Genomic DNA, 45,195 nt, shown 5'->3' with positions numbered 1-45,195 from the left:
GGAGGGCAATATGGTGAAGCCCTTCCCTTCTCTGAGCATTTAGATAAATTGTTTTCTCGGATCATCAATGATGAACAACCATCTAAAAGCACGTTGAATGACTGGACTAACGACCTAGAAAGAGTGAAATCCTTTTTTAAGGATATTCCATCAAATGAAATATCTTTGGAACACGTTAATGGATTTATTAATAAATATCATGCTGAAGCTTCTGCCAATGTACAAAATCGAAAAGTAGGTTTTTTAAAGAAGATTTTCAGTTATGCAATAGATGAATCTCTTATGTTCGATAACCCAGCAGAACGTAAGAAAATGAAAAGAGTCGATGGTAAAAAACGTAGAAGATTATCTTATGAGGACTTTCTTAAAATCCGAGCATCCGCAGAGCCTTGGTTAAGAACAGCAATGGATCTCGCATTACAGACAACGCAAGCAAGGCTCGAAGTATCACGAATAAAATATAATATCAAAGCACCTAAAGAAGGAATATGTGGATGTGTTTGGTATGAGGAGCCTAAAAATGGAATATATGGAATAATCTATATCCATAGGCAGAAAGTACAATACAAAGAAGCTTCTCACGTTGCTATTCCCATAGGAAAGGCATTAAAAGAAATCATTGATAATAGTCGTGACAATGTGGCAAGCCCTTATATTGTGCATAGGCTACCTACTCGTATCCCAAATAAAGTGAGTAAAGAGGTTAATCATCCAACACAAGTTGCACCTGATTATCTTAGTCGTGCATTTTCAGCGTTACGTGATCGAGTGGGCGTTGCCAGTCATTTGCCTTTAGATGAAAGACCTACTTTTCATGAAATAAGAGCATTGGCGGCCTTTATGTTTAAACAACGTGGTTTTGATCCACAAGCTCGAATGGCTCATAGTGATGCGGAGTCAACCAAGATTTATACAGAAAACCATGTACAATGGGTTGAAATGCCACATTGTGAAATTGCTTAATTATATTAATACAAATTTTATCTGAAATTGCTGTGGCACAGGGCCAATTCTAATTTGACAGATTGCTCTGTGCCAGTAACAGACTATTATAATTTATGCGATTCAGGCAAGACTTACTTTTTTTGGGCAAAAGTATTTATATATTCAATCGTAATATCGATATTGGACGATGTTGCTTGTAACTCTGCACGAACATCCTGATTTGAGAGGCAGTCTTTCGAATATAGTAAACTGTCAAATATCTGAGTTGGGAATAAGGTAATTTTAGGATCTTCAATCACATTAGCAATACTAATCATATCTTGTGGATGTTTTAATATTGTATTCTTGTCTTTAATTTTATTTTCATCAAATAGGGCTTGATTACTGTGCCATGCAACTGACTTAAGTCCGAAAAGGCATTCTAGGTTTACTGTTGAAATACCTCTCAATGGAATTCTTGATGATCTTATAAATTCATACACCTCGTCATCAAGTAAAATAGCAGAAAAATTTGATATCCCTTGGCCTGTTTTGATCGGAGTAATATGAGGTCTTTTGGCAAGAGCAGTATCGAAGTAATCCGGCTTCCTAGAGAAAAGTTCTATTTGAGCAGGTACATTTGATACACGACTGTCTTCAGGTTGGATGAAACGATAGGCAGAACCTCCCGTATTACTGCCTCTGTATACTTTTCCCTCATAACCATGTTCTGAGATATAATCCCATAAATGACCATAAAATTCGTCATTTGTACTTTCAGTTATAAGAACTATATCGAGATCAACAGTTGCTCTGAAGCTGGCGCCAATATTTTCAAAGTTTAATGCACATGCATTACCACCGATAAGAATATAATCATCGGTGTATTGCTGCATATACTCGGTTAAAAAATTTTCACCTTCCATACTGAATTCCTTTTTTATTAATCTTTAAGATTAGAGTACACTTGCTCTTCAAGTTCAACATATGATGACTTCACCCTCAAATCGGCTGTGTTTAACCTCGAAAAAAGAAGAAAAACTTTATTCAACGCATCATTTTGAATGGCTGGCTGGTAAGGAAAAATTTGAAGCATAGCAAAGCCTTCAATATGAGAATGGTAATACTCAGCATCATTTAGCACATTAAGTATTTTAAAAAAATAGTCGCCTTTCATCGTCGCGGGTGTTATAGGCCTCATATATCTGTCTTTGTCCGTTAAACACCTTCCCAAAAACGGTCTGGATGGTGAGCCTAGAAGAGTATACCGAGATAGAGCTGATTCCCCTGAAAGAAAAACTTTTTCAGTTTTAAGTGTTTCATGTCTGACAGGGACAAATCCTGTAGAGAGAGGAGAAATTCGGTGCCGATAATGGTTCCAAACTTTTTTCCGCGATTCTATAAACTGAAAATGCGAACTGCGTCCATATGAAGTTTCAGATATTAATTTATGAGATAAAAGTTCTTTAACAGCTCGAGAAAAAGCCATTTTTGATACTTCAAGTAACTCCAAAATATCAAAGCTGTTAAAACCATCATCAAAATAGCCAGAAAGATAGTAAGCCAATAGGTATGAAGGAATAATACCATAGCTACTTTCGGTATCGACCCAACGATCGGGAATAGCGAGTTTCGTTTCACTCTGAAGCATCAAAGACGGCATTGAAATATACCGTCCAGGAATGATTAACCCATTTTTTAGTTGTTTTGATATGTTTTTTAACTCAAAAGTTAGTTCTGATGTCACTATAATTAATGATAAGTCTGACTTTGCCTCTAGTCTTCTGAGATGTACAAAATTATTAGACACCAGTAGCTCAGGATCTTTTGTCGTCAACGCCATAAACTCTCTGTCATCGATATTTACGATACTTAAAGTAGCGCTTTTTCTTAGTTGAAATGGAAGATATTCATCCATTCCCTGTAAAATTTTCGTATTGACCAGAAATGATGACTCAATATATTTAAGTGCATCAGCTAACAAACTCTTCATCTCATCACCTCGGTAATGTCTTTGCTAAGAGTAACGCATATGCGTTACTAAAGAAAAGAACTAGGGATCCGAATTAAATTTCATTGTTTTTATTGATTATTTTATTTAGCAAGGAACTTTTTGTCCATTGTCGAATAATCGAATTTTAATTAATGCGTTACTCAATTTTTCTTGTCCAGTTCATGGAAAAATCACCATTGGGAACAGTGTTAGGGTTATAGGTGACTTTGACCGACTATCCAAAGTTAATGACACTATTTTGCTTGTAGAGTATTAAGTTGTACACGATAACATAATCATAAGTATTTATGTCAGTTCTTCGCTCAGATCAGATCGCAAGTTTAAATTATATTCTACCTATGAAACCTGTTAGCTCAAACCTGAGCTAACAGGTATGAGTATAGTGGTAAAACCCCCTTAACTCATTGATTCTTATAATGCATATTTTGTATATTAGGCACTGTATGTAATCACATGCAAATGCATTATTTATATTTACAATCAAAGTGTTAGATAACTTAAAATCGGTTTCATGGGGAGTCGTAGGTTCAAATCCTATCATGCCGACCAAAATTCTTTAGAAAAACCAACCACTTATGGTTGGTTTTTTTATGTCTGGAATTTGCTTGGTGTAAAACTGGTGTAAAACCCCCATCATATTTACCCTAGTTAAAGCTCAATTTTCGCCCTGTTTCTATGCTATAATTTCGCTTAAATCATTAACTAAATTTATGTAATAAAGATTTTGCTGGCGAACTAAAAAAATGAAATTAAATGGCCGATATGATTATTTAAGAGAAAAAACCAGAAACGCTTGATGCGTAATATAAAAAGCTTTTATTGATTAAAGAAGTAATATCTTTTTTATTGTGCTAATCAAACCATAAGCTCCATAAAATAATACAGGCAATAATATGAAAAAATAATCTGCATACTTAGCGTTATCACATTAAGTATATTTTTGAATAGTCGTATATTCTTCTCGTTGGATAAATCAAATACGGCCTCATATAAAATAAACCCGCTTAGTTAGCAAAAACCACTTCACTGTATCGAAGATCTAATAAAACTAAATGCGATAAATAATAATGCTCACTGTAACCGACTAAGTGATATAATCACTCAGCTATCATTAACGATATCTAATTGATATCCTGTTGTTTTTATAATGGATAGAAATATGAATAACAAAAAAGAAAACAAAAAGTTGTTAACATTTATATCTCCATTATTATCTTTGACGATATCACTCTATCTGAGCATATCTACATTTGGCTATAATAATATTATTTGGCTAGTTATTTCTTCTGTTATTTTTTTTATCGGTATTGTTGTATTTGTATCTTCTTTAGAAATTTCTATAAAAATTATTTATTTTAAACAACTATCTTTTTTATATACTAATAAATTTGTTATTTTGATCTTTACTTCAATGAGTTTTATAGCAACCGCCATAGTGTTGACAATTATATTCCATGAAGAAAATGTACCTTATAATTTTTTTAATAGTGTGGAATTTGTTGCTTTTCTTATTGCTTATTTTTCTTTTCTCTTAATATCTATTTTTGTTTCTTACGTATATTGTATGATTAATAATAACAAAAAATTCTTTTTACTTTCTCTGTTTTTGTTATTGATAATGTTGAATTTTAAAAAAAATGATATTAATTTTTTAATATTTAATTCACTTATTTTCTTTATTATATTCTTGGGGGCAGTAACTATTATTATGATAAGAAAGGCTTTTTCTAATCATGATTAAATCATGATTCTCCAACAAGCTATCATTATATACTCACCGATTTTTACATTCTCAGAAGCTTGCTCAGATAGAAAATGTAAGCACATTTGAAATAACTAACGTTAGATGAAAATCAGAAAAGAGGTATATGATAGAAGATATGACAATAGCTTAACTCATATTGTTAGAAAGTGTTTAAAAGTTGAGTAAGCTATATTAATAAAATTATTAATTTATTGTGTTAAATTATAGCTTTCAGCAATCAAAGATTTTAACTCGCTATCATCAAATTCAGATGAGAGGCTAATAGAAACCCAATGCTCTTTATTCATATGGTAAGCTGGATACACTCCTTTTTTCAATCGTAATGATCCCGTTAAATTTGGCATAACTTTTAAATTTATGATATCGACTATATCGCTACTACCATTATCAAATAATTTGCTTTCTAGAACATCCATTATAGCTGCGAACCACTTCGAATTACTATTATGCCTAAAAACTATATAATTAGGATATTTAATCCATAAATACTCAGGCTCTACATTATAGTTTTCTTTAATATAATTAATTAATTCTTTTCTATTCATTACAGCCTCATCTCATAGATTATCTGAATATAAATATAGCTCCGTATGCCTTAAGATCCCATTACTTTTTTTCTTTTTTATCGCTCATCTACCCTATACTCTCTTTTATTTTTACTATTTTTATAGAATTATTATTCAATACCCTCAATTACAATAATAATGCATACCTTACTTTTATACAGGAAATTTGAAAAAACTTCTGATTAATATTGCCATATTTTATATTTTTGTATATAAAAAGGCCACTTAGGTGGCCCAAGAAGTAATCATTTATTTTAACAGATTAAAAATTTCCTTTACTACGTTGTTGCTCAATATAAATATTCTGATTAGTTTTAATACTATTTAATGTGCTATCAGAATATGGATCTTCTTTATGACTTTTACTTTCTTGAGATTCTATTGCTCCCGTTGATGAACAAGCAGAAATAAAAAAAACACTCAAAAGCATAAGTAATCTCATATCTACCCCAAATAATATTTTAAATTAATAGCAAATGCTTAGAGTAAAAATGAATAATTTAGTTCATAAAATCAATCATCTTCATTTTTTACACTTGCTCTCAACATGGTTATATAATAAATTATATATCGATAAAAACACAAAAAATGGAAGCAATAATGAAATTGTTTATGTTCTATGTTGGTGGCAATGCGGGTAAGTCAAATATCGAAGTTCACGATATTCAATTTGTTGCAGCAGAAAAGCCTATAGATGCTTGGCCTGCATTAAGAGATGCATGGTTTGGTGACAAAGATAAAGTACATATTGATGGTTATACTGAAATCACTTGGGTTGATGGATTTGATATTAGCCTCAGTCTTAGCAATAAGACTAGCAACAATAACAATAAGTTATACTTTGTTAATGTAGGTGGTTATCATCCATCAAGCCTAGCTGAACTACACGAATTTGATTTATTTGTTGCACAATCAGCAAATGAGGCTAAAGAAAAAGCCATCACAACGCTTTTAGTCGATAGCCAGCAACAACATAAAGATAATTTAAAAGATGTTGATGATTGCATTTTATTAAGCAAAATCGGTGATTACTACATTCACCTAATACCAAATAATTCAGGTGAACATTTCAAACCTTTATGGCAAGGTTATCAACCGATTGGTATTGAGAAAAGTTAATAATGATTTTTACTGCGCTACAAATTTTGAGCGTAGTAATTTTCTCGAATTATGCAATCATCAAATCATTTTTAAATATCAATTAACCACATATTAAATAATATTGATATTTTTATTTAAAATGACTTTATATTAATTGCTTATTGCTTTTATTATTTAAAATTCATTAACTTTTTAAAATAAAACCCTTTTTTAGTTTTGGGGAATTTATTTCCATTATATATTTTTCGTTCATAATCTCGGCCCGCATAGCGATTATCACCATAAAATTGACCATATAATGCAGTTTTAGGGCATACATCATCAGAAAAAAATCTATGATTATTATCCATTTCAATTTTCCTTATTTAATTTAAATTAGTTAGATACCTCTTAATATAAAATATCTATAAATCGTTATTAATTTATAATATATATAAATCATCCAACACCATACTACTTCTATAAAAATAGATCCAATTTTACACTTATTTTTATTTAGAAAAAATAAATAAAACAATATAAATAGAATATTTCAAATAAAGGCCACATTAGACAAAATAAAAAAATAGGGTATGATATAAATATCACACACCTTTTTTACTATAATAAATTATTTATTATCTATCTCTTTGTTCGCTATCCCAAATGGGATATGTACAGAAGGAAGCTCAGACGAGGATTTTAAATGTAATTTTTGATCATCAAAGAATATATGTGGTTTTAAAATCTTTAACACATTCGCCTTCTCTACTCCTCCCATAAAAAAGGCTTCATTAACAGAAATTCCCCACGCTCTCATGGTATTAATAACTCGCTTATGAGACGGCGCATTTCGTGCAGTAACAATGGAAATCTTAAGTAATGGAACATAACTAGGATCTTGCTTTACTTTTTCTAATTCTAGTTTTTGAATATCTGAAATACGCAGTAGAAATTTCTTTAACGGCCCTGGGTTATGAGGAGTATCAACCATTTTGGCTTCATGAAGATGAAATTGTGATAATTCTCCCGAAGTTTTGTAAATAACCTCGGCTTCATCATCAGCGATAACGCCATCAAAGTCGAAAGCAATTCTTAATTCATCTGCATTATCATCATTAATATGACCTGCTAATATTTGTCCTGCGGGATAATTAGCTTTAATTGCTTGTATAACATCATCATGATCTGCTGATAAAAATAATTCAATATCAAAGGCTGGAATATAAATATGAGGTGATTTTCCTTGAAGAAACACAGCCCTGGTGATCCCTAGCTCATAATGCTCAATAGAATTCATCACTCTTAATCCTGTATCAGGATCATTTCTAGATAATAAAATGACTTCAACCAAGGGATCATCAATCCTGATATTATTTAGTTTTAAAAGTCGGCTAATAAACGGAAATGCAACACCTTTATTTAATGGAATATCTTGCATTTCTCGCTGATATTTTCGATAAGACTCCTCACCTTCAGTACGAAATATATTATCTGACTCTTCTAAATCAAATAGCGCACTAGAAGATAGCCCTATGACTAATCTTTTTGTTAAATCATATGCCATTGCGTCAATTCCTTATTAGAGCTTTTTATTATTTATACTATCATTTTTTTAATAGCCCTGAGATAAGAAAATCGGCACATAAAGTATGAATATGGCAATGTCACAATCTTACCAAGAATTTATTCTCTCCCTAAACACGCAAATGATATTGATTATCATTTGCATTTAAGTATTATCACTATTATGCTAGTGGTTATTACAAGTAAGGAGAAGACTCATGGTTAAAAAAACAATACATTTACGATCTCGACACGCTAAGGATTTAATCAATAAAATAAAAAAAATGAAAAGCATTGAGAATACGATAAATACTAAGTCAGAAAAAAGCGATCTCATTGTTATAATTGACAAATTACCAACTTTAGTTTCTATCAATTAAATTATTTTGTTGGTTTTTTAGTGTGAATAAATAGTGACCATAATCTTATTGGGGTTGACATATTAAATGATAATGATTATCTTTTAGCTTGTGAATAGTTGAGTATTTTACTTGGTTTTTCACAACGACATTGCTCACATTGCTTCTAGTATTTATTGACCAACTCTCCTAGCGTTGGTCTTTTTTTTATCTATCGTATATTTATTCTTATTGCACAATAAATAAAGAAAGCTATTACCTAAAAATACTATTTTCTTATTAAAGATAAAATAGTTTATAGTGTAACTTCAGTAAGAAAATCATTTTATATTTGGTTTTCTATCCATCATAACGGATTGTTAAATAAACATTTTAGATTTAAACCATATCATCAATAGGGACTTTAACTTATGGGTTTTATTTCATCTCTCTTTGAAAAAGAGAACAAATTGACACCGTTACAGCAATGGGAACAAATAAATAAGAAATATGCAGATAATCCTATTGAGCGTATCCGTGAAAAATTAATACTTGTTGCGATTGTTGATCACGAACACAAAGAATTTGGCGCTAATAGCCATAACTATCAATTAAACCCACCACTCACTATAGAAAAAGCTGATCAGTTACAAAAAAAATCTGGATGTAAATTTCCACAGGACTATATCAACTTTATCACACGAATTGGTCATGGTGGTACAGGTTCTTATGGTGGTGCAGGCCCTTATTATGGGCTCTACGCTTTTGATGACGCGATAGCTAGACATGATATAAAAAACTATGCACTACCCTGCTTACTTAGCCCTAATATGGATATTGAGGAATGGAAAGCATTATGTCATGTACCTGATGATTGTAGTGATGAAGAATTTGATAATATTTACGATAGACTCCACCAAGGTACACTCTATTTAGGAACCTGTGGTTGTGAATACGATCTTTTATTAGTGTTGAATGGTGATTATAAAGGTCATATTTTATATACATCTGATTGGGTAAATTCAGATACTCCCTACACATTTTCTTATGAGACATCATTTACACAATGGTATGAACGTTGGTTAGATGAAGTTATTTTAGGCTATGACACAAGTTGGTTTGGTCATCGTATGGGAGGTAATGAAGAAATTTTAGTTTGTCTTGCCAACGATAATGATGATATTACTAAAAAAGTCAATGCTATCAACTCATTAACAAAACTACCTGAATTATCAAATAGGAGTCTGTATTTTTTAGAGCAGCAACTACGAGCCGAAAATATTGAGTTATATAAAGCATCTTTAAATGTCTTAGCAACTTATTTTAAAAAACACGCTTTACCTCATATTCAACGAGCACTAATTGCTCCATATGATGAAAAAACAGATATTGCTATTTCTATTATTTACTTCAAGTATAAAGACCAGTATGCACAGTTTAAAGAAAGTCTTATTTCTATTCTTAAAGTAACCAATCACGAAGATACATTGCGTTTTATCGGCTACATTTTAACAGAACTAAATACTATTTTTGTTGAGGACTTTCAACCTTTCTTTACTCATCAAAATGTAGAAATCATAAGAAGTGCTATTTATGCAGCCTCTCATGATGCTAATTTAAAACATAAAATTTCAGCATTTTTTGAACTAACTATCTCTGATAACGCAGAAATAAGCTTAAGCGCAATTCAGGCATTATCTAGTTCAAATTATATCAATAGTGAGCTATTGGATTATTTAAAAAAAGCTTGGAAAATGTATCCTGAAGAAAAAAATCCTTATATTCGTAATAATATCTCTTCTTATATCGCAAAGGTATATCCATCAAACAATATGATTGATGTAAAACAATGGTAGTTAATGGATAGACACCCTATTATCTTCTTGTATCTATTCTAATCAGGTAATAATCAATTATTGTCATTGCCTGATTTTTACCCAATATAATTATAAATACGTATTTTTGTTGTTCTAAAAATTAAGAAATTTATCAATACTCTCAGATAAATGTATATAAATTTTATTGTTAAATTAACATGATTATTAGTTATATGCTCCAATCCAATGTTCCTAATAAATTAAAAAACAATTAAAAACAATTAAAAACAATTAAAAACAATTAAAAACAATTAATTACATTATAAAAACATCAAGTAACTATGATTTTTTCAAAAAATACTTTTAATATCACACTTATTTTAATTATTTTTTTTAAAAGTTTGTTACAGATTGATATCTTTTTTTCCCTTACTATTGGTTTCAGTATTTCATCACTGATAGATATTTAATTTTCCCCCGCCTAGTGCGGGGATTTTTTTATCTTAAGAACTCACTTTAATACTGACAAATAAAATTACTATTTCTTTCAAATTTAATGTTCTCTTGTCTTCTTTTTTCATTCATAGCAAAGACAACATTTGATCTTTTCAAAAAAGCAGAAAAACTACTAATGACATTAAAAAGGCCATAATGTTATGGCCTTATTGTCAATATCCTATTTGCTTTTTATTTATAAGCTTCAAAAGTAATAATTTCTGTTTCGTTATTTGGTTCGCATAAGTATTGATAATCTCCAGAAATTGTTATTTTTTCAAAGCCAATAGATTCAAGGAGCCGTCTAAATTCATACACACCAAACCATTTCAATTTAAACACTTCCCATTCACTTTCAATTATTTTCCCATTTCTCCATTTATCATAACGGTGATGAGATACTGTTAATTGATTAATATAATCTATTTCGGCATTTACTATCTGTAAGGTAATTAAATCCCCTTCCGGCGTTTCGAATTGTCGACTAGAACATTGGCCTTTAGTAAAGGTATGCGCCAAACTAATATCAATTAACAAACGTCCATCTGGATTTAATGCGTTATAACATTGCTGAAGTGACTGTAGTGCTTTTGTTTCGCTATCTAACAATAAGAAAGTTCCTGTCGGAATAATTATTGCATCAACGCGTGTCTCAACTTGGAATGTCAACAAATTATCTTTAGTCACTTTATCTTGAGAATATCCATTACTTCTTAAATTTTCCATACAGAAATAAAGCATCTCATCTGAAAGATCAAACCCTTCTACATTAAATCCAGCCTTTAATAAAGGGATTAAAATACGCCCAGTTCCCACAGCAGGTTCTAAAATTTTACCATTAACATCCTTAAGACGTTCTTGATAATATTCTACGTCACCAAAACTACATCCTATAGGTTTATCTATTTGGTAAACTTGGGCTGATAACGAATGATAACTCTGCATAAATATTCTATTCTCTTTTTATTATTTATTTTTAATGATAATAAAGTGATAAATTAAAATATCAATACTCAACTAAATAGAAATCATCAAATAAAGATATAATTTTTACTTTTATAGTAACTTCGTGGAAATATTTTGACAAATTTTTTGTCATCTTGAAATAGCTTAAATTATTAATTTTTTGTTTTGACAACAAAATGTATCATAAAAAAATTAAGTAACATAACTTATGTTAAATAAAGTTAACTTATTAATGAAAATAAAGATAATTTTATCAAGTTAATATTATTCAAATGGTTACGTAAGCCATTTCTAATTTTAATTATTATTCTATTATTGAAGCATACAAAAATTCATTCATAAATATTTATATAGTTGTCATTAACCATCAAATTTTTTTACAGATTGATATATTTTTTTTCTTTAATATTCCTTCCATCATTCAGAACGAAAAACACAGATCTTTCACAAAAGAGATCAATTACTAAATTTGACCAATAAAATAATATTAAGGAATATAAAATGAAAAAGAATCTTATTATCGTAGCTTGTTTAACACTTTTATTATCAGCTCCCACCCTTGCAAATAATAAGGTTATTGGTTCAGGAACAATTACCTTTACAGGCTCTATAGTAGAAGGTAATTGTATGATTGATTCTATCGGAAATATATTTAAAACAAACTGCTGGAATGGTGTTGAAATGGAAGAAATACAGCATAAAATTGAACCAAATAAAATGTTCAATACTAAATTAAATGAAAATAAAGGTTCAATGAATATAAATTGGATTGGTGAAAACTTAGCTATAATGGATATAATATATAATTAAAATTAACATTTTCTCTAATCCTATATTTTAAATAGATATTAATCTCTGAATATTTTGGATAAATTATTTATCATTAAATAATGAGTATATATTTTTCGAGCATTAGAAGTTATTACTATATTTATATAAATGGTATTTTTCTATTATGGTCATAATATATTAAGCAGGTATAGTTAACTTATATACCTGCTAACTCTATTCTTTTTTTTATCTTCTTTTTTCTTATCTTTTTATTTTCCATTCTATCCCTTTTGTTTGCATTTTCATTAATCCATACAAACGTAAGGGTTGACAAGTCAATTGATAATGATTATCTTTTAACTTGTGAATAGTTGAGTGTTTTGCTCAACTTTTTACAACGACATTGCTCACATTGCTTCCAGTATTTACTGTGACCAACACATTATGTGTTGGTCTTTTTTTATTTACTCATTTATAAATAGACTAGTGATAGAAACTCGTTTCACCTGCTGGTCGTGTTTTAAATCGTCTATGGGCCCATAAGTATTGTTCTGGTGCCCTCATGATTTCTGTTTCAATCAACTTATTCATTCTATCTGTATCGTTTTGAATATTATCGCTAGGGTAATTAACCAACTCCTCACCAATAATCAAACTGTATTGTTTACCTTTTTTATTTTCGTTTCTAACCAGCGTTACAGTCAAAGAAGGTGCTCCTGATAATTTGGCTAATATTGCAACGCCTTTTGAAGTTGATGTTTTTTCGACACAAAAGAAAGGTGAAAAAGTGGTTCCTTTCAAACCAAAATCCTGATCAGGAGCAAACCAAATTGCCTTTCCTTTTTTTAACTCCATAACCATAAATTTTAAATTACGTCTATCTATCATCCCTTTATCAGAACGACATCTCGCTTTAGTTTGGATATATTCCATCGCTTTATTGTTATGCGGTCTATACATGGCATTAACTGAGAAGCAAAGCCCCATAATACGCCCACCCAACTCTAGCGACATTGAATGTATGCCGATTAATAAAATCCCTGCATTTTTCTCATTAGCATTTGTGAAATTGGATATTCCCTGCACTTCAAAAAGGTTTTTTAATCGGCGATCACTCCAAAACCAAGCCATTCCTGTTTCAAATAAAGCCACACCAAGTGAAGATAAATTATCCATGACGAGTTTATTTATTTCATATTGATCTTTATCAGGAAAACATAGCTCTAAATTTCGCTTTATTATAGAGACTCTTCTTTTTACAAAAAAACGAGATAATAACCCTAGACGTTTACCCACGAAAAGTAACCAAGAATAAGGTAGTTGTACTAATAGAAAAAGAATAAAAACACCAAACCAAGTTAAAAAATATTTTGGGTGTAACAGATGCAATGAAAAAAAATTTTTAGCGTACACTAGTTTGTCCTTTGAGAACTAAAAGCTTTTAAGCCACATTGAATTAGACAGCATTTTTTTTAGATAAGTCATTAAATATTAATTTTATATTTTTCTTTAAATTATTTTTTATGATTTATCTGATATCTTTCTATTCTAATGAAGTTTTTTTCTTTCTTTTCATTGAGAAAGCAATATCTTACTATCTTTATTTCAGCATTATAAGAATTTTATTATTATTTAAACTATTTTCTTTGCTAATAAAGTTAATCATTAAAGCAAATTTTTTAATAATTAAAATTATTTATTTTAAACATTTACATAACCTTAATAAGGTTGTTTTAAATCGATATTACTATATAAAAAATAAAATAATGAGGTTTTTTAATACAAAAAACCTCACCGAGGTGAGGTTTTTATTGGTCTTATCAGTATTAATACTGCGTTAAGCAATATTTACTGCAATAATGACTCAATATTACAGAGCGATTACGTTCGCTGCTGCAGGACCTTTAGCGCCACTTTCGATAGAAAATGAAACTTCTTGGCCTTCTTTTAAAGATTTGAAGCTTTCGCTTTGGATAGCTGAAAAGTGTACGAATACGTCTTTGCTACCATCTTTAGGAGTGATAAAACCGAAGCCTTTATCATCGTTAAACCATTTTACTGTACCAGTCATTGTATTAGACATAAGATTTCCTTTAATTAATTATTTTGCCATAAGGCATAGTTTGCGGTTTGATTTCGGATTTTACTTATGGTCACTATTTGAAGGAATTCGCAACGAAGAGGTATCATGGATAACGCTAAACGGTGAACTACTTAAAACTGCACTAACATAAATAGGTCTGTACTTCCAAACCAGTGGCGCTATTAAGTCATATAATTCGGTTTATAGCAAATTATTTTCAAATTTATTTTTAAAAAAATATCAAAACAACAATTTAGAAAATAATTATAATATAAGAACAATTATCCACCCAATCAAAGTCCATATTTATATTTGTATTTTTCAGTGAATCTGAAGTAAATCGATTAAATATAACTTAAAACAGTAGATACTGTTATTTTTTTAAATAAACAATATCTACTCCATCAATAATATAGTATTTAATTTTAGTCAATTAATGCTAATAAAATATCTTCAGTTTTTGTCCACAGAAGTGATCCACCTTCTTCTGTCCATAAATGTCGTTGTGCATTAGGAAAACGTTGAAACAACAATGCTCCAAAATCAGGAGAATGAACGGTACTCGTATCTTTCATGCCATACCATAATGTTGTTGGCGTTTTTATGTCTTCAGGTGAAAAACCCCATGGCTGCATAGCAATAAGAAGATCTTGAGTATATCCCTCATTACCTTGTTTAAAAGCTTCTGTCATACATTCTTGATAAACAGGAAGAAAATCTATCGATTGATAAACAGCTAAATCAACATCTGCACTGTAATTTAAAATAAAATTCATTAACCAATTAGCTGATATATTTTGCTTAATCCAAGAAGCTAATACATCAGGAGCACTAACCGCCTGCTGTTGCATATTAGCAACTTCTTCTGTGAGTTGATTTCGTGTATCAGGATAATCAAATTGATCTTGTCCCGCGACAACAACTAATTTGTCTACATGACAATAAAAACAAAGTGCCATAGCAAATACAGCCCCTTGAGAAAATCCCATTACATCAAAGTTTTTAATATTAAGATGTTCGAGTAAAAATAAAATATCTTGAGAAAAAGATTTTAGCGTTTTATGAGGATCGAACGTTGAATCACCTAATCCTGGACGAGTTGGAGTAATTAAACGGATATTAAGCTTATTTAGATATTCAACATCCAAACCTAATAGACCACTCATTCCTGCACCAGTACAAAATACTACTGGTTTACCTTGTTCTGGTCCAGACTCATACCACGCTAGAATTCTATTATCAGGTAACACTACATTATATTTTCTTGAGTTTTTAACTTTCATTAGATTTATTCTCTTATTAATTTTTTAATATCACAACATCCACCATATTAAATAGTGGTGTATTATTTTCTAAATTTAACTTTTAAGAACTAATATGAGACTAGCTAAGGATAAGATTTCATATAAACTCACAATAAATTTTCTAGTAGTATTAATGATAAAAAATGAATAATCTTTATGTTTATTTTAAACAGTATAACTAAAATGTACCCATTCGTTAAGTGCTTATTGGTACTGTTATCACTGCTTAAGTACAATATCGCAATGGGTTCACCTCTTCAGGATGATTGTAAACACGTTAATTTAATTCAATAATTTCTCTCTACTATTTATTAAATATAAAAAATAGTTTATTTTTTCTTTTTTAAATTAACAGTAAAAGCACCGATATATTTAATATCACTGAGATTATTATAGTTATATAAATATATTTATTATCTTTTCATTTTTAAAAACCACTAAATTGATAATAAATATATTAAAGCTCATTGTATAGTATGGGAATGTTTTATATTCAACCTGATTATTTAAATAAAAGGGAAGTTATACTTCCCTTTATTTTTAATGCTATAACGAAGCTATTTTACTAATTCACACGTACGCCCTTTATCTTCAGCGACACGTCCATTAATAGCATCATCTTCTGAAATGGTAGCAAGGTTAAATTCATCTTGCCCTTTTCCCCATATTTGGAAATTTTCACCAACATAGCGTGCACCACTCGCAGCAACAGCCTCTTGTAAAACAATAATTTCATCGTTGTAGTACATAACAGCGAGCTGTTCATTCGGAAAAGAAACTCTAATTTTCTGACCTTCACAATTATAAGTATCCGTTTTAGCGGCTAAAGCGGGGGCTGCCATTAACGATGATACTAAAGCAATAGCCGAAATAGAAAATAACTTATTCATCATATCTCCTAAAATAACCAATGAATTTCACTAATACAATAAAGCTAGGCACTTTCTTTTAAAGACAAAATAGGATACTTCCGTATTTGATGAAAACAAAAATATCTATCTTTATTTTAATAAAACCTTAATTTTAATAAAAACATCAATCATTGATTAATGACTTCAATAATTGTTTTTTTATTTAAAATCAAATTTAATTCAAATAATTTGCAATACATAACTTTACATTAATACTCGCCTATTTTACTTTATTCAATGCAACTACCACTATACGATATGCTATTATCCTAGCACCTATATATTTATTGTAGTTCAATAAATTAAATCGATCTTATTGAAAAATATCGATAGAGAAAAATAATAGGAATATTCATGCTCCAAGAGAATGTTGTTAAAGATATCATTGTTTGGATCGAGCAGAATCTTGATTCACGTTTATCATTAGATATCGTTGCTGAAAAATCAGGCTATACAAAGTGGCACTTTCAGCGCTTATTTAAAGCATATACAGGAATATCTTTAGGAAAATACATACTCGCCCGACGTTTATCTTGTGGTGCTTATGCCTTACGTATAACACGTTGCAGTCTGCTAGATATTTCACTGAAATATCGGTTTGACTCCCAGCAAACCTTTTGTCGTGCATTTAAAAAACAATTTAATATCACCCCTTCTGAGTATAGAAAAAAACCAGGTTGGGATATTAGTGAGCTTATTTTTCCAGCACTAGAAACTGTTGAGCTAAGTGCCAAATATGAAGTCGTTACCTCCCCTTCTCTAAAATTAGCCGGCATGTCTCACCAGTATAACAAACCCATTTCAACGTGGAATTCAGACAAGAAAAAATTCAGAAAAGAGTTTTGGCGTAAATTTTTGAAAGATGTACATACAATACCGACTGAGTTATATGCAATGCACAGAGCATCTGCAAGCACATTAGATGACACCATGTACATTTATAACACCGCAGTTGATAAAGAAAAGCTATCAACGGCATCTAATGTCTCAGCAATGTCACAATTAGAATTACCCAGCGGTAATTACCTAGAAATTACTTTTCATATGGATGAAATTTTAGATTCATTAACGGGTTATGATGACATTATTTATACGGTATATACTAAAGTATTACCAAAAATGAATTTATTACGTAGACCTGGCCCTGATATTGAACGATATACACTAAAAGAGCCTGTGAGTTACGATAAATTACTTGATCAAAGTGGGCAATATTTGCAAAAAATTAGCTACTATATTCCTGTTATTTAATCGCCTATTATTAAAAAGATCCCAACAACTTGGGATCTTTTGTCTAGATTGTATTTAAAGCAACATTTCTCTATTAGTCTTTTTTAGACTTATTAGCAAAGAAAATATCATCTTGAATATCTTTTGTTTTTATAGTAAATAATTCATTTGTTAAATTTTCGGTCAATAACTCCGCACTCGCCATCACTCGTAAATTAAATTCATTTAACATTTTATCTGCACCCGCTTTATTGGTTTTAACCATAGCAAGATATTTAGCTTCCATTTCTTTTTGCTCTAGTGCTGTTTTTTCTTCCCATTCTTGGTAGGCTTTTTTTACTATTGGTGCAAGTTTTGGATAGTCTGTCATCACTAATGTTTGTAATTTACGATATTTCCAATAAATAGAATCGCTATCTGCTTTATTTGTACCTATTCCATAATGTTGAGGATAAGCTTTTAGTCCACTGTAATATGGAACAAATGCAGTTAAATCCGCCATCCCCAACCCAACATAAGTTATTTCACCTATTTCTTGAGGAAGCTCTGGACGAACTTGCATTACATGTGCTTCATAAGTTCTAAATACACTAATTGGGCGCCATGGCTCTTTACCATTTAATCCATTGGTATAAGGATCGTGTTTGGTTCCTTCAAAGTGGTTACGCAACATAGTCTTCGCTTCTTCAATAGACACTTTTTTTTCTGGTGTTAATAAAGGGGCAAAATTGCGCCCATCATCAACGGCTTGCTTTAACGATGGATTAAATTGTTGCTGAATGATCCATACTCTAGGGTCATTGTAGGTACGATCTCGCTCATCATCACGGGTATACGCTTTAGAAAAGTTAAATGCTCCCTCTTTTTCAGGATTATAAAGCCCTTTTTCAATCGCAAATTCCACTAAATTTTTAGAGCCTAATATATCTTCACTGTTGATATCATAAGCTTGTAGTCTGCCTTGATTACCTGTCGCAAAATATTTGTCTTTAGGCAATCTTTGTGCAATCCAATGATGTCCTGTTCCTGTTTCTAAATACCAAAGTTCATTTTTATCAACAACAGCAACTCCAAATCCTTCTCCAGCCCCTTGTGTTTCAATAATACTTCCTAATAATTCGATTGCTTCACGCGCTGTTTTTGCTCTTGAAAGTAGCACATCAGGAATATCATCTTCAGTTATTCCTGTATCTTCAACATAAGGATCAAAAGAAAGTGCTTTGGGTGAAGCAAAAATAGACTCGGTGCCACTAACGCCAACCCCCAGCTCGTTAAACCCTGTTGCACCATGTAGCTGTGTTTTCCAATTTGGAACAGTAGTATAACGTAATGCATTTTTTGGTAATGGGTACGTAAAGTTATTAGCGCCGTTGTGTTCTTTTGTACTGTAAGTTCCTATTTGATTTGATTTAGCAGGATGAATAACAAAATGTTGCGCTTTTAATGCATCGCTATCTGCGCTACGAGCAATAATTAAAGAGCCATCATTTGTTGCCTCACTTCCAGCTAATAATGTGGTACAGGCCAAAGCAGATGAAACTAATGCAATATTAATTGATAAGGCAATAATACCTTTTTTGAAAAAAGACATAAAACTCCCCATTTGCTTGTTATTTATAATTTGTATATCAATTAAATACCTTAAGAAATAAAAAACCAGATAGATAATTGGACGTAGAATATTAACAATAAAAAATAGCCCATTACCGTGATTTATATCTCAATGGTCATTATATTTTGAAATAAAAAATTAATTAAATGTATCATATTAATATCAATGGGATTTATCTATGGACATATTTAAATATAAATAAGATAAAGTATTGTTATTAATTTCATTAGAAATGTAATCTAAGCTAATTTTATTTATAATAAGAGTTTATTATATTAAATATAATAATAATAATACATTAAATGCAATAGTAATCTGTGTTAATAAAAAAACACTAATGCTTCCTTCATAACTATTATTTAATAATTATCCTATTAACGGTATAATCGTATATAAGATAAACAGACTAAAGTAAAAAACACGATGGCAGTTAATATAAAAAGAACCTCTTGGTCAGGAGGGTGGGCTACATTGCGCGACCTTGAAATTATACAAACGGTGATCGACTATGGGAGTGTGACTAATGCTGCAGAGCAACTAGGTATTTCTCAACCCGCAGTAAGCCAAACATTAAATCAGATAGAAAAGCGTTGTGGTAAACAATTATTCACTCGTGAAAATAACAAACTTATACCTAACTCTGATGCACTATTATTCTACGAAGAAATCACCAACATAGCCGCATCTTTCAGTCGACTAAGCCATTTTCATCACCAAGAAAAAAAACGAAGTCTACGCGTTTTAGTTCCCCCAACACTAGCTTATGGATTTATAAATAAAATCACTGCTCTTTTTATTAAAAAACATCAAGTTAATGTTCATTTAGAAATATCTAGAAGTGAACAGTTATTGTCTTTAATTGCAAAAGAACAAGCCGATATTGCCATTACTGACAATATGACAATTAATAGTAATTATAATTTGACACAAATACCAATGAGAGAAACTCAAATTATTTGTGCTATGCCTAAATCGCATAAACTATGTACAAAAAATACGCTCACATTAGATGATTTACATGATCAACCTTTTATTGCATTAGTTAAAAGCAATATTGGCCGTACCGTTATTGACAGAATGCTTCATAAATCAAACTCTAAACCTAATATTATTGCTGAAGTCTCAGATCAAGAAACAGCAATAACATTTGTAAAAAATGAATTAGGAATAAGTTTAATTAATTCATTTCCTATTATTGAAACTGAAGGTGTTATTTATAAGAAAATTACGCCAACAATTAAGAGCAATATTTGTTTCTTTACATCGAAAAAAACAGAACATGAAACTCAACTCTATATTGAGTTTATCCAAGAGAATCAACCAAAAAACTCATTATTTTCAATATCCATTAAATAGTTATTAAGGTCTCATTCTATGCAACATCAGCAAATAGAAGAGACCTTTCTATTATTTACGTATATTAAGAATAGATAAAACACCTTCAGTAAAAAGTGTTAAACCAATGGAGAGCGCCTCTTCATCGATATCAAATTTTTCTTTATGATGCCCGTCTCTTTGATCTGCACCTACTAAAAAGAATATCGCTTTTCCACCTTTTTCTTGTACTCTTCTTACCATCAGTGAGACATCTTCACTCCCCCCCAAAGGTAATGTGACATTTAATAATTCTGGATGTGTATCGATAATCCCTTGCATGAGGTTTATCATTTCAAGATCATTTCTAAAATTTGTTGCCTCACCAGTAATTTCTATTTTCGTTTCCAAGTGATAAGAAGATGCGATACCAGCAGTATATTTTTTGATATTATCAAATAAATATTTTGTTATTTCAGCATCTTGTCCACGTACTTCCAGTTGCATCTTCGCCGAACTAGGAATAAGGCTACGATCTTCACCTGCAATTAAAGTTCCAACATTTACTCTCGTCATGCCTTTACCATGCCTTGGTGTTGCTAATATTTCATTAGCTAAAAAACAGGCTCCAGTTAATGCATTATTTCCTTTTTCTGGCTCATCGACAGCATTAGCTACTTTTCCTTTTAAAGAAATATCTAATTTAGTTGTACAAAGGAAATCAAAAGGATCGAGTGCAATTTCACCTTTTTTTAAATTACATCCAATATGCATTCCCATAAAGTAATCAGTATCATCCAAAATCCCACTGTCGCTTATTGCTCTAGCACCTCTCACCCCTTCTTCTGCAGGTTGAAATATTAATTTGTATTTTCCACTTAAAATGTGAATATTTTGTTTTAACCAATGTGCTAAACCAAGCCCTATTGCAGTATGTCCATCATGACCACAAGCATGCATTAATCCAGAACGACACGAAGCAAAACCCTGCTTATTAGGTAGATGATTTTCATCATTTGATTCTTGAACATAAACACAATCAATATCAAAACGAAAAGTGAATGTAGGACCAGGTATTTTTGTATCAATAATAGCCATACATCCTGTAAGACCATTCATTTCGGCTAATAACTCAGTACTGATCCCTTTTTCTTTGGCAATTTTGATTGCTTCTTTTACGAGTTTTTCATCTCGACCTAAAATACTTTCTTGGCAAAGAATATGAGGCCCAGCTTTAACCTCAACCCCCATGTCACGCAATAACGTAATTATCGTGCCTGTTGTCACAAACTCGGTCCAACCAATTTCTGGAAATTGGTGAAAAGTCCTACGCCACTCTATTAATTTATTTATTTGGATCGGCTGCATTGTTTTTCCCTTATAAAAAGTAAACCTCAATTAACAAACAAGAAAAATATATAATCAATAAATTATAAGAATCATAATCTAATAGTTATGTGCGTAGATGTGATCTCATCGCCATTTTGCTCATTTTTAAAGCATGGCTATTTTATGATTTTGTTTAAATAAGAACGTGGAAAATAGCGAGTAAAATCAATTAATAAGGAATAAAAGATAGCCACTAAAGTCATATTTGTGTTTAGTGGCTATTGTATTGATCATGATTCATCTATAAATCGCATTAATTGCTGGCGTAATTGCTTGTTTTCTTGTTTTAACTGCTCATTTTCATCTAATAAGGTTAGAGCGATAGCAATGCCATGCCAATCTAATGCGAGCTCTTTATGAAGTTTTAACGCACGATGTGTCACCACAAGGGCATTATCATCGAAAAACCATTCTTGAGTTTCAATTTCTAATGGCTCAATCACGCCAAGTGCAACAAACTCTTTAAGTTCATCATTTGATATTCCAGTGTGATGGCAAAATTCAGTGACAGTAAATATAGTTGTTGTTAACTGACCCATTATTTATTCTCCCAGTCTTTACGTGGATTATAATCGGTCTGGCTATCTGCAATTTGTTGCCATAATTCGCGTGTTTTTTCATCCGATTTAGGTGGCATTACAATTTTTAAAATTGCATATAAATCGCCACTAGCCTTTTTGCTAACTAATCCTTTTCCTTTAATACGTAATTTTTGCCCTGCTTGGCTTCCTGCAGGAATAGTTAATAAGATTTTCTCTTTTATTGTAGGTATAGGAATTTTTGCACCTAATGCCGCTTCCCAAGGTGCAACTGGAACCACTATTTCTAAATCATGGCCTTTAATATCAAACAAAGGATGAGGTGCAATACGAATTGTTAGCCATAAATCACCATTTTCCCCACCATTTTCACCTAGTGTTCCCTGACCTTTTAAGCGAATACGCTGTCCATCAATAACACCTGCAGGAATTTTAATATTTAATGTTTTAGGAATTTCTTTTTCTACGATCCCAAAAACATTATAAACCGGTAAATGGTAACTAATTGTGCGTTTATGTTCTTCTTGTGATTCTTCTAAAAACACAGCTAATTCTAGTTCTAAATCGTGTCCGCGTTGTTTAAAGGACTGAGAATTCTGCTGTTCTTCAAATGGAGAACGTCGGCCAAAAAATGATGCATAAATATCATCAAAATCTTCTTGGCTAAAGCTTTGTTGATTTTTTGTATTCGAATGTTGTTGTGTGAATTGCTTAAACTTAGGATCGTTACGATGTGCCCAAAGCTCATCATATTCAGCTCTTCGTTGCTCATCTCCTAATATTTCCCATGCTTGAGCAATTTCTTTAAAACGCTCTTCAGCATTCGGCTCTTTACTTACATCAGGGTGATATTTTTTAGCTAAACGGCGATAAGCCGTTTTAATCGTTTTAGTATCATCAGTAGGTTTAACACCCATTATGGCGTAGTAATCCTTTAATTCCATAGTGATATCTCAATTATGTTAAATAATGAATTAAATATTAATCCCCTAGGCTTGATTAATTATAGAACAAAGAAATTATGTTAGTGAGTAAACGTCGAGAATAACACCTGAAAAATGACTAAAAAACGACCTTTAAATAAAAAATAATTTAAATTTTAAAAAATAATTTAACCAAATAAAACAAGATATTAATAAGCTTTGAGCTTTATTGTCACTTTTTTTCATAAAATTGCATTTGAAATACCTTATTAGAAGAGGTAGATTTTATTCAACAGCACAATAGCTTATTACATTATCAGCAATAATTTTTCTTCTTAACTAAGATAAAAATAGAAAAATTAATCTCTTCATTTTAGGGAGGTAAAATGGAACGAATTATTATTCCCACTCACTATATCCATGTACGCTCAACACCACTTTGGACCAAAGACACAGCCCCAAAATCAATTTGGGAAAGGCATTTAGATAAAGGTACTCGCCAAGGGGTTTATCCTAAGCTGTCTGTTATGCAAGGAATGATTATTTATTACGCATATGCAGATGAAATTAGCCCAGAACCAACAGAAACATTAGTGATTAATGCTGGTGAATTTGGTGTATTCCCGCCAGAGACATGGCACAAAATAGAAGCAAAAACTGAAGATACTGTTTTTAATGTCGATTTTTATGTCGATCCTAAAATACTTGCCGAAGGTTAATAATAATATGGAAAATGAAAATAAAGGCTATTTATTAGAATTGATTAATGCCTATGGCCAAGAAAAATCTCAAAAAATATTTCTAAATCCTAAAATTTTATATATCCCAGAAATTGCGACGAAAGAAGTTTCACTTTTAGTTAATGAGCTAAAAAATAAGGTAAATATTGAATCACAAGAACTCACCTTAGTATTAACAAACAAAAATAATGGTGTTTCTGTTGATAAAGATAGTTTTTTAACTGATTTATTAGATGCTGATATGTCCAGTTTAATGGTGAAAGATCTTATCAATATTGTACGTGGTTATGATATGGATGAAGAAACAAATGTTTGTGGCTGGTGAACTCACGTTGTGAAAGGAATATATCACCTTCACTATACCTATTGATAATGAAGGTGATTGATTAATACCTAGAGAGAAAATTGAAGATCATTTTTTAAGAGCCTATCTATCATCCAATATCCCGCTTTTCCTGGTGGCTTGCTTCTTGACCACACCAAATCAATGTCTATTTTCTTGGGGAATTGGTCATAATCTAGACTGACTAACAAATCATGTCCAAATTGCTCAACTAACCATGTGGGTAATATTGCCCATCCCATTTCTTGCTCAGCCATTTCTAGTAATAATAAATAATTAGGGGCTAGCCAGTTTTTCTCACTATTAATAGCAAATTGAGCCCTACTGCTTAGTCTTAATTGACGATGCATTGTTAAATGTTGGTAGTTGATTTTATTTTCTTTTACAAGTGGATGCGTTTTATGTGCATATAATCCTAACTTACCACTCACAGGCAAACGAGCGAAAGCAATATCAGCAGGATATTCTACTCGTGATTCCATCATACCAATATGCGCCTGATTATTTTGTAGCATATTAATCACATCATCATTTTCTGCAACAAGAAACTCAAATTCAAGATGTGGGAATTCTTTATCTAGAATTTTCAAGAGTTGCTCTGAATAAGGTGGTTGATACATATCAGAGAATACACAACTTAAACGAGGTTCCATTTCAGGCGATAGTTCTATTCTTAATGCCTGTAGTCGTTCATCAGCCGACAATATATCTTCGACCAAGCTCAACACTTTTTGTCCTGCAAAAGTCAGTGTTGACTCTCGCCCTTTTCGCTCAAATAGTTCAAACCCCATATCATCTTCGAATCCAGCGATGGTACTACTGACCGTAGATTGGCTTTTATTTAATTTTCGTGCTGCTGCAGAAAATGATTTTAATGAAGCGGCTTCAACAAATGTACGCAAAGTTTCTATAGAATAGTTCATTGTGGTATCGGTTTTTTCGATGGCTCCTATTTTGTATATATACAAAATATCACCAATAATTGCACTCGTTTTTTGTTAAATAATTAATTTGAGGTGAGATATGAGCCAATATCAAAAAACATTTACTGAGCGCGTTTTTCACGCTGTTACATTTGAAGCGATTGCTATTGCCATAACGGCACCGCTTAGTGCATGGCTTTTGGAACGCTCAATTTTTCAGATGGGTACGGTTGCTATTGTCTTATCCACATTAGCTATGTTATTGAATCTTTTTTATAACATGATCTTTGATCGTTATTGGCCTTTATCAAAAGGCTCAAGACCAACAAAAATACGGATTATACATGCAATTGGTTTTGAATTTAGCTTTGTGATTATAGGATTACCAATACTGGCACTTTTATTAAATATGTCATTATGGAATGCATTTTTATTAGAAATTGTTTTTTTTGTCTTTTTCCTTTTTTATACTTATGCATTTAATCTTAGCTACGATAAATTACGTGAAAGTTGGTTTAATCGTAAAGAAAAACCTATTATTGCACGTAACTAATAACAACTATCTTAAGCACTTAATAAATTATTATTAAGTGCTTTCTTTGGTATTATTAAATTTAATCATACGTAAAAGTAAAATCGACTTTACCATTTGCTTCACCTTCTTTTACTCTATCATTACTATAACGAATATAACGAGCATAAAAGGGTAAAACATACGCCGTTTCTTTTTTAACATCAAAAGCAACGGCTGTCTTTTCGCCAATATTGATGGGATTTTCTTCTTTATCTAATATTTGAATACCTGCACCATCTGCTGAAGATGTACCTTGAGTTAGCATTAATATATTATCGTGCCCTGAGACTGTCACACCATCAAAACGAATTGAAATATTTAATTTAGGATCACAATCTTTTAATTCAATGGTAAAAGGAATAGCTTGGCTTGCACTACCAACCGTTGGAAAAGTGTTATGAATAGTTATATATTGCTGATCTCCAGTTAAAGAAAGCACCTTTTGATACTTAGCAACTTGGCAAGTACCTTCTTTTATATGTCCTTGCAGGTTAATCACGACTTCATCTGCGGTTGCATTTCCAATAAATAAAGTATTCATCAATAAGATAATGGTTTTATAATTATTTTTTATATGCATCATTCCTATCACCTTATTATTGATATGAAAAAGTTAACGTAACAGAAGCATTCGCATCACCAGCGACTACAGTATTATTTGTTTTTACATATTTAAATAGTAATGTCAGAGGAACTATTTGATTATTCGATGTTGTTATATCGTTTATTCTAAATTGATTTTTATTTCCTTCACTCTCACTTTTAGGCCCTAATGATTGTAATGTATTATTAAAGAAAACTTGGTACCCAACACCTTTTGCTGTTGTTGCTGAATTTGGTGATTTAAGTGAGATAATATTAGTTTCATTTCCGATATTATTATTATCACTAATGGTGACAAAAGGAGCTACATCCTTTTCACAGATTAAACTAATATTAGCCGTTTTACCGGCCTCTAAGTTTTCACCAATTGATAATCTTGAAAAAGTTTGTCGAGTATAGGAACCCATTTGTAATGTTTGAGTTCCCGTTTGAACACGACAAGAACGTGCTTTAAATTCCATTGTAACGGGATTTAATCTAATTGTTGCTGTTTCAATTAATTGCCCATATCTATAACAATTTACTTTGGCTAATTCTTGGGCTGGTAAGGTAACAATTCCATTCGGAAAACGACCTGGTATTTTCACAAGTGCGAATTTTACAGTTGCCCCCATCCCTGAATCATCGCTCCCTCCTCCAGTATAAGGAAAAACTTGAGTTTCTTTGTTTGAGGTTATAGGTAGCCATTTTAATTTATTGTTATTTGAAACGGCCATTATCCAGCCAACACCTGAATGTGTAGTTTTAAACACGTCGTAATTTTCGCGCTCATATCTTGTTTGAGTACCACTCACGTCCCTAACAGAATATATTGTTTCCTTATCTAATCTATTATCTGTATCAAGACAAAAATAAGCTTGTGTTCGTTCAGTATCCCACTTTCCTGTAATTAATTTTCCATTTGCTATAGCACTGTCAGATGCAATATTATTTATAGGCCCAACTGATAGCATTAAATCAATGCTTTTTGAAGCTGCATCCACTATATTAGGATAATAATTAATTATAAATAGAGTTAAAAAAAACAATGCATTATTAGATTTCATATTATTCACCATTAATTGTTATAAGCACTGTGCACTCACTTGCTGTATCCCTTTATTTTCAGAGATATCATTTAAATAATATTGTGCGTAGCATTGTTGTTCTTTTTTATTTCCCCATTTTATATAAAGTTGACCTTTTTCAGGCAACCCACTGATATAAAGAACACCATTATCTCCAACAATACTTGTATTATTTATTTGTGTATCTTTGAGATCATTATTAACTAATGTTGCAATCGCACCAAATGGGATTGGCTTTTCTTTAAAAGTAAGTAAAATTAATGCCTTAAACCCTTTTTTAATTTCAAAATCTGCTAATACCACTGCGCCTTTAGTTGGAATAACAGTTTTATTATTTCCAACAATTTCAATATTTTCTTCTAATATAGAAATATCTAATGTCACGCTATTACGCACATAAGGTGAAACATAAGGAATAATAGCGTACCCTCGGCTATCAGTGGCGACACTATTCACATTTTGAACTTTGACATATTTAGCATTAGGCGCCCTAACTAATGCTAAAGTTTCTCCTAATGGTTGCGACAAAGTGATCCCATATGGATGTAAAACAATTCCCCCTTGAGCACCATAATCTACCCGTTGATAATGAGAACCATAGCTATATCCTGCATTAATATTTCCATAGGCACCATTATAGGAAACTTGCGCATTGCCACTGGCATTTTGATCTTGATTACCATAACTCTGGCTAATAGCATAATTGAGTTTTCTATTTTCTAATGCATCACCACTCATGCCTACTTGTAAATTATATCTACCACCTTGGGCTAAATTCATATTTGACGTTAAATAAGTTGTATTTTTAGGATACCAATTTGATAAAGGTATATTTATGCTAAATGCAATTTGGTGGTCATTATCTGAATCAGGCATACTGCTATAGTTATAATTTAATCCATATGAAATATTTTTAATATTTGTATTATAACCAGCATTTATATTACGCTCGATCCCGGAACGTCCCCAATAATCTTGCTGATAAGTACTAAAATAAATATTGCCATAATGACTTAAAGATTGGTTTAAATTAGCTTGAATACGTGAGCGTTTATTATAATTTATATCACTAATATTATTTGCTTCACTAAACGTATAAAAACCATGTGTAGAATAACGATAACCAGCTAGCGTAACTGTCGTACCACTTTGCAACATACTTTTTGAATATTGAAATCGATAGGATTGACCTGAATCTCTAGTGTTATTTCTATTATTATTGTCATTGTTGTGGACGATATTAGCATGAGTAATATCTGTCGAAATTGCGCCTAACTCACCCAAATTAAGGCCAATACCTATTGCTGATGCGGTATATTTTTCTGCTAAAATTTGCCCACCATAAACAGTAATGTCTAAAGGTAGCCCATACATTGCCGTTGCTTGCGCAAAATAAGGCTCTCTAGAATTTAGATTAGAATCAAATTTACCACTGCTAAAAGAATATTTTAAACTTCCTTCACGTTGCATAATTGCTAGTGAAGAAAAAGGCACTACAAAATCACGTTTACTTCCATCCGCCTCTTCAATTGTGACATCTAAATTCCCACTATAAGACGTTGGATACAGATCGTTTATTTCAAATGCACCGGCTGCGACATAAGTTTGATAGATAATATAATTATTTTGCCGGATCGTAACCTGAGCATTACTTTTAGCAATACCTCGAACAATAGGTGCAAACCCTTTTTGACTGAGAGGTAACATACTTTCATCTGACTCAAGTAAAACTCCTCGATAAGAAAAACTATCAAATATTTCACCCGAGCTATTAACATCTCCTACAGTAAATAATGATTTAAATGGTTCAATTTGATGGCTCAGATAAGTTTGAATATTATTCCATTTATTATCTTTATTACTATGGTTATAAGTTGAATAGTTTCTCAAACGCCAACCGTTAAAATTTAATCCACTACGTAAATTTAAAAATTGATCATTGGTATGTTCTTTATCCAAATTATCTATCCATGTATTAGAACCTGAATAGCTATAATTTAATAATAAAGCAGGTAATCCTTCATTCCATAATTTTGAACTAACTTCGCCCCTCACTGCCTTATCTATATAAATTTGAGGAATACTGATATCGAGTTTTTGTTGTGAAAAATTAAATTTAATACTAGAGTCAGGGATCACTGCGGCAAGATTAGTGATTTCTGCATTATCAGATAATTTTTTTAGATCCGATTTATCTAGTACTTTAACCCCCCAAGCAACCAATTGTTCCTTTACAAAAACGGGATCAATATTGTTATCATTCTCGTTTAACAAAAAAGATATTAGCTCACTACCTACTTTTTCATTATTAATATAGATATCAACAATATAATCACCAGGAAGTTGCCCTCCCGGTTTAGAGAATTGCGCTAATGTTTGCAAATCTGCAATATTTTGATTGGTACCATAACTTAATGCTGTTGGATCAAAATAATCATCAGAAAATGATTTTTCAATATAAGATAAAGAAATAATAGCCGAAATAAGCAAATAAAATCTGCATTGTCTGTATCTATTATTATTCTTTTTCATCATTTTTCTCATAAAATAACGTGATCTATCTAAAAATTAAAATCATTTAAATTTATTTTTAATTTTTCATTAGTTCAGTTACTCCTCCGTAACTATTTACAGCATTCCAAGTTATTTTTCCATTGGTACCTTGTGGTAAATTCCAATTATAAGTACTTTTTGGTGCTAACATTTCAGGTCTATCGAATTTATAATCACCTACTGATAATGTAGATAATGTCACATAATAAGGTGTAGGATTTTCAATATGTAATTTATTGTTGATTATCGATATTTTTAATTCTTTAAATGCTAAATCAAAATCTTCTCTAGAGAGACCATTAGGAATATAAAATAATTTAATACGACTATTAATTGAGATTAATAGTGTATTTTTAGCATTGGGATCAGATGCTGGTATTGCTTTTACATTAAGCCAAAAAACTGATTGCTTATCTTTTGCCAATTCCACTTTATTTTTCATATACACAATTTTAAGTGTATTTGATTGCTCTGCATCTAAACGAAAAAGTGGAGGCGTTGTAATAAATAAAGGATCTACTGAAGGTGCATCTGATTTCTCATCACCTATCCATGATTGAATAAGATAAGGATTTGAATCTGGATTTTGTACTGTGATTGTCGCTTCATGGCTACCTTCAGTATAAATAACGCGTGTAGATTCAAGCACAACACTCGCTTGGGATAGATTAAAAAAAGCCCCAAAAGTAAATAATATTAAAACTGATTTTATTTTTTTTAGCATAATTAGCCTTTATAAAGCGATGTCATACCCCTTGATAAATCAAAGGGTATGTACTGTTTTTAAAGATAGTTAATATTAAATGTTGCAGTTGATGAAACTTCATCAGCAGTTAATGTGCCGCTTGATTTAATACGTTTAAACGAAGCGTAAACGGTTGTATCCCCTTTAGTTTCAGTTAAAGTCACAGGGATTTGTGTTGATGCGGGAATGATTTGTGAGGTTTGAGCATTATCGGTAAATAATGCAACACCTATATCTGTTTTTGAAATTTCATTGCTGCCAGTCACAATATAAGTATGACCATCAGCATTTGTATTATTAGATGTAAATTCAATATTAACGGCATTATTTTTCGCAGGACAATCAGATAACGATATTTTGATTGGTTTGGTTGTTGTTAAATCATTTGTTGCAGCTAATGCAGTTACGCTATAACTACCTAAATCAACCGCTGCCGTATTATTACCATTTTCAAATTGAACATTACACGTAGTATCAACAAATTTACCAGTGAAATTTATTGTACCATCAGCTGCAAATGTTGATGCAGATAAACCTAATAATGACGTTGTGGCCGCTAATAGAACTAGCTTGCGTTTAAGTTGGAACATATTGACCTCATTGATATAAAGATAATTAGCCTATTTAAACCTTGTATTTACACAAATAAAGAGTATTAATTTAATTAAAACCATATCAAAGAAGAAATAGCGTGTTAAAAAGCTATTCTTTTAATATTGTCATCTTAAATTAAGATTAATAATAAATTAGCCATTTTAATTTCTCAACTAAATCTTAATCAATAGTCAGATAAAGAATAAATACAATATAAAATATAAAAATAAGAAACTAATGTGATGATTAAAATAAAAAGAAAAACAATATCAGAATTATAATCCAAGCAATTTTTAAAGTTTCATTAAAAATAGAAATAAATCACAAAATACACAAAAAAAGAATATCAAAAAAAGACTATTATTAGTACAAAAATGATTTAATTATTATTTATATATTCGTTCTGTGATAAACATCAAAAATAGCATTTCTTTATTTAGTATCAATATAAATTGTAGATCTTATAAAAAATCGTTACCCAATATAAGAGTAAAGAACTTAATCAATGAGCTCTATCTTTTATAAAACAATCAATAATTAAAGTTAGTTACAAATAAAACATTTAAGGTTTTCGGCTATTGACAAAATATGTAGCTACATTTGATAAAATATCATTTAAGATAATAACATTAGGTAAGTAAAAGTGCTCTTAAACAGGATAATAGCAATAACTTAAGCTTACTCACAAATACGGTATGAATTTCTTATTATTCAGATAGTAATAATATATTTAATGACTATCGTCATGCTAACATGCTTCAAATTATCTCAATAATAAATTAGACTTATAAAAGCTTTATAAATAATAAAGGTATTCCTTTTTAGAATAAAATATAATACTCAGCCTAAAGGATTAATGATGGTATTTTTTATCAGTTATATGATACTCGCTATATTTTTGATTGCAGTGCTAGCTCATTGGTCTTTTTCTGCATTATTTCCTAAGGCTCCTTCTACAACACTTTCATGCCTTTTAGTCAGAACACTTATTGGCGTCTTACTTGTTATCGCTGATATTTGTTTGATTTTCATCTTAATAAGCCAATTACTTTGATTTGATTAAGTTTTATATGAAAATACTATCGATATTATTTCTAAACTGAATATTCTCAATTTCAGGTAACGAATAGATGTTAGGCAATGGCAATAACACTAATATATCTTTATTGGTATTCTTTTTACGTTTTAGTGGATACCAAAAGCTATCAATGTCCTATCCATTCTCCAGATACCCAATCATTTCAATGATGACAAAATCAAAAATCAGTAAATAATTTTCAATTATTTCATTACGATTTTAGATAATCATCCAACGTAAGCAAACTACGTTATCCACATATTTTCCTTAAAATTTATCTAAACGGACAGATAACTGTCCAATTACGAGCAAAAAATGTGACTACTCAAGCAGAATAAACTTAATTAACCTCTATTATCTTAACAAATGGTAAAACATTTTTTAACAAACGAGGAGTGATATGAAAAAAAAGAGTAGTATTGCATTTATCAGAAAAAAATTAGTGAAAGATAATTCTATCTATGTAAAAGAGCTCAGTGCTCTACTTCATGTATCGGAAAGAACCGTAAGAAGATACATAGATGAATTACAGTTATTAGGTATAGCAACTAAATTTCATGGTGGAGTGAGATTACAAAAAATTGAATTAGAACCAATAATAAATAGAACTATTGATGAAACCAGAGTGCTTCAAATTGATTGCGAAGAACAAGGTAAAGATAAAAAAACTGCAGATAAATGCTCATTATATATTTTAGGATCTTTCAATTTAGATGTTGTCACAGAAGTTGAAAGATTTCCTTTTGTCGGAGAGACAATCAAAGCAATCTCTACAAACTTTTTCCCTGGTGGAAAAGGTGCTAATCAAGCGGTTGCGGCAGCTGAATTAAATGATCATGTGCATTTTTTTGTTAAAGTAGGCGACGATTCATTTGGCACTACCGCAGAGAAATATTTTGGTACTACAAAGATAAATTCATATACCTTAATTAAAGATGCCAATACAAAGACCGGGAATGCATTAGTTATGGTTGAGAATACCACTGGTAACAATAGTATTATTATTGATCTAGGGGCTAATGCAACAATCACTAAAGCTGAAATTCTTTCAGATATTAATAATCTACAATCTGCAAAGATTTTTCTTACTCAATTAGAAAATAATATAGATGCGACCAAGTTTGCGATTGAAATAGCAAAAAAATCGGGATGTTATGTCATTCTTAACCCAGCGCCCTATTCAGATCAAATTGTCTCACATTTGTCATCTATTGATTTATTAATACCAAATGGAACAGAAGCAGAATTAATATCAAACATTAAAATTGATAGCGTTATTTCAGCACAGGAAGCCATAAAAGCAATACACAACTTAGGTGTTAAAGAAATAGTAATGACACTTGGTGACAGTGGTGCTCTTTATTTCAATGGTAGCACTATGAAATATTACAAAGCGATGAGTGCATCTGTAGTTGATACAAGTGGTGCTGGTGATGCATTCACTGGTGCTTTAGCTGCAAAATTAATAGAAGGTAAAAATATGGATGAAGCAATTAAGTTTTCTATTGCTTATGCATCATTGGCCGTTGAAAAAAAAGGTGCATCATCAATGCCATCTAGAACAAGTGTTGATGCCAGATTAAAAAAAGAGCGTATGTAAGGGAAGTGCATAAATAACCCACCCCGTTAATAAATTATATAATCGAGGTCGTTATGAAATATTTAATTTTCATTATTAGCCTTCTCTTAATTTTTATAGTGGCATCTTCAATTAGTTTTAATGCTAATAAAATAAAAAGAAAATTTATTCCTATTCTTATTCTTTTATTAATAGAGGCCACCGTTGCTTTTATACTTCTACACACATCTATTGGGATCACAATTCTTAACACGACAAATATAGGTATAGAATATTTAGTACATCATGCAAATAAAGGAATTGATTTTGTATTTGGAGATATAAGCACAAAAACACCTATTGTGTTCGTTATTGTTGCTCTAATGCCTTTAGTATTTATTTGTTCAATTATTGGGATATTAAAATATTTTGGTATTCTACGTTTGATTATTCTTACTATCGGGTACCTTATTAATAAAATAGCCAAAGTAGGTAAACTTGAATCTTTTTCAGCAGTTAGTGCTGTCATTGTAGGTATGATGGCCGTATATGTTTCGATTAAAGAATACATACCCAATTTAACAAAACCACAAATGTACACAATAGCTGCATGCTCGTTATCTACTGTCGATATCGCAATATTGGGTGCTTACACTCAAATGTTATCACCTCAGTTTGTTTTTATTGGTGTTTGCCTAAACTTTTTTAGTACTTTCGTTATTGTTTCCATTATTAACCCTAACGATCCTATTGAGATATCTAACAATTTTTCTGGCCCTAAAAATGAACATCATAGTTTTTTTGAAGTACTAACAGAGCATATGCTCGATGGTTTTAAATTAATTCTAGCAATAGTTCCAATGCTTCTTGGCTTTATTGCTCTAATTAGCATGTTGAATGATATTTTTTTACACCTCATAGGAATAAGTTTCCAAGGTCTTCTTGGTTATATTTTCTCTCCTATTGCATTTGTGCTTGGCGTCCCTTGGCAGGACAGTATTGAATTCGGGCAAATTATTGCTACAAAAATTTTAACGAATGAATTTGTTGCAATGATTGACTATATCAAATTGGATAATCTGAGCCCAAGAACAGAAGCCATTATCTCTGTATTCCTAATTTCGTTCGCAAATTTTGGTTCAGTCGGAATGATTATTGCTTGTGTCGCCAGTATCAGTAAAGAACATGGAAAAATGATAGCGGCGAATAGTTTTAGACTGATCGTGGGTTCAACGTTGGTGAGTTGCTTATCTGCAACGATGGTCGGTATTTTTATTAACTAATATTTATTTTATGAGTCATCTTTTTAATTCTAGTTGTTATTCAATGTTTTATGTAAGTTATCAAAGGAGAAGTATATGACTAAAATTATTATAGATTGTGATCCGGGTGTAGATGACGCCATTGCTATTTTACTGGCATTGGCATCACCAGAAATAAAAGTGCTAGGGATCACAACAGTATCTGGAAATGTAGAGTTAGATAAAGTTCATGAGAATGCACGTAATATTCTTTCATTTGTGTCACGGCCTGATATTCCTTTAGCCAAAGGATGTGAACGACCTTTGATAGCACGTCGGGGAAGCAAAACACAAGTACACGGCAATAACGGCCTTGCTGGAGTGATGTTACCAAAATCTAATTACACTTATCCTGATATACATGCTGTCGATTTTATTATTGATACTGTGATGTCTAATCCTAAAGAAGTCACCCTTTGCCCGACAGCACCACTTACCAATATCGCCATGGCAATGCTAAAAGAACCAAGGCTTAAGGATAATGTGAAAGATATTGTTCTAATGGGAGGGGCTGCATTTTGTAATGGGAATATAACACCAGCAGCCGAATTCAATTTTTATGTCGATCCACACGCGGCACATATTGTTTTTGATACAGCAGAACACATTACTATGTTGGGATTGGATGTCACACATAAAGCTGATATTCGAGCAGGTTTATGCCAGTCGTTAGAGCAAGGTAATGTTATTGCTAGAACAGCAGCAAAAATGTCTCGTGGATATGCTGCATTTGATCCCTTCTTACATGATCCCTGTGTAATAGGTTATCTAATCCGCCCAGATATTTTCACCGGTATAAATGGGCATATTGATATTGAATATGAATCACGCAAACTTTTTGGTTTAAGTTTTGCGACAGTCCATGATCCTCTAAGACCACCTAAAAATAATAGCAATTTAAATGAATGTCGTATGAATACAATGATAATCACTGATGTTCAATCAGAGAAATTAATGTCGCTGATATCTGAACGGATTTTATCTTTGTAAATGGAATCAAGAAAAATACAGAGAAGTATAGCTTCTCTGTATCAATCTTTATTGTTTTTTTAAATCAAGGTTATTTTCTCTCAACAACAATTAATATTATATTGGAATTAAACACGAAATATCCTAATAGTCACTCCGTGCTATATTTAAAAATAAATAAATCTATTATGATGACTAATCTCATAGTAATAGATGTTGGTATTTACATAATTATTTATATATAACAATATATTAGGATTAAAAATATGGTTAATTATAAGAAGTTTATAGCTTTAATCGTTATATTATTTACCTGTATAATAGGGAGCGCACATGCAGAGCAACGCCCTGATGTGGCAGATAATGTCATTGCCTATAAAGGTCAACAAGGAGTGATTGTTTGGACTCTACGTATTGGTAATCGTAATGCTAATGAAGCATTAGTACAGATCGAAGGTATTGACCATGACTGGAATTTAAAAATTCAGAAGATGCAGGTTGAAAAAACAAGTCGAGATACTCGGTATTCAATAAATATTAATGGAAACAAATTTGTTGCTCTAATTATTGAGAATAAATGCTGTGGTAACCTTTATATACCAGGAGAATCTCAGCCTATATCAGTAAATTATTCTGAAGGAATATCCCATGAAGGTAATGCACAAGCATTTCTCACTGATTATCTTCAAGCTAAAAATAATGAAATCAATAAATAAGTCTTTAAATTTATTTTGATATTAAATAGGTGAGTTTTATTGATTACTTTCTCACCTATAAAATAGAACGAAGAAAACAGCCCTGAAATACTAATGACTACCCATAAAAAATAGGTGAGATAATTATTTAATCCAGATAATTTAGAATGGATAATCAGTTAATTTAGCCAAAATAAAAACAACAAAAAATTGAAAATAAGAATAGTTATTATTATAATTATTCTTTATAGAATGCAATTTATTAGGATCTGGATATGACTAAAAAATATTATATTAACAATATGTTTTGGGGCTATTTTATGATGTTCGTGATGATTTATCTTAATTATAACGATCACACTATTGAAAGTCTGTTAATGCTTCTTTTAAGCATACCTAGCGCAATTTTTTTTCCTTTCTCAAAAATGATCACTGAAAAATTCGTATTAAAATATACAACAAAAAAATTCTGGAATACTGGATTGTTTATAAATACTCCTGCTAAGCATGGTGGAATAGCTCTATATCACTTACTTTGTTTTATATTTTCAATTCCATTTAGCGCTATATATCTAGCCTTGCATTTCATAAAAAACAGGACAACCAGTTAAAAACAATATCCCTATTATCCTACGTATTAAAAACCGAATGTACTACTAATGCTTTTCAACCAAATTATCATTAACCAAAGCCCCAATTCTTGAGATGATGAGAATATATCCTAAAATACCAACAGGCCTAATTAAACTAAAGATAAAGTCTATCAGTGCTCCCAGCTATATCAGTTATGGCATTAATCAAAAAACCATAAGAATTTGGATAAAAATATGCATCTAACCTACTATTTACTATTAAATCGCTAGATGATTCACTAATAAAAAGTACTAGGAATGCATTGTTTTATATTCATAACTAACTACCTGCTCTTACTTTTTCATAATCAAAAAGAACGCGTTGTAAACTGAACTTGCCTTGGTTAATCTGCTCTAATCTGGAGGTCACAAAATCAGAAGTTAAAATCAATTTTTGCCCATCAAGGTAAAGCGATGCATAGAGTTTTTTGTCAGCCCCATTCAGCATACCGGCTCCATCCGCTTTCTGTAATGCCTGTATAACTTTCTGCCGCTGAATGCACGGCGGAAAATGCTGGCTCATTGGCATCTGTTGCCATTGAGCTAAAACGCTTTTGACTTCTGGATCATCATCAATTTGCTACCAAGTCGATTCATCCAAATACACCGTTCTATCATGGGTTTTTGGCTGCGCTTTAGTGCGATATCAGTCGGTTGCCAGCCCGACAATGTCTGGTGCCACCACGTGGTTGTGCCCGAAAACAGGTAGTAGTGCCAATCTTCTTTCTGGCAACGGGCTAACACAGGCATCACCGCATGAATATAAAACCGGCTCACTATCGTTTCGAGATCGGGTTTTACTATGGTGCATCCCCACGCCAATTGCATAGCCAAGGGTTTGAGCGCTAATGATGAAAAAATGACGATCGCAACTTGCGGAAACCGCGCCATTTCAGCGGCTAACTCCGCGTTGTTTTTCACCTGATACAGCCAGGGTCCCACCCATTTGGCTTCAATTAACTGAGGGTGCTGATAAAGGGAATACAGCGAACGGTTTTTTTTTTGCTGAAAAGGCGCAGTGGTCTGTTCTGCAAACGCCCCGCCCTCGATTAACAGGTAAATATTTTTCTGTGATTGATTTGCCGATTGAACTAAATTTTCCATGGCTAAAATTTCCTAAGGTCTACACGGTTATCATTACCTGTTATGGCATTAAGTAAACACGGAATACAAATCGGCAAAGACACTGCCGGAAATTGTGCCATCTTCATCGGTAAAGTATTGGGCCCTGCGGTGGCCATCTTCGGCACCTTGCGCAAATAATCCCCCGAAGTGCCGTACTCAATTTTACCATTTTCCAGTTTGAGATAACTGCCGCCACCATTTAGGATAATGCGTTTTTTGCCGGTAAAATTGATATCTGCCCCTGAGGTGATAGTCTGCTTTTGTTCACTGAAGATACCTAAGCGGTTATTTTGCGCTTGAATACTCAACGCCCCTTCTCCTGCTACCACACCCAATTTCCCTGTACACGCAAACAGCCCTAACTTATCGCCCGCAGATGCCGTCATATTGCCGATAACGCCCACACTAATATCACCGTCAGCATTGATGGACAGGTTTTCACTGGCCACCAGTTGTAAATGCTCACCACTGGTAAATGCCATTCCTTGTGGCGCGGAAAATAACAGGCTCTGGTTTAACGGCTCCAAACGTTGCTGTAACAGTTGTCTTTGGCTTTCAATATCCGCTTGCAGGGCCTTGGCTTGTTTGGCGGCAATGTTGAGTTGCTCGCGCTGCTGTAGAAGATGAGCGATTTCTTTGAGTGCGGCATCCATATCCACTACCTCACCTTGCGCTTTTGGCTGTTCATCGGCACTGATAAACAGCCCTTTACCCGCACGAATAGCGCCCCATTCATTGATAAGAATAAAAAGCAAAAATGCCACATTGAGCGTGGCACTTGGGGAGTTATTTTTGTATCGCTATTCAGTCATACAAATTATTCTGGACTGTCCAATTTTCACCTTCCGCATCAAATCGCTCTTGCCACTCTTTAGTCAAACGCTCATCAAGCCGAATTTCGCCAGAAATTGAGCCCAAATGAAATGACTTAAACGACGGCGTTCTAATTGGTTTTAAGACGTGATTAACTTTGACATACAATTTAGGGTACGGATCACGCTCTACCCAACCCAATTCAGGCCACTCACCCGCTTTAATCACAATCCCACCTTGGTAAGGTAATAAATGAATATCATCATTCATAAATTGTTGCTTCAGATAGACTTCACCGCCGATTTTATTAACCCACTCGTCAGATAAAATCGTGTACCAGTTAATCGAACGGATACCTTCACGTAGTCCTCTATCAGTAACAGAAGTAGTAACATCGATTCCATTAAAATGACGGGCAATATCACATTCGATAAATTGATACATATTATCGTTATAAAGTTGTTGTGTTCCTAAGCCAGCTACACCATGCATCGGTTTCAAAACATTACAAAAATCTAAAATTAACTGTTCGAATTTATTAGCATTTTCATCTGCCAATTCGGTTATTGGCAAAAAAAAGCGAATATATGAAACACGACGATGAACATGTTCATACCAACCTGCTGGTGAAAAAGCATTTACCTGATAGTTACTCACAAAATCTCTATAATATTCTGAACACCACTGTAACTCTGCCGCATCATCCTTCAGATCTGCCAACCGTTTTATGCGAGTTAATTTATCCTTTATAACAAACTTTTCTGGTTTATTAACATCATCAATAAACCCCCATTTTAACTTATCACCGAATTCGTCAATGAAACGCTCGACGGCGTTCGCTAGTGCTTCACGCTTTTCCGGTTGCCAGCATTCATCAATATAAAAAAGCACAGTTAATCCTACTTGAACGATATTCCGCTCCATATCTTTGTCACTACCATAAGTGAACTCCCAACTTGCTTCTTCGAATTTTTCAAAAAATGTCACTTCTTTTTGTGTATCATTTTCCATATCAGTCATCCCAATAAATATATTCTTGGCGCTGTTTCGTTTCATCAAGTAAAAAGTGCATTGATGATTGTGCGCCAACAGGCGGGGTTTGGCTTTCTTCTTTGGCGACTAAATCAAAAGAGGTGGCTACACTAGCTGCGATAGCGGCTTTTCGACTAATAGCGACAAAGTCGACTACATTTGCAGAAACCTGCCGCATCTTATATGCCATCCGCCGAATACTAAACCCCAACTACAAATAGGCAATCCCACCGCCGTAAACCAAAAAATAAATCCGGTTCGTTCTGTTTTCCAAAACCATAAGGTCAACGCAAACCCCATAAATAAGATAATCAATAAAGCGACTAACCAGCGACGTGTATTAGGACGAAACACTTTTGGAGCGGCAGGAGGAATAGTATTGAGCCAAACAGGCATATCAACCAACCTTGGCGGGAGAGAAGGAACTGATTAAGGTACAGCCACAACCGCATTTGTGTCCCTGAAAAGCCACAGGAATACCGTTATCGAGGTAGTTAGGATTGCCTTCAATGATGGTGGTCGGACCGTGCCTTTTTTTTCGGGCAAGAAACCTGATCGCCTTTACGTGCCACCCCAATGCCCCCGAATTTCATGGTATCAGACCCCGTTAGCACGGTTCCCCCATGGGTAGTTTTATCCCCTTTACGAATAATTTGTTGCATGGTTTTAGTCCTTTGAGAATTCAGCTGATTAATAGCCTATTTCTTCAATAAGCAGTAAGTTCGTTTGTGTCTTCATTTCTTCAAATAAATAAGTTGATGACTCCATTTCTTTTTCCGCAACTATATTAACTCTCTTGTCAGTCATCCATTGATAATCGAAGCTTTCACCGCCTTTCGTTTTACTCTTGATTAGATAGCTTAGATTTTTAGTGGGGAATTTATTTTTAAGTCCTGCATGTCGATAATCATCGAGGTTTGTCAATGTTATATAAGCTTGTGATAGGGTTTAGCTAGGAAAATAACAGGTATATTCTAAAGTACCGTCATATTCCTTCCCTTCGTCTAATTGTCGGCAATAGGATGAAAATGTTGCACTCTTTGATTGAAGTTGCTTTGTTTCAACATTATGATTACTGGCAAATGCTTGTAGTGGAAAATTTAATATAAAAAGAATCCGGATGAGTCTTTTAACGATAAGGCAATGATTTTTTGTCTCCATACTTAATTAGCTTATTTTAATTATTTGATATTGGTTATATTTAATTACGTCATGAATTACAATATAAGCCTTTACTCAACTATAGATAATTCACCAATAGAGAATGAACAATATAATTTTTTATTATAATTAACCACCCCCCCGATATATACTAATGAGCTATTTACATTGAATTCTACTTTTAAGTCATCGATGTGACTCCTCACTAAATACTCATCAGGAAGCATTGCTATAACTAAACCTGAACTAATATCTAAGTATAATTAGAATTTACCTGAACACTAAATACGCAATTGCAATATTTCTTCGTGTATCCTAAAATGAGCGACAGTAATACAATTCCAAAAATTAGTTTCTTTCCTTGAAGTAGTTAATTAAATTATAGGTATATTGAATATGTTATTTATTTTTATCAGAAGGCCCTATCCCTGTTCCTGTAGGAGTCAACCGATTTGACTCTATCCAACCTTCGATAGTTTTACCTTTTTTATCTAGGTACATTATAAAAGTAAAGTCACTATAGTCAAAATAAGCGTTAGCAAGATCACCTTCGATTAAGAATAATTTATTTATTTTACAGTTAAAATCAGGAGCAGTATAAAAATAGGCTTTTCCCTTACCAATAACTTTATAACCAGATTGAGAACTATCAATTAAAACTTTTTCTTTATCCGATATAGAATCAAATTTTTGGCATAAACTCTCATCAGCTAAAATTTTAGTGGAAAATATAATCAAAGCGACTAATAGTGTGAGTTTTATTTTCATAATAAGTTTTGACTCCTCATAATAGAAATTAGTGTTTTAGCATAATTTGGATCTGTAGCATAGCCTGCTTTTTGTAAGCCATTAGCCCACTCAATTGGATCTTGAGTATTAAATAAAAAGTGATACCTTTTATTTTTAATGAAAAAATTTTCTCTTCCTTTTATACTTTCTTCATAAGATGAATACGCTTGAAACTTATCAATAATCTTTATTCTTTTTCCATCAATAACCTCATGTGTATACACCTCAACATAATTAGGATCACCGTGATCCTTAATGCCGAATATATTATAGCTATATTTTCCCGTATTTATGTCTGCAGGAACAGATTTACCATATCCAGTTTCTAAAATAGCTTGTGCTGTTGTTATTGCCGCTGGAATATTAGATGTTTTTTCATTTATTTTTGCTTGTTCAAAAACATACTCAACAAATTTTTTACCTGTGATTTTTCCTATAACTATATTTTCCTGAATAAATTGGCCCAAAAACACCAGCGGATGCGTATGCCACACATTCGGACCTAATTTTTCGTTAGTTACATCCTGCATCCAAACCATGCTATCAAGGAACTCTTCGCTGTAAGAGCGCCATAATGGAGCTTCTTCACTTAGTATATTTAAAAATTTTTGCCAAACACTATCACTTTTCTTGTAATACCAATCACTTGGATGTTTGACGATGGCTTTATTCACGAGATGGGAGAACATCGGGTTATGAAAAGCGCGACGGTATTCTTCAGGATTGTAGTGTTCCGTTGCACTGCCTTTAATTTTATTGATTAAACGTTGATAATTATGGGCAATAATCCCTTTTTCAGGACGGGGCGACACTTTGGCTTCCGCCAAAATAATATCAAATATGGCACTGATATAAGTGGCTTTGGGTTTAATGTACCCGTTTAAATAATCAAACGTTGTTGTTTCACTGGTTAAAGCTCTAAAACCTATTTTATCTAAATCATAACGAGACAGAAAAAGCGCATGTTGGGTAATATTTTTGTATTCTGCTTGTTTTGTTTCATCAGCTTGCACTTCTTCAACACGCTTTATCAGTGGGCCGATTTTATCTTTATCCGTGTCACTGATATCAATCTGTTTGGGAAAATAGCCTAGATGCTCGGGTAAAAAATAATATTTTTGCTGTTGTTTGTCTGTTTCTATTTTTAATTCACTTAATTTTGATCTGCTTTAATCAAACAGGACACTTTAATAATGGAATATAATCCAATTATTGAGGTGTTAAATGAAAAAACGAACAAATAGATTTTATACCACTGAGTTTAAGCAAGAAGCGGTCGCATTAGTCACCGAGCAAGGTTATAGCGTTCCAAAAGCGGCAGCTTCTTTAGGGATCGCCGATAAATTACTTTATAACTGGAAAGCAAAATTCGACGCTGAGCTATTAAGGCTTCGAAAGGAAAACAAAGAACTTAGGATGGAGAAAGAGATCCTAAAAAAAGCCAGCGCCCTCCTGCTAAAGGAAACCAAGTAGCGTTTAAAACAATTAAGCAATTATCTTCACAGTTTCCCGTACTGAATCTCTGCAAATTAATGAAAATAAGCCGTTCTGCCTATTACGCTTGGCTCAAACGCCCTGTAAAACTGATCACAGCAGAACAACTTAGCCTGTACCGTAGAGCCAAAGTTATCTTTGAACAGAGTCGAAATAGCTTAGGTTATAGAACGTTACGTAAACGGTTATGCAAAGAGGGCTTTAGCGCGAGTGCGTATGGCGTTCAAAAGCTAATGGCTCAGCTGGGTCCAGTCGTCACTCAACGCGTTGCTTACAAAGTCACCACAAAGCGCAAACACTGTGATGCAGTAGCCGATAATTTGCTAAATCAAAATTTTAATCCTCATGCGTCTAACGAAGTTTGGGCGGGTGATGTGACCTATTTAAAAACAGGCGAAGGCTGGATGTATTTAGCCATCGTGATGGACTTATATTCTCGCCGTATTGTGGGTTGATACATCGATAAACGAATGACGTCAAATTTAGTCAGTAAAGCTTTGATGAAGGCGTATAACTTACGCCAGCCCGAAAAAGGACTAGTCTTTCATAGTGATAGGGGTCACAATATACGAGTAAGCGCTATCGTCACTTACTGACAAGTTATGGTATTCGAGCAAGTATGGGCGATGTTGGAGCCTGTTGGGATAACGCCGTTGTTGAACGATTTTTTGGTAGCTTAAAGCACGATTGGGTACTAAAAATCCCACAGCCGACTCGGAAACAGATGAAAGAAGATGTTACCGCGTATATGCGCTATTACAACCTAGAAAGGCTTCATACTGCCAACGGTGATCTGCCA

42 protein-coding genes, 1 tRNA gene and 3 pseudogenes are annotated in these 45,195 nt (G+C 32.3%); 16 read left to right on the top strand and 30 right to left on the bottom strand.

Annotation, left to right across the window (positions count from 1 at the left end):
- Positions 1 to 963, top strand: a 963-nt coding sequence (locus GWI68_RS09710; RefSeq protein WP_166540145.1) for a site-specific integrase, incomplete at its 5' end; no start/stop codon positions are given.
- Positions 964 to 1,076: 113 nt separating this feature from the next.
- Here the strand turns inward: GWI68_RS09710 and GWI68_RS09705 are convergent.
- The gene (locus GWI68_RS09705; protein WP_166540144.1) at positions 1,077 to 1,850 is read right to left on the bottom strand and encodes a hypothetical protein; all 774 of its coding nucleotides are present in this window, start codon (positions 1,848 to 1,850) and stop codon (positions 1,077 to 1,079) included.
- 17 nt (positions 1,851 to 1,867) lie between these two features.
- Positions 1,868 to 2,917, bottom strand: a complete 1,050-nt coding sequence (locus GWI68_RS09700; RefSeq protein ID WP_166540143.1) for a hypothetical protein — start codon at positions 2,915 to 2,917, stop codon at positions 1,868 to 1,870.
- 460 nt (positions 2,918 to 3,377) lie between these two features.
- Here GWI68_RS09700 and GWI68_RS09695 point away from each other — a divergent pair.
- Together GWI68_RS09695 and GWI68_RS09690 are read left to right on the top strand one after the other, a co-directional pair.
- Positions 3,378 to 3,487 (top strand) — tRNA-OTHER (locus GWI68_RS09695).
- Positions 3,488 to 4,097: 610 nt separating this feature from the next.
- Positions 4,098 to 4,679, top strand: coding sequence for a hypothetical protein (locus GWI68_RS09690; RefSeq protein WP_166540142.1), 582 nt, complete (start codon positions 4,098 to 4,100; stop codon positions 4,677 to 4,679).
- 212 nt (positions 4,680 to 4,891) lie between these two features.
- Here the strand turns inward: GWI68_RS09690 and GWI68_RS09685 are convergent, their stop codons facing one another.
- Together GWI68_RS09685 and GWI68_RS09680 are read right to left on the bottom strand one after the other, a co-directional pair.
- Positions 4,892 to 5,248, bottom strand: coding sequence for an MmcQ/YjbR family DNA-binding protein (locus GWI68_RS09685; protein ID WP_109408873.1), 357 nt, complete (start codon positions 5,246 to 5,248; stop codon positions 4,892 to 4,894).
- A 283-nt stretch (positions 5,249 to 5,531) separates the two neighbouring features.
- A complete protein-coding gene (locus tag GWI68_RS09680) occupies positions 5,532 to 5,711 on the bottom strand; it encodes a hypothetical protein (RefSeq protein WP_109408872.1) in 180 nt (59 codons plus the stop codon).
- 158 nt (positions 5,712 to 5,869) lie between these two features.
- On the opposite strand from GWI68_RS09680, the gene GWI68_RS09675 reads away from it, so the two are divergent.
- The gene (locus GWI68_RS09675) at positions 5,870 to 6,388 is read left to right on the top strand and encodes a DUF1543 domain-containing protein (RefSeq protein WP_109408871.1); all 519 of its coding nucleotides are present in this window, start codon (positions 5,870 to 5,872) and stop codon (positions 6,386 to 6,388) included.
- A 152-nt stretch (positions 6,389 to 6,540) separates the two neighbouring features.
- Here GWI68_RS09675 and GWI68_RS09670 read toward each other — a convergent pair whose 3' ends face one another.
- Together GWI68_RS09670 and GWI68_RS09665 are read right to left on the bottom strand one after the other, a co-directional pair.
- Positions 6,541 to 6,720 (bottom strand): hypothetical protein, encoded by a 180-nt coding sequence (locus tag GWI68_RS09670; protein ID WP_109408870.1) that lies wholly within the window; start codon positions 6,718 to 6,720, stop codon positions 6,541 to 6,543.
- A gap of 260 nt (positions 6,721 to 6,980) precedes the next feature.
- On the bottom strand, positions 6,981 to 7,916 hold the full coding sequence (locus GWI68_RS09665; protein ID WP_109408869.1) for a 5'-nucleotidase: 936 nt from the start codon (positions 7,914 to 7,916) through the stop codon (positions 6,981 to 6,983).
- A gap of 768 nt (positions 7,917 to 8,684) precedes the next feature.
- Between GWI68_RS09665 and GWI68_RS09660 the strand changes: the two genes are divergently transcribed.
- Positions 8,685 to 10,109 (top strand): SMI1/KNR4 family protein, encoded by a 1,425-nt coding sequence (locus tag GWI68_RS09660; protein WP_166540141.1) that lies wholly within the window; start codon positions 8,685 to 8,687, stop codon positions 10,107 to 10,109.
- Between the two features lie 648 nt (positions 10,110 to 10,757).
- Here the strand turns inward: GWI68_RS09660 and GWI68_RS09655 are convergent.
- Positions 10,758 to 11,510, bottom strand: coding sequence for a class I SAM-dependent methyltransferase (locus GWI68_RS09655; protein WP_166540140.1), 753 nt, complete (start codon positions 11,508 to 11,510; stop codon positions 10,758 to 10,760).
- Positions 11,511 to 12,032: 522 nt separating this feature from the next.
- Between GWI68_RS09655 and GWI68_RS09650 the strand changes: the two genes are divergently transcribed.
- A complete protein-coding gene (locus GWI68_RS09650) occupies positions 12,033 to 12,341 on the top strand; it encodes a type 1 fimbrial protein (protein WP_166540139.1) in 309 nt (102 codons plus the stop codon).
- Positions 12,342 to 12,785: 444 nt separating this feature from the next.
- Here the strand turns inward: GWI68_RS09650 and lpxL are convergent, their stop codons facing one another.
- The 4 genes from lpxL to GWI68_RS09630 all read right to left on the bottom strand — a co-directional run bounded on the left by lpxL (position 12,786) and on the right by GWI68_RS09630 (position 16,579).
- Complete coding sequence (lpxL, locus tag GWI68_RS09645; protein WP_166540138.1) at positions 12,786 to 13,715, bottom strand: LpxL/LpxP family Kdo(2)-lipid IV(A) lauroyl/palmitoleoyl acyltransferase; 930 nt, start codon at positions 13,713 to 13,715, stop codon at positions 12,786 to 12,788.
- Positions 13,716 to 14,172: 457 nt separating this feature from the next.
- A complete protein-coding gene (locus tag GWI68_RS09640) occupies positions 14,173 to 14,385 on the bottom strand; it encodes a cold-shock protein (protein ID WP_166540137.1) in 213 nt (70 codons plus the stop codon).
- A 425-nt stretch (positions 14,386 to 14,810) separates the two neighbouring features.
- Positions 14,811 to 15,668: an alpha/beta hydrolase gene (locus GWI68_RS09635; RefSeq protein ID WP_166540136.1), complete on the bottom strand. Its 858-nt coding sequence runs from the start codon at positions 15,666 to 15,668 to the stop codon at positions 14,811 to 14,813.
- A 578-nt stretch (positions 15,669 to 16,246) separates the two neighbouring features.
- Positions 16,247 to 16,579, bottom strand: coding sequence for an MliC family protein (locus tag GWI68_RS09630; protein WP_166540135.1), 333 nt, complete (start codon positions 16,577 to 16,579; stop codon positions 16,247 to 16,249).
- A gap of 375 nt (positions 16,580 to 16,954) precedes the next feature.
- Between GWI68_RS09630 and GWI68_RS09625 the strand changes: the two genes are divergently transcribed.
- Positions 16,955 to 17,851, top strand: coding sequence for an AraC family transcriptional regulator (locus tag GWI68_RS09625; protein WP_166540134.1), 897 nt, complete (start codon positions 16,955 to 16,957; stop codon positions 17,849 to 17,851).
- Positions 17,852 to 17,924: 73 nt separating this feature from the next.
- On the opposite strand, the gene GWI68_RS09620 is transcribed toward GWI68_RS09625, so the two are convergent.
- Positions 17,925 to 19,421 (bottom strand): C69 family dipeptidase, encoded by a 1,497-nt coding sequence (locus GWI68_RS09620; protein ID WP_166540133.1) that lies wholly within the window; start codon positions 19,419 to 19,421, stop codon positions 17,925 to 17,927.
- A 444-nt stretch (positions 19,422 to 19,865) separates the two neighbouring features.
- Between GWI68_RS09620 and GWI68_RS09615 the strand changes: the two genes are divergently transcribed.
- On the top strand, positions 19,866 to 20,798 hold the full coding sequence (locus GWI68_RS09615; protein ID WP_166540132.1) for a LysR family transcriptional regulator: 933 nt from the start codon (positions 19,866 to 19,868) through the stop codon (positions 20,796 to 20,798).
- Between the two features lie 51 nt (positions 20,799 to 20,849).
- Here the strand turns inward: GWI68_RS09615 and GWI68_RS09610 are convergent, their stop codons facing one another.
- The 3 genes from GWI68_RS09610 to cbpA form a co-directional block, all read right to left on the bottom strand.
- The gene (locus GWI68_RS09610; protein ID WP_166540131.1) at positions 20,850 to 22,124 is read right to left on the bottom strand and encodes an amidohydrolase; all 1,275 of its coding nucleotides are present in this window, start codon (positions 22,122 to 22,124) and stop codon (positions 20,850 to 20,852) included.
- Between the two features lie 251 nt (positions 22,125 to 22,375).
- On the bottom strand, positions 22,376 to 22,684 hold the full coding sequence (gene cbpM / locus GWI68_RS09605; protein ID WP_109408858.1) for a chaperone modulator CbpM: 309 nt from the start codon (positions 22,682 to 22,684) through the stop codon (positions 22,376 to 22,378).
- Positions 22,684 to 23,628, bottom strand: coding sequence for a curved DNA-binding protein (gene cbpA / locus GWI68_RS09600; protein ID WP_166540130.1), 945 nt, complete (start codon positions 23,626 to 23,628; stop codon positions 22,684 to 22,686). Before cbpA ends, cbpM begins: the two co-directional genes overlap by 1 nt.
- 365 nt (positions 23,629 to 23,993) lie before the next feature.
- Here cbpA and GWI68_RS09595 point away from each other — a divergent pair, with 365 nt between their 5' ends.
- Both GWI68_RS09595 and GWI68_RS09590 read left to right on the top strand, forming a co-directional pair.
- Positions 23,994 to 24,326, top strand: coding sequence for a DUF1971 domain-containing protein (locus GWI68_RS09595; RefSeq protein ID WP_109408856.1), 333 nt, complete (start codon positions 23,994 to 23,996; stop codon positions 24,324 to 24,326).
- A 7-nt stretch (positions 24,327 to 24,333) separates the two neighbouring features.
- Positions 24,334 to 24,672, top strand: a complete 339-nt coding sequence (locus tag GWI68_RS09590; protein WP_166540129.1) for a DUF1869 domain-containing protein — start codon at positions 24,334 to 24,336, stop codon at positions 24,670 to 24,672.
- 68 nt (positions 24,673 to 24,740) lie between these two features.
- Here GWI68_RS09590 and GWI68_RS09585 read toward each other — a convergent pair whose 3' ends face one another.
- Positions 24,741 to 25,613 carry a LysR family transcriptional regulator gene (locus tag GWI68_RS09585; RefSeq protein ID WP_166540147.1) on the bottom strand — a complete coding sequence of 291 codons (873 nt, stop codon included), beginning with the start codon at positions 25,611 to 25,613 and terminating at the stop codon, positions 24,741 to 24,743.
- Between the two features lie 100 nt (positions 25,614 to 25,713).
- On the opposite strand from GWI68_RS09585, the gene GWI68_RS09580 reads away from it, so the two are divergent.
- A complete protein-coding gene (locus GWI68_RS09580) occupies positions 25,714 to 26,166 on the top strand; it encodes a multidrug/biocide efflux PACE transporter (protein WP_166540128.1) in 453 nt (150 codons plus the stop codon).
- Positions 26,167 to 26,227: 61 nt separating this feature from the next.
- Here the strand turns inward: GWI68_RS09580 and GWI68_RS09575 are convergent, their stop codons facing one another.
- From GWI68_RS09575 to GWI68_RS09555, 5 genes are read right to left on the bottom strand one after another with little or no spacing between them, the layout of a single operon-like run.
- Entirely contained in the window at positions 26,228 to 26,770 is a 543-nt protein-coding gene (locus GWI68_RS09575) for a fimbrial protein (protein ID WP_166540127.1), read from the bottom strand.
- Positions 26,771 to 26,783: 13 nt separating this feature from the next.
- A complete protein-coding gene (locus tag GWI68_RS09570; protein ID WP_166540126.1) occupies positions 26,784 to 27,836 on the bottom strand; it encodes a fimbrial protein in 1,053 nt (350 codons plus the stop codon).
- Between the two features lie 18 nt (positions 27,837 to 27,854).
- Complete coding sequence (locus GWI68_RS09565) at positions 27,855 to 30,389, bottom strand: fimbria/pilus outer membrane usher protein (protein ID WP_166540125.1); 2,535 nt, start codon at positions 30,387 to 30,389, stop codon at positions 27,855 to 27,857.
- 58 nt (positions 30,390 to 30,447) lie between these two features.
- On the bottom strand, positions 30,448 to 31,134 hold the full coding sequence (locus GWI68_RS09560) for a molecular chaperone (protein ID WP_166540124.1): 687 nt from the start codon (positions 31,132 to 31,134) through the stop codon (positions 30,448 to 30,450).
- A gap of 59 nt (positions 31,135 to 31,193) precedes the next feature.
- Positions 31,194 to 31,745, bottom strand: a complete 552-nt coding sequence (locus GWI68_RS09555; protein WP_166540123.1) for a fimbrial protein — start codon at positions 31,743 to 31,745, stop codon at positions 31,194 to 31,196.
- Between the two features lie 1,482 nt (positions 31,746 to 33,227).
- Here GWI68_RS09555 and GWI68_RS09550 point away from each other — a divergent pair.
- The 4 genes from GWI68_RS09550 (at position 33,228) to GWI68_RS09535 (ending at position 37,371) form a co-directional block, all read left to right on the top strand.
- Positions 33,228 to 34,427 carry a PfkB family carbohydrate kinase gene (locus tag GWI68_RS09550; protein ID WP_166540122.1) on the top strand — a complete coding sequence of 400 codons (1,200 nt, stop codon included), beginning with the start codon at positions 33,228 to 33,230 and terminating at the stop codon, positions 34,425 to 34,427.
- A 53-nt stretch (positions 34,428 to 34,480) separates the two neighbouring features.
- Positions 34,481 to 35,668, top strand: coding sequence for a nucleoside transporter C-terminal domain-containing protein (locus tag GWI68_RS09545; protein ID WP_166540121.1), 1,188 nt, complete (start codon positions 34,481 to 34,483; stop codon positions 35,666 to 35,668).
- A 75-nt stretch (positions 35,669 to 35,743) separates the two neighbouring features.
- Positions 35,744 to 36,676, top strand: coding sequence for a nucleoside hydrolase (locus GWI68_RS09540; RefSeq protein WP_166540120.1), 933 nt, complete (start codon positions 35,744 to 35,746; stop codon positions 36,674 to 36,676).
- A 245-nt stretch (positions 36,677 to 36,921) separates the two neighbouring features.
- Positions 36,922 to 37,371, top strand: a complete 450-nt coding sequence (locus GWI68_RS09535) for a hypothetical protein (RefSeq protein WP_166540119.1) — start codon at positions 36,922 to 36,924, stop codon at positions 37,369 to 37,371.
- Between the two features lie 891 nt (positions 37,372 to 38,262).
- Here GWI68_RS09535 and GWI68_RS20320 read toward each other — a convergent pair.
- The 9 genes and pseudogenes from GWI68_RS20320 to GWI68_RS20640 form a co-directional block, all read right to left on the bottom strand.
- A complete protein-coding gene (locus GWI68_RS20320; protein WP_243733333.1) occupies positions 38,263 to 38,505 on the bottom strand; it encodes a hypothetical protein in 243 nt (80 codons plus the stop codon).
- 20 nt (positions 38,506 to 38,525) lie between these two features.
- The gene (locus GWI68_RS09520; protein WP_243733331.1) at positions 38,526 to 39,086 is read right to left on the bottom strand and encodes a DUF4123 domain-containing protein; all 561 of its coding nucleotides are present in this window, start codon (positions 39,084 to 39,086) and stop codon (positions 38,526 to 38,528) included.
- A gap of 2 nt (positions 39,087 to 39,088) precedes the next feature.
- On the bottom strand, positions 39,089 to 39,871 hold the full coding sequence (locus GWI68_RS09515; RefSeq protein ID WP_347877521.1) for a DUF2345 domain-containing protein: 783 nt from the start codon (positions 39,869 to 39,871) through the stop codon (positions 39,089 to 39,091).
- A gap of 40 nt (positions 39,872 to 39,911) precedes the next feature.
- Positions 39,912 to 40,931, bottom strand: coding sequence for a type VI immunity family protein (locus GWI68_RS09510; protein WP_166540117.1), 1,020 nt, complete (start codon positions 40,929 to 40,931; stop codon positions 39,912 to 39,914).
- A 1-nt stretch (position 40,932) separates the two neighbouring features.
- Complete coding sequence (locus GWI68_RS09505) at positions 40,933 to 41,130, bottom strand: hypothetical protein (protein ID WP_166540116.1); 198 nt, start codon at positions 41,128 to 41,130, stop codon at positions 40,933 to 40,935.
- Positions 41,113 to 41,348, bottom strand: a pseudogene (locus GWI68_RS20315) (hypothetical protein); the annotation flags it as partial. The gene GWI68_RS09505 and the pseudogene GWI68_RS20315, both read right to left, overlap by 18 nt.
- 1 nt (position 41,349) lies before the next feature.
- Positions 41,350 to 41,614, bottom strand: a pseudogene (locus tag GWI68_RS09500) (PAAR domain-containing protein).
- 898 nt (positions 41,615 to 42,512) lie between these two features.
- Positions 42,513 to 42,881 (bottom strand): hypothetical protein, encoded by a 369-nt coding sequence (locus tag GWI68_RS09495; protein WP_166540115.1) that lies wholly within the window; start codon positions 42,879 to 42,881, stop codon positions 42,513 to 42,515.
- Positions 42,878 to 43,915 carry a glucosaminidase domain-containing protein gene (locus tag GWI68_RS20640; protein ID WP_166540114.1) on the bottom strand — a complete coding sequence of 346 codons (1,038 nt, stop codon included), beginning with the start codon at positions 43,913 to 43,915 and terminating at the stop codon, positions 42,878 to 42,880. Before GWI68_RS20640 ends, GWI68_RS09495 begins: the two co-directional genes overlap by 4 nt.
- A 211-nt stretch (positions 43,916 to 44,126) precedes the next feature.
- On the opposite strand from GWI68_RS20640, the pseudogene GWI68_RS09485 reads away from it, so the two are divergent.
- Positions 44,127 to 45,195: pseudogene (locus tag GWI68_RS09485) on the top strand (IS3 family transposase); the annotation flags it as partial.

This window comes from Proteus sp. G2669 (assembly GCF_009915245.1).
GTDB lineage: Bacteria > Pseudomonadota > Gammaproteobacteria > Enterobacterales > Enterobacteriaceae > Proteus.
This window is presented reverse-complemented; position numbering and strand designations above follow the sequence as displayed.

Coding starts and splice junctions, on each gene's coding strand:
- GWI68_RS09705 (WP_166540144.1), bottom strand. CDS start 1,850: ATGGAAGGTGAAAATTTTTTAACCGAGTATATGCAGCAATACACCGAT.
- GWI68_RS09700 (WP_166540143.1), bottom strand. CDS start 2,917: ATGAAGAGTTTGTTAGCTGATGCACTTAAATATATTGAGTCATCATTT.
- GWI68_RS09690 (WP_166540142.1), top strand. CDS start 4,098: ATGAATAACAAAAAAGAAAACAAAAAGTTGTTAACATTTATATCTCCA.
- GWI68_RS09685 (WP_109408873.1), bottom strand. CDS start 5,248: ATGAATAGAAAAGAATTAATTAATTATATTAAAGAAAACTATAATGTA.
- GWI68_RS09680 (WP_109408872.1), bottom strand. CDS start 5,711: ATGAGATTACTTATGCTTTTGAGTGTTTTTTTTATTTCTGCTTGTTCA.
- GWI68_RS09675 (WP_109408871.1), top strand. CDS start 5,870: ATGAAATTGTTTATGTTCTATGTTGGTGGCAATGCGGGTAAGTCAAAT.
- GWI68_RS09670 (WP_109408870.1), bottom strand. CDS start 6,720: ATGGATAATAATCATAGATTTTTTTCTGATGATGTATGCCCTAAAACT.
- GWI68_RS09665 (WP_109408869.1), bottom strand. CDS start 7,916: ATGGCATATGATTTAACAAAAAGATTAGTCATAGGGCTATCTTCTAGT.
- GWI68_RS09660 (WP_166540141.1), top strand. CDS start 8,685: ATGGGTTTTATTTCATCTCTCTTTGAAAAAGAGAACAAATTGACACCG.
- GWI68_RS09655 (WP_166540140.1), bottom strand. CDS start 11,510: ATGCAGAGTTATCATTCGTTATCAGCCCAAGTTTACCAAATAGATAAA.
- GWI68_RS09650 (WP_166540139.1), top strand. CDS start 12,033: ATGAAAAAGAATCTTATTATCGTAGCTTGTTTAACACTTTTATTATCA.
- GWI68_RS09640 (WP_166540137.1), bottom strand. CDS start 14,385: ATGTCTAATACAATGACTGGTACAGTAAAATGGTTTAACGATGATAAA.
- GWI68_RS09635 (WP_166540136.1), bottom strand. CDS start 15,668: ATGAAAGTTAAAAACTCAAGAAAATATAATGTAGTGTTACCTGATAAT.
- GWI68_RS09630 (WP_166540135.1), bottom strand. CDS start 16,579: ATGAATAAGTTATTTTCTATTTCGGCTATTGCTTTAGTATCATCGTTA.
- GWI68_RS09625 (WP_166540134.1), top strand. CDS start 16,955: ATGCTCCAAGAGAATGTTGTTAAAGATATCATTGTTTGGATCGAGCAG.
- GWI68_RS09620 (WP_166540133.1), bottom strand. CDS start 19,421: ATGTCTTTTTTCAAAAAAGGTATTATTGCCTTATCAATTAATATTGCA.
- GWI68_RS09615 (WP_166540132.1), top strand. CDS start 19,866: ATGGCAGTTAATATAAAAAGAACCTCTTGGTCAGGAGGGTGGGCTACA.
- GWI68_RS09610 (WP_166540131.1), bottom strand. CDS start 22,124: ATGCAGCCGATCCAAATAAATAAATTAATAGAGTGGCGTAGGACTTTT.
- cbpM (WP_109408858.1), bottom strand. CDS start 22,684: ATGGGTCAGTTAACAACAACTATATTTACTGTCACTGAATTTTGCCAT.
- cbpA (WP_166540130.1), bottom strand. CDS start 23,628: ATGGAATTAAAGGATTACTACGCCATAATGGGTGTTAAACCTACTGAT.
- GWI68_RS09595 (WP_109408856.1), top strand. CDS start 23,994: ATGGAACGAATTATTATTCCCACTCACTATATCCATGTACGCTCAACA.
- GWI68_RS09590 (WP_166540129.1), top strand. CDS start 24,334: ATGGAAAATGAAAATAAAGGCTATTTATTAGAATTGATTAATGCCTAT.
- GWI68_RS09585 (WP_166540147.1), bottom strand. CDS start 25,613: ATGAACTATTCTATAGAAACTTTGCGTACATTTGTTGAAGCCGCTTCA.
- GWI68_RS09580 (WP_166540128.1), top strand. CDS start 25,714: ATGAGCCAATATCAAAAAACATTTACTGAGCGCGTTTTTCACGCTGTT.
- GWI68_RS09575 (WP_166540127.1), bottom strand. CDS start 26,770: ATGATGCATATAAAAAATAATTATAAAACCATTATCTTATTGATGAAT.
- GWI68_RS09570 (WP_166540126.1), bottom strand. CDS start 27,836: ATGAAATCTAATAATGCATTGTTTTTTTTAACTCTATTTATAATTAAT.
- GWI68_RS09565 (WP_166540125.1), bottom strand. CDS start 30,389: ATGAAAAAGAATAATAATAGATACAGACAATGCAGATTTTATTTGCTT.
- GWI68_RS09560 (WP_166540124.1), bottom strand. CDS start 31,134: ATGCTAAAAAAAATAAAATCAGTTTTAATATTATTTACTTTTGGGGCT.
- GWI68_RS09555 (WP_166540123.1), bottom strand. CDS start 31,745: ATGTTCCAACTTAAACGCAAGCTAGTTCTATTAGCGGCCACAACGTCA.
- GWI68_RS09550 (WP_166540122.1), top strand. CDS start 33,228: ATGAAAAAAAAGAGTAGTATTGCATTTATCAGAAAAAAATTAGTGAAA.
- GWI68_RS09545 (WP_166540121.1), top strand. CDS start 34,481: ATGAAATATTTAATTTTCATTATTAGCCTTCTCTTAATTTTTATAGTG.
- GWI68_RS09540 (WP_166540120.1), top strand. CDS start 35,744: ATGACTAAAATTATTATAGATTGTGATCCGGGTGTAGATGACGCCATT.
- GWI68_RS09535 (WP_166540119.1), top strand. CDS start 36,922: ATGGTTAATTATAAGAAGTTTATAGCTTTAATCGTTATATTATTTACC.
- GWI68_RS20320 (WP_243733333.1), bottom strand. CDS start 38,505: ATGAGCCAGCATTTTCCGCCGTGCATTCAGCGGCAGAAAGTTATACAG.
- GWI68_RS09520 (WP_243733331.1), bottom strand. CDS start 39,086: ATGGAAAATTTAGTTCAATCGGCAAATCAATCACAGAAAAATATTTAC.
- GWI68_RS09510 (WP_166540117.1), bottom strand. CDS start 40,931: ATGGAAAATGATACACAAAAAGAAGTGACATTTTTTGAAAAATTCGAA.
- GWI68_RS09505 (WP_166540116.1), bottom strand. CDS start 41,130: ATGCGGCAGGTTTCTGCAAATGTAGTCGACTTTGTCGCTATTAGTCGA.
- GWI68_RS09495 (WP_166540115.1), bottom strand. CDS start 42,881: ATGAAAATAAAACTCACACTATTAGTCGCTTTGATTATATTTTCCACT.